Below are 57,671 nucleotides of genomic sequence, written 5' to 3' on the forward strand. Positions count from 1 at the left end.
CGTGGCAGATCGGTTTTATCCGTCAAGCAAAAAGTGCAGCCGTTGCGGTCATGTGAAAGACCACCTTTCTTTATCGGAACGGACGTACCGTTGTGGGGCGTGTGGGATAGAAATCGATCGTGATTTGAATGCAAGCATCAACTTGAAACAATATGCCGAATCCATGATGTGACATAACGATGTACCCATACGTTAGTGGGGAAGTGAAGCCTTCGGAGCGCCAAGAAAACGAGAGTAGCTTTTTTGCGAAATCGGGCGCGATGAACAAGGAAGGAAACACTTTATAAAGTCTTGTAAGTTTTCTGTAACGGATGTTTATGAGTCAATTTCATGCGACGACGATATTTGCCATTCGCCATCAAGGAAAAGGAGCGATGGCGGGCGATGGTCAAGTGACATTCGGCAATGCCGTAGTGATGAAACATACAGCCCGAAAAATTCGTAAACTTTTTCATGGTAAAGTGTTAGCAGGTTTTGCTGGAGCCGTAGCAGATGCATTTACACTGTTTGAAATGTTCGAAGGAAAGTTAGAAGAATACAACGGAAACTTACAACGGGCAGCGGTGGAGTTAGCGAAAGAGTGGCGGAGCGATAAAGTGTTGCGGCGATTAGAAGCGATGCTAATCGTCATGGATGCCACGCATTTACTGCTCATTTCTGGAACAGGTGAAGTCATTGAACCAGATGATGATATTTTGGCGATCGGTTCCGGTGGCAACTATGCGTTAGCGGCTGGTAGAGCGTTAAAAGCGTATGCAGGCGAACATTTAACAGCAAAGCAAATTGCACAAGCTGCATTAAAAGTAGCGAGCGATATTTGCGTGTACACAAACGATTGCATTATTGTCGAAGAGCTGTAGAGGGGGGAGCGGCATGTTAACGCCAAAACAAATTGTTGAAAAGCTTGATCAATTTATCGTCGGTCAGCATGAAGCGAAAAAAGCGGTCGCGATTGCGTTAAGAAATCGTTATCGTCGCAGTTTATTAGATGAAAAGTTGCGCGATGAAGTCGTGCCGAAAAATATTTTAATGATTGGACCAACAGGTGTTGGAAAAACAGAAATTGCTCGGCGATTAGCGAAACTTGTCGGTGCTCCATTCGTAAAAGTAGAGGCAACAAAATTTACGGAAGTCGGTTATGTCGGTCGCGATGTTGAGTCGATGGTACGCGATCTCGTTGAAACATCTGTACGCATCGTAAAAGAGAAAAAAATGAACGAAGTAAAAGAACAAGCGGAGCAATTAGCGAACAAACGACTTGTTGAACTGCTTGTACCTGGGAAAACAAAACAACCGATGAAAAATCCGTTCGAACTTTTGTTTGGCGGTGCATCTGAACAACAAACGACGAACGTGAGCGATGATCAACAACTTGCTGAAAGACGAAGACAAGTTGCTTGGCAATTGGCAAATGGGCAATTAGAAAACGAAATAGTGACGGTTGAAATAGAAGAACAACAATCGGTCATGTTTGATTTATTTCAAGGCGCTGGTATGGAGCAAATGGGCGTGAATATGCAAGATATGCTCAGCAGCTTTATGCCGAAAAAGCGGAAAAAACGAAAATTAAAAGTAAAAGAAGCCCGTCATGTACTTGCAAATGAAGAAGCACAAAAACTCATTGATATGGATGAAGTGACACAAGAAGCGATTCGTCTAGCAGAACAATCTGGCATCATTTTTATTGATGAAATTGATAAAATTGCTCGAAAAGGACAGGTTGGTTCATCAGCTGACGTTTCTCGTGAAGGTGTGCAACGCGACATTTTACCGATTGTTGAAGGCTCGACCGTTATGACGAAATACGGACCAGTCAAAACGGACTATATTTTATTTATTGCTGCTGGGGCGTTCCATATGGCAAAACCGTCCGATTTAATTCCAGAATTACAAGGTCGTTTTCCGATTCGCGTGGAATTGACGAAACTCACCGTCGATGATTTCGTCAAAATATTAGTTGAACCGAACAACGCGCTTTTAAAGCAGTATGTTGCTTTACTTGCGACAGAAGGTATACAACTTGAATTTTCTGACGATGCTATTCGTAAAATTGCGGAAGTCGCCTTTGAAGTAAATCAACAAACAGATAACATTGGCGCGCGCCGCCTTCATACGATTATGGAAAAATTGTTAGAAGACTTATTGTATGAAGCACCGGATGTTCATTTAGAAAAGGTTGTTATTACTCCACAATACGTTGAAAAGAAATTAGGAAACATTGTACGAAATAAAGATTTAAGCGAATTTATTTTATAAGGAGGATGCGATATGAATTTACTTGAAAAAACGAGAAAAATTAATGCGATGCTACAAAATGCGGCTGGAAAGCCTGTAAACTTTAAAGAGATGGCGGAAACACTTTGCGAAGTGATCGAGGCGAACGTCTTCGTCGTCAGCCGTCGCGGAAAGTTGCTTGGCTTTGCGATTAAACAAACGATTGAAAACGAACGAATGAAAAAAATGTTAGCGGATCGTCAATTCCCAGAAGAGTATACGAAAAATTTATTTAACATTACAGAAACATCGCCAAACCTTGATATTAATAGTGAGTATACGGCATTTCCGATCGAAAATAAAGACTTATTTAAAAATGGTTTAACGACGATTGTACCGATTATCGGCGGCGGTGAGCGTCTAGGAACGCTTATTTTATCCCGCTTAGATAAAGAGTTTCATGATGACGATTTAATTTTAGCTGAATATGGCGCGACGGTTGTCGGAATGGAAATTTTACGAGAAAAAGCGGAAGAAATCGAAGAAGAAGCACGTAGCAAAGCTGTCGTTCAAATGGCGATTAGCTCGCTTTCATATAGTGAATTAGAAGCCATTGAACATATTTTTGAAGAGTTAGATGGGACAGAAGGCTTGCTTGTGGCAAGTAAAATTGCTGACCGCGTCGGCATCACACGCTCAGTCATTGTCAATGCGCTTCGCAAACTAGAAAGTGCGGGAGTCATTGAATCTCGTTCCCTCGGCATGAAAGGAACGTACATTAAAGTATTAAACGATAAGTTTTTAACAGAGCTCGAGAAATTAAAACATCATTAAAAACAAACAGGGCATCTTTCTCGTAAAGATGCCTCTTTTGTTAAAGTATGTGAAAAATAGTCCAATGTTCCCTATATACATTATGTAAATAATTTTTTACAATAAAGGTGTCGAACGGTGTCTCTATGGGGAGGAATATGTCGTGAAATTGTTTTCAAATACATTCCAAATATTAGAACAAGGATTGAATTACTCATCATTGAAACAAAAAGTAATCGCAAACAACATTGCGAATGTCGATACACCAAATTTCCAAGCAAAAGATGTTCAGTTTCGTACCGAATTTCAGCAAGCGTTACAAGCGTATCGTACAGATCCACGCCATTTTGAGTTTAAAGGAAGTACGAACAAATTTTTCGTGACAACTAAAAACGATCTCGTTTACAATCATAATAACAACAATGTCGATTTAGATAAAGAAATGTCGGATTTAGCGCAAAACCAAATTTATTATAACGCTTTAGTTGAACGATTAAACGGAAAGTTTAACTCTTTGAAAACGGTCATTAAGGGAGGAAAATAATACATGTTTCAAAGTTTCAATGTATCCGCCTCTGCGTTAACTGCCCAGCGGTTGCGTATGGATGTCATTTCAGCAAACATGGCCAACGTCGATACGACACGAGCGAAAATGGTCGATGGGAAGTGGCAGCCATATCGTCGCAAAATGGTTGTGATGCAACCAAACGAGTCATTTTCTTCCGTTTTAAGCCAAGCAATGAACGAGCGATCGACAGGCGGAGTGAAAGTGACGAAAATTGTTGAGGATCAAACACCATTTAAACTTGTATATGACCCATCTCATCCCGATGCAGATGAAAACGGATATGTACAATTACCGAACGTCGATCCGTTAAAAGAAATGGTCGATTTAATGAGCGCCACGCGCTCGTACGAAGCAAATGTGACGGTGTTAAATGCAACGAAAGGGATGTTAATGAAGGCGTTAGAAATCGGAAAATAGGGGGATAAACGATGATTGATCGCATTCAACGTACAGCTTTATCACCAGCTGTACAGCAGCAACCGATAAAGCCTGCGGAAGCACAACGGGCGTTCTCACAGTTTTTAAAAGACGCGATTCATGAAGTCAATAAACAACAAATTGAGTCAGACCAGCTGACAACGAAGCTAGCAAAAGGAGAAAACGTTGATTTGCACAATGTGATGATCGCTTCACAAAAAGCGAGCATATCGCTTCAATTAGCGATTGAAGTGCGCAATAAAGTGATTGAAGCATACCAAGAAGTGATGAGAATGCAAGTATAATGGACCTCAAGAGATAGCGGAGGAAGCATATGAACGAGCGATTAAAACAAGCGATAGAACGATTGAAATTGTTTTGGAGCGAGAGAACAAAACAGCAAAAAGTGATGGCTTTAGGGCTTGTTGGGCTGTTGATCGTTGCCGTTGCGCTTACCGCTTTTTTTGCGACGCGAACGAATTTTGTTCCTCTCTACAGCAATTTATCGCCGCAAGAAGCGGGACAAATTAAAGCCACGCTTGACCAGCGGGGCATTAAGTCGCAAATTATCGATAACGGCACGACGATTTTAGTGCCTGAACAGCTTGTTAACACGTTAAAAGTGGAATTAGCTGCAGAAGGTATTCCAGATAGCGGGAGTATTGATTATTCATTTTTCGGAAAAAACTCTGGCTTCGGTATGACGGATAATGAATTTAACGTGTTGAAAATTGAGGCAATGCAAACAGAGCTCGCCAATTTAATAAAAAGTATCGACGGGGTAGAAGATGCGAAAGTGATGATTAATCTACCCCAGCCGACCATATTTGTTGGTGACCAACAGGAAGAGGCATCTGCATCCATCGTTTTGAAAACAAAGGCGGGATATAAATTTAACGAACAGCAAATTAAATCGCTATATCACCTTGTTTCCAAAAGCGTGCCGAACCTTCCTACTGAAAATATCGTCATTATGAATCAATATTTTGAGTACTTTGACTTAAAAAATGAAGAAAATTTTTCGTCTGGCAAAACATTTGCTGAACAGTATGAAATAAAGCAACAAATTGAACGCGACATTCAACGCCGCGTCCAACAAATGTTAGGAACGATGATCGGACAAGATAAAGTCGTCGTTTCTGTGACAGCAGACGTTGATTTTACTCAAGAAAATCGCCAAGAAGAGCTTGTTGAGCCAGTCGATAAAGAAAATATGGAAGGCATCGCCGTAAGCGTACAGCGCATTACAGAGACGTTTTCGGGCAAGGGAGCTCAACCAGGTGGCACGACAGGAACAGGTGAAAACGCTGTACCGGGTTATCAAGGAGCCAATGGCGAGACAAACGGGGATTATGAGCGAATTGAGGAAACAATTAATAACGAGGTTAATAGAATAAAAAAAGAAATTGTTGCAAGTCCTTATAAAGTAAAAGATTTAGGTATTCAAGTGATGGTTGAACCACCAAAACCGAACGATCCAAACTCACTTCCTGCTCAAACGGTTGATGATATTACAAAAATTTTAGGAACGATTGTGCGAACATCGGTCGATAAAGATGTTGCTGGGCAGTGGACGGATGCCGATTTACAAAATCGCGTCGTTGTTTCTGTGCAACCGTTTAACGGAAAAGTGCAGTTTAATGAACAAACATCGACTATTCCGACATGGGCATACGTTGCTGGTGGCAGTGTATTCATCTTGATTATTGGAGTACTCGTCTTTTTATGGTTACGTAAACGGAAAAAAGAAGAAATGGACGAACTGTCGTTACAAGAAGAACAAGTGGCAGTACAAATTCCAGATGTAAACGAGGAAGTCGAAACAGAAGCAACATTGCGCCGCAAGCAACTTGAAAAACTTGCAAAAGAAAAACCAGAAGAATTTGCGAAATTATTACGAACATGGCTTGCTGAGGAATAAGGGGGGGATTATATGGCAAAACGCGATCAAAAAGGCGAATTAACAGGAAAACAAAAAGCAGCCATTCTCCTCATTTCATTAGGACCAGATGTTTCAGCATCCGTATATAAACATTTATCTGAAGAAGAAATTGAAAAATTGACGCTTGAAATTTCTAACGTTCGTCAAGTGGATGCCGAGAAAAAAGAAACGATTTTAGAAGAGTTCCACCAAATCGCCTTAGCGCAAGATTACATTTCACAAGGCGGCATTGCCTACGCAAAACAAGTGCTCGAAAAAGCACTTGGGCCAGAGCAGGCGATGAACATTATTAATCGCTTAACATCTGCTTTGCAAGTGCGTCCGTTTGATTTCGCGCGCAAGGCGGATCCAGCGCAAATTTTAAACTTTTTACAAAATGAGCATCCACAAACGATTGCCCTTGTATTGTCTTATTTGGAGCCAACGCAAGCGGGTCAAATTTTATCGGCGTTGCCACAAGAAATGCAAGCGGATGTTGCTCGTCGTATCGCGTTGATGGATCGCACATCACCGGAAATGATTAATGAAGTCGAACAAGTACTTGAACGAAAATTATCAACGACAGTTGTACAAGATTACACACAAACAGGTGGTATTGAGGCTGTTGTTGAAGTGTTAAATGGTGTGGATCGGGCAACCGAACGAACGATTTTAGATGCGCTTGAAATTCAAGACCCAGAATTAGCAGAAGAAATTAAAAAGCGCATGTTTGTATTTGAAGATATCGTTACGCTTGATAACCGTGCGATTCAACGCGTCATTCGCGAAGTGGACAATGCCGACCTGTTGCTTGCATTGAAAGTATCTAGCGACGAAGTAAAAGAAGTTGTATTTCGTAACATGTCTTCACGCATGGCGGAAACGTTTAAAGAAGAGATGGAGTTTATGGGGCCTGTTCGCCTTCGTGACGTAGAAGAAGCGCAATCGCGTATTGTCGCAGTGATTCGTCGTCTCGAAGAAGCGGGTGAAATCGTTGTTGCTCGTGGCGGAGGAGATGATATTATTGTCTAAAGTCATTAAAGCCCCGTTTGCTCGAACATGTTCGGAGCAACGAGCGGTTATTCAAGTGAAAAAAGTGCTGCCCGACATGCAACAAGAAGAACATGAGCAACATGACGAAATGACGATACAACATGTGCAAATGTTAATTGAGCAAGCGGAACAGCAAGCAGCGCATATTCGTCAAGAAGCCGACATGTATTACGCCTCTGTTCAACAACAAATAGCAGAAGAACAAAAACAATGGGAAGAAGAACGAAAAGAATGGATTGAACAGGCGCGTCAAGAAGGATACGCGATCGGTTTCGAACAAGGACGACAAGACGGATTTCAGCAATATATGGAGGCGATTCGCGAGGCGAAGAAGATCGTACAATCAGCTAATGAACAGTTTTATCATATGCTTGAATCAGCTGATGAAACGATTTTGCTTGTCGCATGCAAAGTAGCGGAGCGGATCATGGGAGAACGTCTTGCTGAAAATAAAGAACATTTTCTTGGGCTTGTGAAACAAGTGATAAAAGAAGTAAGAGAACATGAAGAAGTGAAAATGTATGTGCATCCGACGTACTATGATGTCGTCATTCGGCAAAAAGATGAGCTAAAAGCGTTATTTAGTCACGATGTTCACTTGTTTATTTATCCCGATGAGACGCTAGATGAAACAAGTTGTATTGTTGAAACGCCGTTTGGTCGTATTGATGCAAGCGTTGATACGCAGCTTGAACAGCTGAAATTACAATTGCTCGAGCGGATCGAGGGGGCGAGCGAATGAACTGGCAAGCACTCATCAATGAAATCGAGTTGCTCGATCCATATAAACGATTTGGCAAAGTCACACGCGTCATCGGCTTAATGATCGAAGCGAAAGGACCAGAAAGTTCGATTGGCGATGTGTGCTACATTCATATCGGCCATAAAAAAAAGAAAAAAATTCAAGCGGAAGTTGTCGGGTTTCGTGATGAATACGTACTTTTAATGCCTTATGCCACCGTTCAAGATATTGCTCCGGGTTGCATTGTGGAGGCAACGGGAGCTCCGCTTGAAATGAAAGTCGGTTCAGCGCTTGTTGGACGTGTCATTGATGCATTAGGCGTCCCACTTGATGATCAACCGCTTCCGAAAGGATTGACGGCTGTTCCAATTGATCGCCAACCGCCAAACCCGATGACGCGTCCCCCGATTTCAGACCCGATTGAAGTCGGCGTAAAAATGATTGATAGCTTGTTGACGGTTGGAAAAGGACAACGTGTCGGTATTTTTGCTGGCTCGGGCGTCGGAAAAAGTACGCTAATGGGGATGATTGCCCGTAACACAAATGCAGATTTAAACGTTATTGCGCTCATCGGTGAACGCGGACGTGAAGTACGAGAGTTTATTGAGCGCGATCTCGGTCCAGAGGGGTTAAAACGCTCCATTGTCGTTGTAGCGACATCCGACCAACCTGCTCTCATGCGCATTAAAGGGGCATATACAGCGACTGCTATAGCGGAATATTTTCGCGATCAAGGACTAAATGTCATGTTTATGATGGACTCTGTTACGCGCGTGGCGATGGCGCAACGTGAAGTCGGATTAGCTGTCGGTGAGCCGCCGACGACGAAAGGATATACACCGTCTGTTTTCGCGATTTTACCGAAGTTGCTTGAGCGGACTGGGACGAATGAGCACGGAACAATTACCGCTTTTTATACGGTACTCGTTGACGGCGATGATATGAATGAACCGATTGCTGATACAGTTCGTGGCATTTTAGATGGGCATTTCGTATTAGAACGTCAACTAGCTAATAAAGGTCAGTATCCAGCGATTAACGTATTGAAAAGTGTCAGTCGCGTTATGAACTACATCGTGACGCCAGAACATCGAAAAGTAGCGGAAAAATTGCGGGAGTTATTAGCGACATACGTTCAATCTGAAGATTTAATTCAAATTGGTGCGTATAAGCGTGGCTCATCGCGAGAAATCGATGAAGCCATTCGTTATTATCCGAAAATTATTTCGTTTTTAAAACAAGATGTTCATGAATCGTACACAATAAATGAAAGTGTTCAACAGTTGTTTCAACTTATTGAACAAGGGTGAATAAACGATGACACCATTTAAATTAACAAAAATTTTAAACTTAAAAGAACATGAAAAACAAAAAGCGTTACATGAATATGAAGAAGCGCGCACCCGGTTTGAAGAAGTGGCAGAAAAGCTATACCATTTTTTAAAACAAAAAGAAGATTACGAAGAACAACATAAACAACAATTACAATCGGGGCTAGCGATTCAACATATTCGCTCGTTTCAACATTTTATGAGCAACTTGCAGCGGGTCATCGACCATTATCAGCATCTTGTTATGCAAGCACGTCAGCATATGGAGTTGAAACAACTGAAATTAGTTGAATTGAATGTCGAAGTGAAAAAATACGAAAAAATAAAAGAAAAACATGATGAAATGATCGCACAACAAATGCGAATAGCTGAACAAAAACAAATGGACGATATTTCTATACAACAATATTGTTATCGAGAAACAAGGTGAGCATCGATGGAACAGTTTGAAAAAGAAGAAGAGACGAAAAAAACAAGCAAGTTTCAATGGTTTCTTTTTGTCGTTTTTATTCCGCTTTTATTTACGATTTCTGTCGTTTTGTTAATTTTAACGTTCTCTGGCATTAACGTATTTGAACAAGGAAAAAAATATGCAAGTCAATTGCCGTTTGTTTCCCAATGGATTGAAGGAACAGAAGCGAACGAAAAAAAGAAACTACAAGAACAAATTGTCGAATTAAAAGCAACGATTGTTGAAAAAGAAAAGAAACTTGCAAAAACGAAAGACGTCATAAAAGAAAAAGATGCCGAAATTGACACGCTCAAACAAGAAATTGCCCGCTTGCAAGCAGAAAAGGAACAAGCACAGCAGCCGACAACACCGTCAACAGAGCAAACAAATGCTCCGCGTGTAGACGTAGTGAAAATGTACGAAACGATGTCACCAAAAAAAGCTGCAGAAATTATTCCACAAATGTCCGATCAAGAAGCGGTTAATTTATTGTCCAAACTTAAAACAGACAAAGTGGCAGCCATTTTAGAAAAAATGGATGCAGCAAACGCAGCAAAGTATACGAGCCTTCTTGCGAAAAAAGCGAACAACTGAAAGGAGGTGAAGAAATGAATATCGCCGGGGTTTCTTTTATGGCTCCATTTAGCGGATCAAATCAGCAAACGACTGTTGAAACGGGCGATGGACATGCATTTGCTCAGGTGCTTTCGTCGTTGCGTCAAACGTCACCATCGTTACAGTCACTATCGGAACAGCCGGAAACGATGCAACGAATGGATTGGGAGCAGTTGCAGCAATGGTTTGCCCAACTTCCGATTCATGATGGATATGCCGAGAAACAAACGTTATCAAACGAAATGATACAATCGTTTCTTTCTCTTTTACCAGAGGAAACGAAAGAGCAAATGATTCAACAATTTTCAGCTGGGCAGCCGTTTGAAACGATGTTTTCACCACAAGATGATCTTGATGAAGAAGATGAACTAATGCTCGTCATCGCTTTGTTTCAACTTGAACAAAAACAATGGACGATTCCAGAGCCGATCATTGAACATGCACGTGCAACGCTTCGCAACGTGTTCGGAACAAACGATGAACAAAGCGACACGATGAAAGACATGTTGCAAGCAGTGGTGGACAGTCAAACACGTTTAAACGATGTGCATCGTGCGAACGAAGTGGAAAGTAAAGCAGTACAATCGATGGCACAAACGATTGTAGACCATCAAGCGCGATGGCATAGTAAAGAAAAAGTAAAACAAGGTAGATTGTTGAACACAGCTCCGTTAGCTCGTGATTTGTTAGCTACAGATTGGGAAAAAGTATTGAAAAATGGAAACATAAACAGTGATTTAAACAAAAAATATCAAATCACTTCTCAAGCTCAATTAGTAAGTACAAATTTACAAGAACAACAATTATCGGGGACGACGCAAAAGGAAGTGACCCCATTGCCACAAGAGCACAAGCAATGGATAACAAGTACTCGTGTTTTTGATTTGTCTCATACTGCCCAACAATCAAACGATAAACATGTACCGTTTGAACTACGAGCAATTGATACGACAAGTGAAACACCGTTTGTTGCACAGTTTGAGCGAATCATTCGTTCGAGCCAGTTGACAAGGTGGAAAAATGGCAATACGCAACTGCTTATTCGTTTACATCCTGAACATTTAGGACATATAACGATTAAACTCATTGAGCAAAAAGGGAAGCTAACTGCAAAGATGATTACATCAACTGAAGCTGCGAAGCAGTTAGTGGAACAACATATTCATCAGCTTGCGCACATTGCCGATCGTATTACGGTAGAGCAATTCAATGTATTTGATCAAGCGAAATTTCGCGACCATTCTTTCCATCAACAAAAACAGCAGCAACAGCAGCAAGAACAGCAAAAAGGAGAAAAAAAGCAACCTGATCAATCTTTTGATGAGTGGCTAAACGAGTGGTTTGATTTTGATATGTAGAGGTGATGTACGTGGCAACGATCGATCCGAGTTTGCTTTTATCGCAGCGAAAAGTCGCACAACGTGAGACGGGGAAAAGCTCATTAGGGAAAGATGACTTTTTAAAAATTTTAATTGCTCAATTGCAACACCAAGATCCGTTAAACCCAATGGAAGACCGTGAATTTATTTCACAAATGGCGAATTTCTCATCGCTTGAACAAATGGTCAATATGTCGAATATGATGAGCAAATTTATTGAGACACAAACGGGCACATCTGAAAAACTTGCAGGCACGTTAGATGCGTTACAAAAGCTTATTCAACAACAATCTACACCGTCGCTTGCTCAATACAGTGAATGGATTGGTAAAACCGTCACATGGGATGAACAAAGCGGTGTGGTGAAAGCTGTCGTTCAAAAAGGAACGGACGTATGGTTAGAGCTTGATCAAGGGGAGATGGTGTTGGCCTCTCGCGTCACAAAAGTGTCGCAATAAAGGAGGTGAAAAAATGAATCGCATTCAGTTTTTTCCGCACACCCCATTGATTCCGTCACAAAAACAGACGACCATTTCAACGGAGCGACAATCGTTTCGCGATGCGCTTGCTGAAGCAGGAAAAGCATTAAAAATAAGCAAACATGCCCAGCAGCGGTTACAAGAACGAAATATTCACATTAACGAGGAACAATGGGCGATGATCGGACAAAAAATTGTCGAGGCAAAACAAAAAGGGGTGCGCGACTCGCTCGTCATTACAGATGAAGCGGCCTTAATCGTGAGCGCTGTGAATCAAACGGTCATTACAGCGATGCATCGTGAAGAGGCACAGAGCCAATTGTTCACAAATATTAATGGAGCCATTATTATATAAGGCCGGACCTTTACAGGAAGCCTTCGAGCGTGCGGAATGACAGAAGCCGCTCAAACAACGAAAAGGAGAGGATTATTATGTTACGTTCCATGTTCACTGGAATTGGTGGTATTCGCAACTTTCAATATAAATTAGACGTGATTGGTAACAATATTTCTAACGTCAATACGTATGGCTACAAAAAAGCGCGCGTCACATTTAAAGATCTCGTTTCCCAACAAATTTCAGCTGCGACATCATCAACAGGGACACGCGGGGGAATAAACGGCAAACAAATCGGTTTAGGAAGCGGGCTCGGCTCGATCGAAACAATTCATACACAAGGTTCGACACAAACGACCTCACGTCCACTTGACTTGGCGCTTGGTGGCGACGGCTTTTTCGTCGTTGGATCGATTAATGATGTAACGTTAATTAGTATGGATGGACCAGCTGGAAAATTAGGGACAAATAAAGTGAATACAGGAGTTCCGATTGATCGTGTTTTTAACTTAAGCTTTACACGTGCTGGTAACTTTTATTTAGATGAATACGGTTATATCGTTAATTCGGACGGACAATATTTAATTGGGGAAGCAGCGATTAAAGATGTAGATACGGTGATTACAAATGCTCCTCATGTGGCTCAAGCAAGACGTGATTTGGATGCATTTCTGAATAGCACGAATGGTCTTGTAAACTTTATAAAAAAATGGAAAGATGAATTTACTAAAGATTCTGATAACAACCCAACTACACAAACAGATTTTATTAATTTTATCAAAAATTTTAATAATGAACTAAAAAATCTAAATGAAAAAATAACAGGGAAGACAGATCCGAACGATACAACGCTTGCTGCGGCCGGAAGTTATTTTAATGACCGCGTATCTCCTAAAGCAAGTATCAATCCTGTTCCGCTCCTTCCAGAAAACGAGGCCGATTGGCCGGATACGTTAGCGGAAGCTGAAAAAATGATGGGTCCTTACTTAGAAGGAATTAGCGGGTTCGTCGAAAGCGTCCAACAAGTGCTACAAGACTACAGCGAGCCGAAATACGGAAATGTGACAAGCTTTGAACCGGGATTGATTCAAATTCCGAAAACGGCGAAAAGTTTCGGGATTACGGCGGACGGAAAAGTGACATTTATTGATAGTTCTGGACAATTAAAAATTGCAGGACAAATTTTATTAGCACAATTTCCGAACCCGAGCGGCTTAGAGAAAATGGGAGGAAATACGTTTAAAGAAACAAACAACTCTGGTAAGCTCGACCGAAATGCCAATGGATTGACGATTAATGAGTTATCACGACCTGGTTTAAACGGCGCAGGTGAAATTATTTCCGGGGCATTAGAAATGTCGAACGTCGATCTATCTGAAGAGTTTACAGAAATGATCGTTGCCCAACGCGGATTCCAAGCGAATACGCGCATTATTACAACGTCGGATGAAATTTTACAAGAGCTTGTCAACTTGAAGAAATAATAAATAAAGGGGGGACGGGGGCGTTTGCCCCCGATACATAATGATTCGATTAACGCGGTTAAACGGTAAACCTTTTACGTTAAACGCCATTTACATAGAGCAAGTTGAAGCGTTCCCAGACACGACCATTACATTAACGAATGGCAAAAAGTTTGTCGTGCGGGAGTCTGTGGAAGATGTTATGTTATTAGTAGAAACGTTTTATCGTAACATTTCTGTTCTCGGATTAAGGAGAGAGGCGGAGGGATCCGACGTTGAAGGACAATAAAATGTTAAAGATCATGTTAATTGTTATGGGAGTGATTACGCTTGTTAGCGTCGTCGCCCTTGTTGTCGTTATGAAATTTATGGGGAATGATGAACCGAAAGAGCCGTCGGTCGATGAAATTGTTGCAAGCTCGTTTGATGTGCCCGAGATCATGACCAATTTAATGGACGGAAGCTTTATTAAAATTGCGTTTAAAATTCAAACAGATAGCGAAAAAGCAAAAGAAGAAGCAGAAAAACGCGATTTTCAAATTAAAAATATCATTATTGAAGAATTATCAGAAATGACAGCGGAGCAGTTTAAAGGAAAACAAGGAAAGCTTCTTTTAGAGAAAAAACTGCGCGAACGCATAAATGAACTTATGCAAGAAGGAAAAGTTGAGAAAATTTATATAACCTCCTTTATTCTCCAGTAAATAAAATGAATAGGAGTAGGAGGTGAGAACGGTGTCAGGAGAAGTTTTATCACAAAGTGAAATAGATGCTTTGCTTGCGGCGCTATCTGCTGGAGAGATGAGCGCGGATGAGCTGAAAAAGGAAGAAGCAGAGAAAAAAGTAAAAGTGTATGACTTTAAACGAGCATTGCGGTTTTCAAAAGACCAAATTCGCAGTTTAACGCGCATACATGAAAACTTTGCTCGATTGTTAACGACATTTTTTTCAGCGCAGTTGCGAACATACGTGCAAATTTCAGTCGCATCGGCTGACCAATTGCCGTACGAGGAATTTATTCGCTCCATTCCGAAAATGACAATTTTAACGGTATTCGAAGTCCCTCCTCTTGATGGACGCGTGCTGTTAGAAGTCAACCCAAATATCGCTTATGCGATGCTTGATCGCGTATTAGGCGGTAGAGGAGTAAGTTTAAATAAAATCGAAAATTTAACTGAAATTGAAACAAAAATTATGTCCAGTTTGTTTGAAAAAGCGTTTAGCAACTTGCGTGAAGCGTGGGAGTCCGTGGCAGATATCGATCCGATGCTCACAGATTTTGAAGTCAATCCACAATTTTTACAAATGGTGTCACCGAATGAAACGGTTGTTGTTATTTCGTTAAATACACAAATTGGTGATACGAGTGGAATGATTAACATTTGTATCCCACACGTTGTATTAGAGCCGATTATCCCGAAATTATCTGTTCATTATTGGATGCAAACGCAAAAAAAAGAGCGTGAACCAGAGGAAGTTGCGACGCTACAAAAACGATTAAAGCAAACGAAAGTGCCGATGATCGCAGAACTTGGTACATCGAGCATCTCCGTACAAGAGTTTTTGCAACTTTCCGTTGGTGATGTCATTCAACTTGATCAAACGGTGCGAGATCCGCTCATCATTAAGGTGGGGGATGTGCCGAAATTTATCGGGCAGCCGGGAAAAATGAATAAACGATTAGCAGTACAAATTTTAGATGTAATAAAGGGGGAAGACGGCGATGATGAGTGACGATATGTTATCTCAAGATGAGATTGATGCGTTGTTGCGAGGAATTGACGAAGACCCGATGCCGTCTAGTACAATGTCGATCGATGAAGTATTGACACCAATTGAACAAGATGCGCTTGGTGAAATTGGAAATATTTCATTTGGTAGTTCAGCGACAGCGTTATCGATGTTATTAAATCAAAAGGTTGAAATTACGACGCCGAACGTTTCACTCATTGAACGTGCGCGCGTGGCAGAAGAGTTTCCGCATCCGTACGTTGCGATTCAAGTTAGCTATACGGAAGGATTTCTAGGAACGAATTTACTTGTCATTAAACAATCTGATGCCGCGATTATCGCAGATTTAATGATGGGGGGAGATGGTACAAACCCGCCTGCCTTTATGGACGAAATTCAACTAAGTGCTGTACAAGAAGCGATGAACCAAATGATGGGTTCGGCTGCGACATCGATGTCCACAATTTTTAGTAAAAAAGTTGATATTTCACCACCAAGCTTACACTTGCTTGATTTATCGGAAGGCGAAGGATTTGAATATTTACCGCCGGACGACGTGCTTGTAAAAGTATCGTTCCGTTTAAAAGTAGGGAACTTAATTGATTCTAACATTATGCAATTGTTGCCGACTCATTTTGCGAAAGAATTAGTCGAAAATTTATTAAATCCGTCTAGTACAAAGACACAAACATCAGCTACAATAAATACGAACGAGCCACGTCAAACCGCGCCGTCCGCACAAGCGCAACCAGCGCCTTCACCGGCTCAACAAACGCAAAAAGAAGCTCCTCAACATGTTGGAACGGGAGCAGTACAGCAGCCTGTCAACGTCCAGCCTGTTGCTTTTGCAAGTTTTGAACCAGCGCCATTGCCAGAAGCGGAATCGCGCAATCTCGACATGTTGCTTGATATCCCGCTGCAAGTGACGGTGGAGCTCGGACGAACGAAGCGCTCTGTACAAGACATTTTAAGTTTATCGTCAGGTTCCATCATTGAACTCGATAAGCTGGCTGGTGAACCGGTTGACATTTTAGTGAACAATAAATTGATCGCGAAAGGTGAAGTCGTTGTCATTGATGAAAATTTCGGGGTGCGTGTGACAAGTATTATTAGCCAAAGCGATCGGTTAAACAAATTACGATAACTTGGGAGGTTTTTGGAGAATGGCGAGAATTTTAATTGTTGATGATGCAGCATTTATGCGAATGATGATTAAAGATATTTTAACGAAAAATGGGCACGAAGTTGTCGCAGAAGCAGCAGATGGAGCGCAAGCGGTCGAAAAATATAAAGAGTTTCGCCCAGACTTAGTCACAATGGACATTACGATGCCAGAAATGGATGGCATTACGGCGCTGAAAGAAATTAAAAAAATTGACAGCAACGCCAAAGTCATTATGTGTTCAGCAATGGGGCAACAAGCGATGGTTATTGATGCCATTCAAGCAGGAGCAAAAGATTTTATTGTCAAGCCGTTCCAAGCAGATCGCGTCATTGAAGCGATTAACAAAACGCTCGGTTAGAGGTGGAATTCATTGCGCTATATTCGCATCATCATGTTGTGCGCGTTCGTTGTTCTGCAAGCAGTCTCGCCTGCTTTTGCAGAACAAACGAATAGCGTAAAAGAATGTGTAGAGCATCCAGAAAAGTGTAAAGAACAACAAACAGACAAGGCAACGGAATCGGAAATCGTTGCCCAACCGTCTCCCATTACAGTTTGGGACTTTGTCAAACTCATTTTTGCGACGGCTTTTGTTGTATTTTTGTTATATGCGCTTTTAAAATGGTTAAATAAACAAAACCGATTTTATGAGCGAAAAGGGCTTATCCAACATTTAGGTGGGACAAGTTTAGGGACGAATCGAACGATTCAAATCGTGAAAGTCGGTCGCCGCGTATTTGTTGTCGGTGTAGGTGAATCGATTCACTTATTAAAAGAAATTACAGATGAACAAGAAATTGAGGAGTTGCTTAAGCAACATGAAGCGCGTCTTGATTCATTGCTTGATACGAACGTATGGAAATCGCTCCAATCGCTTTTGCAACGAAAAACAAACGAACCTCGCTTTCGCCAATTGTTTGATCGAGAATTACAACAGTTGGCTGAAAAGCGACAACAGGCAATGAGAGCGCTCGAAAAAGAAAGGGATTCACATGAATGAAGTCATGCAGTTTTTTAATAATAGTGCTCCTGAAAACGTAGCCACATCCGTCAAACTGTTATTGCTCTTGACGGTCTTGTCCATTGCGCCAGGCATTTTAATTATGGTGACATCGTTTACGCGCATCGTCATTGTTTTATCGTTTGTTAGAACAGCGCTCGGCACGCAACAAATGCCGCCAAACCAAGTCATTATCGGACTGTCGCTATTTTTAACATTTTTTATTATGGCGCCGACGTTTCAACAAATAAATCGTGACGCCTTGCAGCCATTGTTTGATGAAAAAATTAATTTAGAGCAAGCTTATGAACGAGCCGAAGCACCGCTAAAAGAATTTATGAGCAAACATACGCGTCAAAAAGACTTAGCTTTATTTTTAAGCTACGCAGGGGCTGAACAACCGAAAACGGTACAAGACATTCCGATGTCAGCGCTCGTTCCCGCTTTTGCGATTAGCGAATTAAAAACAGCGTTTCAAATCGGCTTTATGTTATTCATCCCGTTTTTAGTCATTGATATGATTGTCGCCAGTGTATTAATGTCGATGGGAATGATGATGTTACCGCCGGTCATGATTTCGTTGCCGTTTAAAATTTTATTGTTTGTCTTGGTGGACGGTTGGTATTTAGTCGTGAAATCATTATTAGAAAGCTTTTAAAAGTAGGTGGGAAAAATGAGTCCCGATTTTGTCATTCAAGTAGCGGAACGCGGTGTATATATGGTGCTTGTCATATGCGGTCCGCTTATGTTGCTTGCTCTTGCAATCGGATTGTTTGTTAGTATTTTGCAAGCGACGACGCAAATTCAAGAACAAACGTTAGCATTTGTACCGAAAATTGTTGCGGTGTTACTCGGTCTCGTCTTCTTCGGACCGTGGATGCTTTCGCGCATGATTTCATATGCATACAACATTTTTAATAACTTAAGTAAATTTGTAGGATGAAGCGTATGGAGCTATACACGTATGTACCGACATTTTTGCTCATTTTTGCGCGCGTCGCTTCGTTCTTTGTGACGATGCCGCTTTTCTCGTATCGAAACATACCAAGCGTTCATAAAATCGGTTTTGCTTTTTTTATCAGTTGGCTCATGTTTTTTTCACTCGATCCAAAGCCATTAAATATTGACGGAACGTATATGATGCTGCTAATGAAAGAAGTGCTCGTCGGGCTACTTATTGGGCTTGTGGCTTTTATGATTATGTCAGCGATTCAAATTGCAGGCGGATTCATTGATTTCCAAATGGGATTTGCGATTGCAAACGTTATCGATCCGCAAACAGGCGCCCAAAGCCCATTAATGGGACAATATTTATACACGCTTGCTTTGTTTTTTTTGCTTGCCGTCAATGGACATCATTTGTTGTTAGACGGTATTTTTTATAGCTATCAGTTCATTCCGGTCGAACATCTCATTTCTTTCGGAAATGGACAAATTGCAGAACAAGTCGTTCGTTTATTTCAAGCGATGTTTGTTATTGCATTGCAAATGGCCATTCCGATTGTCGGTTGTTTATTTTTAGTTGATGTAGCGCTTGGCATTGTAGCGCGCACCGTTCCACAAATGAACATTTTTGTTATTGGGCTACCTGTAAAAATTATCGTTAGCTTTGTTTTGTTTGTCATTGTATTTTCAAGCATGTTTGTCGTCACCAAACAACTGTTTGAACTCACTTTTATGTCGATGCGCAACATGATGAAACTATTAGGAGGCGCGTAACGTGAGTTGGCTGTCCGTTGATTTGCAGTTTTTCGCCGGAGAAAAAACAGAAAAAGCAACGCCGAGAAAACGGCAAGAAGTGCGCAAAAAAGGACAAGTAGCAAAAAGTGCGGATGCGACCGCTGCCTTTTTAATGCTCGTTGTTTTCCTCGTTCTCTCGTTTTCTTCGGGCGTATGGGGAGATGCGGTTGTGCGGCTATTTCGCCAGTCGTTTCAACATTACTTTTTTATGGACGTCACGGTCGATTCTGTGCAGCTTATTTTCATTGATCTTTTGCGACAACTTGCTATGCTCGTTGGACCAATTTTTTTAGCCGCCATCGCTGCGGCGCTATTTGCTAATTTTGTGCAAGTTGGTTTTTTATTCACGACCGAACCGCTGCAAATGAAATTAAGTAAACTCGATCCAATCCAAGGGTTTAAGCGCATATTTTCACTTCGTGCGCTTGTGGAATTGTTAAAGTCCATTTTAAAGGTATTGTTTGTTGGTGTTGTAACTTTTTCTGTTTTATGGCTACACATCGACGATATTTTATTGCTATCCCATAAATCAATTGGAGCGATTGCGGCCACGCTTGGACGTTTAACGATTCAAATGGGGATTGCTGCTTCTGTCGCTTTACTGTTTCTTTCAATGTTCGATTATTTGTATCAACGGTACGATTTTGAAAAAAATATTCGTATGTCAAAGCAAGACATTAAAGATGAATACAAAAAGACAGAAGGTGACCCGTTAATTAAATCGCGCATTAAGCAAAAGCAACGGGAAATGGCAATGCGCCGCATGATGCAAGAAGTACCGAAAGCAGATGTCGTCATTACAAACCCGACACATTTTGCAGTTGCATTAAAGTATGACGAACAACAAGCAGATGCCCCAATCGTTGTCGCTAAAGGGGCAGACTACATGGCACAAAAAATAAAAGATATTGCTAAAAAAAACGATGTCATGATCGTTGAAAATCGTCCGCTCGCTCGCGCATTATACGATCAAACAGATGTCGGGATGGTCATTCCAGAAGCGTTTTTTAAAGCGGTGGCGGAAATTTTAGCGTACGTCTATAAAACGAAAAATAAACTTTAATTTCATGTATGTAGACAGGAGAGAACGTTTATGTCGGCAAGGGACTTATCTGTATTACTTATGGTTGTATTAATTGTAGCGATGCTCATCATTCCTCTACCATCATGGTTGCTTAGCGTCCTCATCATTATGAATATTTCTCTTGCGTTGCTCGTTCTCTTAACATCAATGAATATGCGCGAACCGCTCCAATTTTCGATCTTCCCTTCGCTTCTCCTTTTGCTTACATTATTTCGCCTCGGTTTAAACGTTTCAACGACTCGTTCGATTTTAAGTAAAGGAGAAGCAGGAGGAGTTGTTGAAACGTTTGGAACGTTCGTTATTGGTGGAAATGTTGTTGTTGGTTTCGTTGTGTTTTTAATTTTAATTATTATTCAATTCGTTGTCATCACAAAAGGGGCAGAGCGCGTATCTGAAGTTGCGGCGCGCTTTACGCTCGATGCGATGCCCGGAAAACAAATGAGTATTGATGCAGATTTAAATGCGGGCATCATCTCTGAACAACAAGCGAGAGAACGACGCGAAAAAGTTGCGCAAGAAGCTGATTTTTATGGTGCGATGGACGGAGCAAGCAAATTCGTTAAAGGTGATGCCATCGCAGGAATTATTATTGTTCTAATTAATATGCTATTCGGAATTGTCATCGGGATGGTACAGCAAGGCATGGATATTGGGGAAGCGGCAAGAAGATACACATTATTAACTGTTGGAGATGGAATCGTTAGCCAAATTCCAGCGCTATTAATTTCAACTGCGACAGGGATTGTCGTCACGCGTGCCGCTTCCGATGATAACTTAGGTGCCGACATTATGCGGCAGCTGTTTGCTTATCCGAAAATGCTATATGTCACAGCAGGAACGATTTTTTTACTCGGATTGTTGACGCCCATTTATGATTTGTTAACGATGCCGATCGCGGCTTTGCTTGCTTTTGGAGCGTATCAATTAACAAAACAAGCGCATGTGTCTGAAACAACACCGGAAGAAACAGAAGAAGAAATAGAAATGGATCAAATGAAAAGCCCAGAAAGTGTTGTTAGTTTATTAAGCGTTGATCCGATTGAGTTCGAGTTTGGATACGGCTTAATTCCGCTCGCTGATGCTAATCAAGGTGGGGATTTGCTAGATCGTATCGTGATGATCCGCCGTCAGCTCGCTTTAGAGCTTGGTATCGTGATTCCCGTTGTTCGTATTCGCGATAACATTCAACTGCAACCGAATGAATATCGACTAAAAATTAAAGGAAATGAAGTGGCACGAGGGGAATTGTTGCTTGATCATTATTTGGCGATGAGCCCAGGCATTGAAGATGATTCGATTGAAGGAATCGATACAGTTGAGCCAGCGTTCGGCTTACCGGCAAAATGGATCTCTGAAGAAATGAAAGAACGAGCTGAAATGTTTGGATATACAGTTGTTGATCCTCCGTCTGTCGTATCAACACATATAACCGAGCTGTTAAAAGCGCATGCGCATGAGTTGCTCGGCCGTCAAGAAACGAAGCAGCTCATTGATCATGTGAAAGAATCGTATCCTATTTTAGTTGAAGAAGTGACACCAAATCCGTTATCGGTAGGCGACATTCAAAAAGTGCTGGCGAATTTATTACGTGAAAAAGTATCGATTCGCAATTTGCCGGTCATTTTTGAGACGCTTGCGGATTTTGCTCGGATGACGACAGATCCAGATCTTTTAACAGAATACGTTCGTCAAGCACTCGCCCGTCAAATTACAAGTCAATATGTGGTTGAAGGTCAACCGTTACGTGTCATTACGTTATCAGGGAAAGTCGAAAAAATGATTGCAGAAGGTGTGCAACAAACGGAGCACGGTAATTATTTAGCGCTCGATCCCGTTGTTTCACAAGCAATTATTGAAGCGATTGCGATGCAAATTGAGCAATTTCCTTTTCAAGATCAATCGCCTATTTTGCTTTGCTCACCGGCTGTGCGCATGTATGTGAGACAATTAACGGAGCGATATTTCCGTCACGTTCCGGTATTGTCGTATAATGAACTTGAAGCCAATGTGGAAGTTCAAAGTGTTGGGGTGGTGAATGTGGAATGAAGGTGAAAAAGTTTGTAGCTTCATCAATGCCAGAAGCGATGAAAATGATTCGAGCTGAACTCGGCAATGATGCCGTCATTTTAAACTCGAAAGTTGTACACAAAAAAGGTTTTCTTGGGTTGTTTGCCCGGAAAAATATCGAAGTGATTGCTGCTGTTGATCCGAAACCAGCCACTCCGCCTGTTCAAAAAATAAAAGAAAAACGAAAAGAGCGCACAGAACCGATGCGTGATGAACAGCTATTAAAAGAAATTCATGAATTAAAGGCAACGATTCATCAGTTGTCACATGGAGGAGAACTTTATCCGACCCCGTTAAAGATGATCGATGGGCATTTAATCGATCAAGAAATAAGCGATGATGTGCGAGCTATGTTTATGTCTACCTTGTTGCAACGTTGGTACACGTCTGGAGCAAATGCGTCGTATGAAGAAGTGAAGCAATGGCTTCATGAAGAAATCGTTCACGCATTATCTTCTCTTTCGTTTGGCGGCATGTCGTTTCAAAAAAAATTCGTGAACGTTGTCGGACCGACGGGTGTTGGTAAAACGACAACACTTGCGAAAATGGCTGCCGATTGCGTCATTAAACATCGAAAAAAAGCAGCGTTTATTACGACAGATACGTATCGTATTGCGGCAATTGATCAGTTAAAAACATATGCTAAAATTTTGAATGTTCCACTTGAAGTATGTTACAATCTCGACGATTTTCGTCAAGCGAAAGAAAAGCTCGCGTCATACGATATTATATTTATTGATACAGCTGGACGAAATTTTCGCAATGCCCAATATGTGAACGATTTAAAAGAAATGATTGATTTTAATGAAGAAATGGAAACGTTTCTTGTATTGTCGCTTACAGCAAAATGGCGAGATATGAAAGACATTTACACACAGTTTTCCATTATTCCGATTCATAAATTTATTTTTACGAAAGTCGATGAAACGAGTCGACACGGAGCGATGTTAAATATGATGATCCAGTGCGGCATCGGTGCAGCGTATATGACGCACGGGCAAAACGTACCTGATGATATTGTTGAAGCTACTCCACAGCTTGTGGCAAATATGGTTACTGGGGTCGAGCAACGATGATGAGAGATCAAGCGGAAAGCTTACGTTTACGTGTGAAAAAAATGCAACATGAAGCAGAAACGAAAGCGATTGCTGTATTGAGTGGCAAAGGTGGCGTTGGAAAATCGAACGTTTCGTTAAACTTTTCCTTAGCATTGCGCCAACGAGGGAAACATGTATTGTTGTTTGATATGGATATTGGTATGGGGAATATTGATATTTTGCTTGGACATACATCTTCTCGTACGATCATCGATATTTTTCGTCCAGACGTCACCATTCATGATATTATAAAAACAGGACCAGAGCAGTTGTCGTTTATTGCGGGGGGAACGGGATTAACAGAAATTTTTCATATGGATGAGCAAAAAGTCGAATATTTTATTGAACAATTGCAACTTGTTTCCGAGCAATACGACTATCTCATTTTCGATATGGGAGCTGGTATGTCTGAAGACCGTCTTCAGCTGCTCAAGGCTGTGGATGATATTTTCATCGTAACGACACCTGAACCGACAGCTTTAACAGATGCATATGCAACAATGAAGTACATTCATTTAGCAGATCCGCAACTTCCGATTTATGTGTTAGTCAATCGCGCACGTTCGGATAAAGAAGGAACAGAAACGTTGCAACGTTTAAAACAAGTGGCGAAGCGGTTTTTAGGAAAACAATTACATGCATTAGGATATATACCCGAAGACCGAACAGTAAGCACCGCAGTTATTCGGCAAACGCCTTTTCTTTTATTTGACCCTAGTGCAAAGGCGAGTAAGGCGCTTATGCAAATGACGGATCGCTACTTAGTAAAAGAAGAACACGAGGAGCAAACGAAACGTCCGTTTCACTTTTTTGCTAAGCTACGTCAATACTTTTTGGAAAGGTAGGTTATCATCGCTGTGAAGAAAGCAAAAGTGCTCGTCGTTGATGACTCTGCTTTTATGCGAAAATTAATTAGTGATTTTTTGTCCGAACATCCGCGGTTGCACGTTGTCGGTACAGCACGTGACGGACAAGAAGCGTTACAAAAAATTGAGCAATTCAATCCGGATGTCGTGACGCTAGATGTTGAGATGCCTGTCATGAACGGGCTTGAAACGTTAAAGCATATAATGCAAAAACGACCTCTTCCTGTCGTTATGATCTCAAGCACGACGACAGAAGGGGCGGAAAATACGATTTTAGCGTTGCAATACGGGGCGGTTGACTTTATTGCGAAGCCTTCCGGAGCGATCTCGCTAGATTTATATAAAATTAAAGATAAAATGATCGAAAAAGTGCTTTTGGCAAGCGAAGCGAATTTACGAACGGTGAAAACAAAACAAAAAATGTCTATGTTGCCACAAAAGCAATATAGTAAAATAGAGGTAAGTGAACGACAAAATGTAAGTGGAAAGAAAAAAATCATCGCGATCGGTACATCAACAGGTGGACCGCGTGCGCTTCAACACGTATTAACAAAATTTCCAGCAACGATTGACGCACCGATTTTAGTTGTTCAACATATGCCAAAAGGGTTTACAAAGTCGTTAGCGACCCGACTTGATTCATTATGTCACATTCGCGTCAAAGAGGCAGAGGATGGTGAAATTATTCAAAAAGGGACAGCGTATATCGCACCAGGAGGAAAACACTTACATGTGAAACGTGTAGGGATGTCGCTAGCCATCCACTTGGATGAAGCAGCACCGCGCAATGGTCATCGACCTTCTGTTGACGTGATGTTTGAATCGCTAAGCGCCTTAACAGATTACGAGAAAATCGCTGTTATTATGACAGGCATGGGTTCAGACGGTACAGCAGGATTAAAACAATTAAAGTCTTCGGGTAAGACGTTTGTCATTGCAGAATCTGCCGAATCTTCCGTTGTATTCGGCATGCCTAAGTCAGCCATTGCTGCAAACGTTGTTGATGAGATCGTTCACGTGGACGATATTGCTGAAGCGGTAATGAAACACGTACAAGTTTGAGGGGGATAGGAACAATGGACATGAGTCAATACCTCGAAGTGTTTATTGATGAAAGTAAAGAGCATTTACAAACAATTAACGAGCAACTGCTAGAACTTGAAAAAAATCCAGACGATGTGTCGATCGTTAATGAAATTTTTCGCTCCGCCCATACGTTAAAAGGAATGTCAGCAACGATGGGATTTGAGGACTTAGCCAATTTAACACATCAAATGGAAAATGTACTTGATGCGATTCGTAATGGGAAAATAGCGGTTACGCCTGAACTGCTTGACGTCATTTTTCGTGCTGTTGACGATTTAGAAGCGATGGTCGTTTCCATTGCAGAAGGTGGAGATGGAAAACGTGACGTTACAGACGTTGTTGCGCAGTTAAAGCAAATTGAAAAAGGAGAAGTCGTTGTAGCACAAAAAAGCACTCCGACATATGAACAAACATACGATGAGTTTGAATACACGATTTTAAAACAGTCGGCTGAACAAGGGTTCCACAGTTATGAAGTTGCGATTAAACTGCGCTCTGACTGTTTATTAAAAGCTGCCCGCGTATTTATGATTTTTGAAGTGATTGAACAAATCGGTGAAGTGATCAAGTCTGTTCCGACCGTTGAAATGCTTGAGGCCGAACAGTTTGACGATCAATTTGTTGTGACGGTAGTGACAAAAGTATCACAAGATGAGTTACAAAAGCGCATTATGAAAGTATCTGAAGTAGAAGAAGTAAACGTCCAACCGGTTGATTTTGCGCAGGAAAAGGCGCACGAAAAACCGGTGGAACAAAAAGAAGAGCCGAAAACAGTGGAACAAGTCGCGGAGAAAAAACAAGAAGGACAAGAAGAAAAAGCGACTGGAAAGCAAGTAAGCAACAAAACGATTCGCGTCAATATTGAGCGCCTTGATGTATTAATGAACTTATTTGAAGAACTTGTCATTGATCGCGGCCGACTAGAACAAATTTCGCGTGAGTTAAACAACCCTGAATTACACGAAACAGTTGAACGGATGTCGCGCATTTCAGGAGACTTGCAAAACATTATTTTAAATATGCGCATGGTACCTGTTGAAACGGTATTTAACCGCTTTCCGCGAATGGTTCGTCAATTAGCTCGCGATTTAGGGAAGAAAATTAATCTTGAAATTATCGGAGCAGAAACGGAGCTCGATCGCACAGTGATTGATGAAATTGGTGATCCGCTCGTTCACTTGTTGCGCAACGCTATCGATCATGGCATTGAAACACCAGATGTGCGTCGGGCGAAAGGAAAACCGGAAGAAGGAACAGTCAAGCTTAAAGCATATCATAGCGGCAATCATGTATTCATTGAAATCGAAGACGACGGTGCGGGCATTAGCCGTGAAAAAGTGCTGAAAAAAGCCATTAGTAAAGGCATTATCTCGGAACAAAACGCAGCCAATTTAACAGACAAACAAGTATATGAACTTATTTTTGCTTCAGGTTTTTCAACAGCGGATAAAGTATCTGACATTTCAGGACGCGGTGTCGGATTAGATGTTGTAAAAAGTACGATTGAGTCGCTTGGTGGATCAGTATCCATTGACTCGGAAGAAGGGGTTGGTTCGGTCTTCTCGATTCAGCTACCGCTTACACTATCCATTATCTCAGTTATGTTAGTTGAAATTCAAAATGAAAAATATGCGATTCCGTTGTCATCGATTATCGAGACAGCCATTGTGAAAAAAGAAGATATTTTACATGCCCATAATCAAAAAGTTATTGATTTTCGTGGGAAAGTTGTGCCGCTTTTATTCTTAAGAGATATTTTTGAAGTGCCGGTCATCAAGGAAGAAGACGATTTCTTATCGGTCGTCATTGTGCGTAAAGGTGAGAAAATGGCTGGACTTGTCGTCGATTCATTTATCGGTCAACAAGAAGTGGTGTTAAAATCGCTTGGCAACTACTTAACGTCCGTATTTGCTATTTCTGGGGCAACCATTTTAGGCGACGGACAAGTTGCACTCATTATTGATTGCAATGCGTTAATTAAGTAGGAGCAAGCGAGAGGGGGAATTTAATGTGGCTGAACTGAAAGTGATTATTTTTCAACTAAAAGACGAAGAATACGCAATTCCAGTCCAACAAGTGCGCTCGATTGAAAAAATTCAACATATTACACGCGTTCCTCGCGTTCCGAAATATGTTAAGGGCGTCATTAATTTGCGTGGAGTCGTTACACCGATTATTGATTTACGCATGCGGTTTGGGTTAGAAGAAGCGACATTTTCCGACCATACGCGCGTCATTATCGTTGCGCTTGATGATATGGAAGTTGGTTTAATTGTTGATGCGGCAAACGATGTCGTTGATATTTCAACGGACGCCATTGAACCGCCGCCAGAAGTAGTTGATGCAACAACAGCGGATTATATTAATGGTGTCGTAAAAATTGGAAAGCGTCTATTTATTTTATTAAACTTAGAAAAAGTATTAAAAACAGAGAAAGGATAAATCGTCCATGTCATATTTTGAACGGATGGATGCCGTCCATATGGACATACTAAAAGAGATTGGTAATATCGGTGCGGGCCATGCAGCAACGGCGTTATCAAAACTGTTAAATAAAAGAATTGAAATGACGATTCCTGATGTGCGCATCATTTCTTTTGACGAAATGATGGACATTGTCGGAGGAGCTGACAATGTCGTTGCTGCTGTTTTTTTGCGTATTGAAGGAGATGCACCTGGCAATATGTTTTTTGTACTATCGATTGAGCAGGCGGAACGATTTATTCAACAAATGACTGGCGACGAACAGTTTAAATTAGAACAAGATTGTTCAGAGCTACCGTTATCTGCATTGCAAGAGCTTGGCAACATTTTAGCCGGTTCGTATTTATCATCTTTATCGGATTTTACCAATTTAAATTTACATCCATCTGTTCCGGCGCTCAGCATTGATATGATCGGTGCAATTTTAAGCTATGGATTAATTGAAATGTCGCGCGTCGGTGATCATGTCATCGTCGTTGATACAGCAATTCACGAGGAACATCAGCCGGATGATCGCGTCAATGGCCACTTTTTCTTACTTCCTGACCCTGAATCATTTCATATCATCTTTCGAGCTTTAGGTGTGGAACATGATGAGTGAAATTGTTCAAGTGGTGAAAGTCGGGATTGCTGACATGAATATTGTCAAGGCACCGCATGTCATTCGCACATGTGGGCTTGGCTCGTGCGTTGGTGTGGTCGTATATGATTTAACAAAAGAAGTGGCCGGGATGGCGCACGTGATGTTACCTGATTCATCGTTAGCAAAATCCGAAAACATGAATGTGGCGAAGTATGCCGACACCGCGATTGAAGAGCTGATCCGGCGCGTCATTGAGGCAGGAGGACGAAACGGTCATTTGAAAGCAAAAATGGCTGGTGGTGCACAAATGTTTCAGTTTCGCACAGGGACGACGGATATGATGCGTATCGGACCGCGCAATGTTGAGGCTGTTCGCCAGCAGCTTCAACGCTTTCGCATTCCGATTGTTGCTGAAGATGTCGGAGGAAGTAGCGGACGGACGATTGAATTTCATCCGAAAACAGGTATATTGCTCATTCGAACAGTAAATCAAGGGGTACGGGAAATGTAATGGCTGGTACATGGAAATTTAACATTGGCTTTGCTTTATTCGGCTGTATGATCGCCTTTTTTTCTTCACTATTGCAAAATAGCATATGGACATCTACAATACGGGCTTTCATTGCATTTGTTGTTTTCTTTGTTTTCGCATTTATTGTTCGCTGGATGATCGGATTTATCCAAAGAGATGAATCAACATCGAACGTTTCGTTTGCACAACGGAATGACACCGAAGTTGAGCAGATGATTGAAGACTTAAGTGAAGAAGAACAACAAAAAGTAGCTGAGTATATTCGTCAATTATTGAGTCACGAAGAGAAATAAATGCCAAAACGTAGCTTAGGGGGGATGATATATTGTGCTGGCAAAAGTGGATTGATGCTCGTGATCGTGAGGCGGGCAATCAACTGATTGAAAAGTATATGCCACTTGTCGATTATCACGTACAACGTATAGCTTCATCCCTTCCGAAGAGCGTAAAAAAAGAAGATTTAAAAAGTTTAGCGTTACTCGGTTTATACGATGCGCTAGAAAAATTCGATCCTTCGCGTGATTTAAAGTTTGACACGTATGCTTCATTTCGTATTCGTGGCGCTATTTTAGATGGTTTGCGCAAAGAAGATTGGCTTCCCCGAAGCGTACGAGAAAAAGCGAAGAAAATTGAAGCGACAATTGAGCAGTTGCAACAACTGCATATGCGTGACGTTAGTGCCAAAGAAGTAGCTCACGCGTTAAATATATCAGAAGATGAAGTATACGCAGTCATGAATGAGCAGTTTTTCGCGAATGTTTTATCGCTTGATGAGCGACCATTTGACGATGACGATGATCAATCATCGTTTACGATACGTGATGACCGATCGCCATCGCCTGAGGAGCACATATTGCGAGAAGAACAAATTGCTCAACTAGCAAACGTCGTACAACAATTGAATGAAAAAGAACAGTTAGTCATTAGTTTGTTTTACAAAGAAGAACTGACGTTTACAGAAATCGGGCATATTATGGGACTGTCGACGTCACGGATTTCTCAAATTCACGCCAAAGCTTTATTTAAAATGCGCAAACTGATTGAGCAAGCGATATGACAGTCCTTCATCAAACAACTTTTATGAAGGAAGTGAAACGATGAGCTTAAAGTTAGTCGAGTTACAAGTAGCGTTGCCGAAAACGCATGAGCTCGGGAAGTGGCAAGAACATATGCAACAGTACGGACAGCTTGCTCAACAACAGCTTGCAACAGAAATGAAAAAACAAGACGAGCGTATTCGGCAGCAAGTGACGAAAGCCGAACAAAGCGAACGTTCCAAATGGAAAAAGCAATCTGAGAAGAAAGAAAAAAACAAACACCCTTACAAAGGAACGCATATTGATTTTACCGGATAAGAGGGATGATATGACAACGTTTTTATGGTTTGTTAGCTTCGTGTTGCATGGTATTTCTCTCTTTCTTATCATCCTTTTATCTTTAAAATGGATGAAAATTAAAGAGACGGAAAGAGAGCAAGCGGAGCTTATTCGCGAAATGGAAACGATGATGACAACATATTTAATGCAGTTCAAAGAAGAAAACGAACGATTTGTTAAACAAATTACATCATCGACTATTCGCCAACATTCTCGTTCATTGCGAAAAGAACAAATGTCTCCTCCAGTTGAGCATGTTGTTGACCGCATCGAGTTATCGTCAACTGCGCCAAAGGAAGAGCAATCGCTCGAGTCGCTTGTCTCAGAAGCATTAAAACTTCAACAACAAGGAAAAACAATTGATGAGATTGCGAAGACGCTCAAACGTGGCAAAACAGAAATGGAGCTTTTGCTTAAATTTCACCAAAAGTAGTTGAATGTGCTTTTTAATTATGATATAGTTCTATTTGGTGTGAATACACACGCTCATCGATTTAAGCAACGGTGCTGCCTTGCAGTCTTGCTTAAAAATGACGTGAGCGGAGGAAAAAAACCGTATAGGAGGATGAAAGATGTCTGTCATTTCAATGAAACAATTGCTTGAAGCAGGGGTTCACTTCGGGCATCAAACACGTCGCTGGAACCCGAAAATGAAAAAGTACATTTTCACTGAACGCAATGGTATTTATATCATTGACTTACAAAAAACAGTGAAAAAAGTAGAAGAAGCGTATAACTTCGTCAAAGAACTTGCGGAAAACGGTGGTAAAATTTTATTCGTTGGTACGAAAAAACAAGCGCAAGATTCTGTGAAAGAAGAAGCAGAACGCTCTGGCATGTTCTACGTGAACCAACGTTGGTTAGGTGGAACGCTAACAAACTTTGCAACTATTCAAAAACGCATTAAACGCTTAAAAGAAATCGAAAGAATGGCTGAAGATGGCACATTTGATGTATTGCCTAAAAAAGAAGTGGTAAAACTAAAGAAAGAGTTAGAGCGTCTTGAAAAGTTTTTAGGCGGTATTAAAGAAATGAAAGAATTGCCAGATGCATTATTTGTCATCGACCCACGCAAAGAGCGCATTGCCGTTGCAGAAGCTCGTAAATTAAACATTCCGATCATCGGAATTGTGGATACAAACTGTGATCCAGACGAAATCGACTACGTCATTCCTGCGAACGACGATGCGATTCGCGCTGTGAAACTTCTTACATCTAAAATTGCTGATGCGATTTTAGAAGCAAAACAAGGCGAAGAAGCCGTTGTCACAGCTGAGTAAGCATGTGAAAGGTGATAAGAGGGGGGAGCCTTTTATCACCTTTTTTTAAGAAAATCGGGCATAATAAGCATACGAACCGTTTCGGTTTGTGTACATACGATTTGGCACATAAAAAAGGAGGATGTTTCATATGGCAATTACTGCTCAAATGGTAAAAGAATTGCGCGAAAAAACTGGCGCAGGAATGATGGACTGCAAAAAAGCGTTAACAGAAACAAACGGTGATATGGAAAAAGCGATCGACTGGCTTCGTGAAAAAGGAATGGCGAAGGCAGCGAAAAAAGCAGATCGCATTGCAGCTGAGGGAACAACATTAATTGAAGTTGATGGAAATGTAGCTGTCATTTTAGAAGTAAACTCTGAAACAGACTTCGTTGCGAAAAACGAAGGATTTAAAACATTAGTAAAAGAATTAGCAGATCATTTATTAAAACATAAGCCTGCAACAGTAGAAGAAGCGCTGCAACAAAAAATGGATAACGGTGCGACAGTAGAGGAACATATCAACGCAGCGATCGCTAAAATTGGTGAAAAAATTACGTTACGTCGCTTTGCAGTTGTAGAAAAAGATGACAATGCAGCGTTCGGTGCATATTTACACATGGGTGGTCGCATTGCTGTATTAACGGTGTTAGAAGGTACAACAAATAGCGACATTGCAAAAGATGTAGCGATGCACATTGCTGCGATTAATCCAAAATACGTCTCTCGCGATGAAGTATCCGCGGAAGAAATCGCTCGTGAGCGCGAAGTGTTAAAACAACAAGCATTGAATGAAGGAAAACCAGAAAATATCGTTGAAAAAATGGTTGAAGGCCGCTTAGGCAAATTCTTTGAAGACATTTGCTTACTTGAGCAAAGCTTTGTAAAAAATCCAGACGTCAAAGTACGCCAATTTGTAGAATCTAATGGTGCAACTGTAAAAAGCTTCATCCGTTACGAAGTAGGCGAAGGTATTGAAAAGCGTCAAGATAACTTCGCTGAAGAAGTTATGAGCCAAGTTCGTAAGTAATGAATACAAATAGGGAACACATATGTGTTCCCTATTTTTAGAGAACGGTATGGAGGTTTACAATGAAAAGCCCAAAATATAAACGTGTCGTTTTAAAATTAAGCGGTGAAGCGTTAGCTGGTGATCAAGGATTTGGCATTAATCCGTCTGTCATTAAATCCATTGCGCAACAAGTAAAAGAGGTAGCAGAACTTGGAGTTGAAGTGGCGGTCGTTGTTGGCGGTGGGAATATTTGGCGCGGTAAAATCGGCAGTGAAATGGGAATGGATCGTGCCACAGCCGATTATATGGGCATGCTAGCAACAGTAATGAACTCGCTTGCTTTGCAAGACAGCCTAGAGCAACTTGGTGTGCAAACGCGCGTGCAAACGTCTATTGAAATGCGCCAAGTGGCAGAGCCTTACATTCGTCGAAGAGCGATTCGTCACTTAGAGAAAAAACGTGTCGTCATTTTTGCAGCAGGAACAGGGAATCCGTACTTCTCGACAGATACGACAGCCGCGCTTCGTGCTGCAGAAATTGAAGCGGACGTCATTTTAATGGCAAAAAACAACGTAGATGGTGTATACAGCGCCGATCCAAAAGTGGACAAAAATGCGGTGAAGTACGATGAACTATCCTACTTAGATGTGATCAAACAAGGATTAGGCGTCATGGATTCAACCGCTTCATCGTTATGTATGGATAACGATATTCCACTTATTGTTTTCTCGATTATGGAAGAAGGAAATATTAAACGTGCCGTATTAGGCGAAAATATTGGAACAATTGTAAGGGGGAAATAAGATGCAAGTATTAACGAACGCGAACGAAAAAATGGATAAAGCAGTTCAAGCTTTTTCGCGTGAACTCGCAACGATTCGCGCAGGTCGTGCAAATCCAGCGTTACTAGAAAAAATTACAGTAGATTACTACGGCATGCCGACACCAATTATTCAGTTAGCAGGCATTCAAGTGCCAGAAGCTCGCCTTCTTGTTATTCAGCCGTATGACAAATCCGTATTGAAGGAAATTGAAAAAGCTATTTTAGCATCTGACTTAGGGTTAACGCCTTCAAACGACGGTTCAGTCATTCGTATTTCCATTCCGCCGCTAACAGAAGAGCGCCGTCGTGAGCTTGTGAAGTTAGTAAAAAAATATGCTGAAGAAGCGAAAGTCGCTGTGCGCAACATTCGCCGTGATGCAAACGATGAGTTGAAAAAGCTAGAGAAAAATGGCGAAATTACAGAAGACGAGTTGCGAGGTTATACAGAAGACATTCAAAAATTAACAGACGATCATATCGCAAAAATTGATGTGATTACGAAAGAAAAAGAGAGAGAAGTCATGGAAGTATAAGTCCCTCTATGTTTATAGAGGGTTTTTTGTTATAATTACTAAATAGGGCGCACAGCCTAATCATGTTGGATCAAAGCTGGAGGACACGCGCTTATGTTTGAAAAGATGAAAAGATGGAAAAACAAAGAAGAAGGATATGAGAAAGAAACAATTTTACAAGGACCGATTCCTGCGCATGTGGCGATCATCATGGACGGGAACGGACGATGGGCGAAAAAACGCGCGTTGCCACGTATGGCTGGACATTATGAGGGCATGCAAACGGTACGGAAAATTACGCGTTTTGCGAACGAACTCGGTGTAAAAGTGTTAACGTTATACGCATTTTCAACAGAAAATTGGAAACGACCAAAAACGGAAGTCGATTATTTAATGCAGTTGCCTGAACAATTTTTGAACACATTTTTGCCAGAGTTAATCGCAGAAAACGTACAAGTACGCATTATGGGACATAAAGATCAACTACCTTTACATACGTTACATGCAGTCGATAAAGCAATCGAAGAGACAAAACAAAATACGGGCTTAATTTTAAACTTTGCGTTAAACTACGGAAGTCGTGCGGAAATTGTGCATGCCGTTCAAAAGCTTGTTGACGATGTGCAAAATGGAACGATTCAAGCAAGTGATGTGAATGAACAGGTGTTCCATTCATATTTAATGACAAACGATTTACCAGATCCCGATTTACTCATTCGCACAAGCGGAGAGATTCGTTTAAGTAATTTCATGCTTTGGCAATTGGCTTATACAGAATTTTGGTTTACAGACGTATTATGGCCAGACTTCACAGAACAACATTTTTTACAGGCGGTACATGAATTTCAACAACGAAGCCGCCGATTTGGAGGCGTATAATTTCGTATGAAACAAAGAATTGTAACAGCAGTGATTGCAGCTTCAGTCTTTTTACCGATCGTCATATATGGCAGATGGCCATTTTTAGTGTTAACGTATATACTAGCTACGGTTGGCTTATTTGAGCTTATTCGCATGAAACGCATATCGCTTTTTTCGTTCCCGAGCATTGTTAGTTTTCTTGCATTATGGCTCTTTTTATATCCATATGAACATATGATAAATATATGGATCCTCGTCGTTGGGCTCTTTTTGTTGCTCATTTATACGGTCATATCAAAAAATGCATTTACATTTGATGATGTAGCATTTATGATTGTCGCTGTCTTATATGTAGGGGTTGGTTTTTATTCTTTTGTTCAAGTGCGTGAAGCCGGTTTGTCGTACATTTTTTATGCGCTTTTTTTAATTTGGGCAACGGATAGCGGAGCGTACTTTGTTGGTCGTGCGTTCGGAAAACGAAAGCTATGGGAGCATATTAGCCCAAACAAAACAGTGGAAGGTGCTATTGGTGGGGTTTTGTGTGCCCTTGTTGTCGTGAGCGTGTATGAGTGGCTATCGCCATTTGCGCCGTCTTTCCTCATGTTACTCATTGCGACGGTCATTTTATCCGTTTTCGGACAGCTTGGTGATTTAGTGGAATCGGCATTTAAACGTCACTATGGAGTAAAGGATTCAGGAGCTATTTTGCCAGGACATGGTGGCATTTTAGATCGCTTCGATAGTTTGTTATTTGTTTTGCCAATTTTGCATTTGTTTTACCTTATTGCGTAAAAAGGAGTGGGGCTTTTGCGAGCAATTAGTTTATTAGGAGCGACGGGCTCAATCGGCATGCAAACGTTAGATGTGATTCGCGCCCATCCCGATGCGTTTCGTCTCGTCGCTTTTTCCGCTGGGCGAAATATAGAGCGAGCTCGACATATTATTGAGCAATTTTCACCGAAAGTCGTATGTGTTGCTCAAAAAGAAGATGCACATATGCTACAAAGCGAATATATAGGGCGAGTGCGCATCGTTTCTGGTGAAGATGGTCTCGTTGAAGTAGCGACCGTTCAAGAAGCAGACATTGTCGTCAATGCGGTTGTCGGAAGCGTTGGATTAGTACCTACGTTACAAGCGATTGAGGCGAAAAAAACGATTGCGTTAGCGAATAAAGAAACGTTAGTTACCGCAGGTCATCTTGTCATGAAACACGCTGCTGATTACGGCGTAGCCATTTTGCCTGTCGATAGTGAGCATTCTGCTATCTTTCAATGTTTGCAAGGGGAACAACAAAAAAATATCGAATGCATCATTTTAACGGCATCTGGTGGTAGTTTTCGTGATCGGACTCGCGAACAACTACAATACGTCACAGTGGAAGAAGCGTTAAAACATCCGAATTGGTCGATGGGAGCAAAAATTACAATTGATTCTGCAACGATGATGAACAAAGGACTCGAAGTGATCGAAGCACACTGGTTATTCCAATTACCGTATGAACAAATTGACGTCCTTTTGCATAAAGAAAGTATTATTCATTCGATGGTACAATTTCATGATGGAAGTGTCATTGCTCAACTCGGAACGCCAGATATGCGAGTACCGATTCAATATGCATTAACATATCCTGACCGTTTTCCGCTACATATTGAACGACTGAACTTAGCACAAGTAGCCACGTTGCATTTTCAAAAAGTGGACATGAACCGGTTTCGTTGTTTACAATTTGCTTATGAAGCTGGAAAGATAGGGGGAACGATGCCAACGGTATTAAACGCCGCCAATGAAGAAGCGGTGTCAGCCTTTTTAGCTGGACAAATATCGTTCCTAGCGATCGAACAATGCATTGAAAAAGCGATGGAGCGGCATGTACCGATTGCTCATCCGGATCTTGAGACGATTCGTGCAGTTGATTTTGAAACGAGACAATATGTAAAATCACTACACATGTAAAAGGTGGTTGAAACTTTGGAGACGGTTATTGCTTTTCTTATCATTTTTGGCGCGCTTGTGTTTTTTCATGAATTAGGTCACTTCATTTTCGCGAAGCGAGCAGGTATTTTATGCCGCGAGTTTGCGATTGGATTTGGTCCAAAAGTGTTTTCAATGAAAAAAGGGGAAACGACGTACACCATTCGTTTGCTCCCACTTGGTGGTTTTGTGCGCATGGCTGGCGAAGATCCTGAGATGATTGACGTCAAGCGCGGGCAAGTTGTCGGCTTACTGTTTCATTCAGATGGTAAAGTGAAGAAAATCATCGTCAATCATAAAGATGAATATGAAGATGCGAAAATCATTGAGGTGGAGCGCGCAGACTTTGAACATGAGCTATATATTGAAGGTTACGAGAATGAAGATGATCGCTTACAACGTTTTGAGTTAAGCGATCCTGCCTACATCGTTATTGATCGCGAAGAAGTACAAATTGCACCGTACAATCGTCAATTCGGCTCAAAAACGCTCGGACAGCGGGCGATGGCTATTTTCGCTGGTCCGCTTATGAATTTCATCTTAGCACTTGTCATCTTTATTGTTATTGGACTGCTACAAGGGTACCCTGTTGATAAACCGATTGTTGGTGAATTGACAGAAGACGGTGCCGCGCGTCAAGCAGGATTGAAACAAGGTGATATTGTCATTTCGATTGACGGACAGCCGATGTCTTCATGGACGGATGTTGTTACAATTATTCGAAAAAGCCCAGAAAAACCGCTCCAATTTCAAGTGAAGCGCAACGACCAAATGATCGATCTCACCGTCACACCAGAAAAGAAAACGATCGAAGGCGAGACGATCGGATTGATCGGTGTATATGGACCGATGGAAAAATCGGTTGTTGGGGCGATCAAACAGGGAGCGTTAGAAACGTACTATTGGACAAAAGAAATTATCGTTGGTCTAGGTCATTTATTGACGGGGAAATTTTCATTTGATATGCTATCTGGACCTGTTGGCATTGCCGTTTCCACACATAAAGTCGCCCAATCTGGCGTGTATTATTTAATGAAATGGGGAGCGATTTTAAGCATTAACTTAGGGATTATCAACTTACTTCCGCTTCCAGCGCTTGATGGAGGACGCTTAACGTTTTTTGCGATTGAGGCGTTGCGTGGAAAGCCAATTGATCGCCAAAAAGAAGGAATTGTGCATTTTATCGGTTTTGCCCTTCTCATGTTGCTCATGCTTGTTGTTACGTGGAATGATATTCAAAAATTTTTCTTATAAATCAATGAAGTAAGAGGTGCTAAAAAAAGATGAAACAAAGTATGTCGTTTATTCCTACATTGCGTGAAGTGCCAGCAGACGCGGAAATTAAAAGCCATCAACTGCTGCTTCGCGCCGGTTTCATTCGCCAAAACGCGAGTGGAGTATATAGCTTTTTACCACTTGGTAAACGTGTATTACAAAAAATTGAAGCGATCATTCGTGAAGAAATGGAGCGTGCAGGTGCTATAGAACTGTTAATGCCAGCGTTGCAACAAGCAGAACTATGGCAAGAGTCAGGCCGCTGGTATTCATATGGACCGGAATTAATGCGTTTAAAAGATCGCCACGATCGCGACTTTGCGCTCGGTGCAACACATGAAGAAGTCATTACGGCACTTGTTCGCGATGAAGTGAAATCGTACAAACGTTTGCCGCTTACGCTTTATCAAATTCAAACGAAGTTTCGTGACGAAAAACGCCCACGTTTCGGTTTGCTTCGTGGTCGTGAGTTTATTATGAAAGATGCATATTCGTTTCATGCTTCACAAGAAAGTTTAGATGAAGTATACAATAAAATGTACGAAGCTTATGCGAATGTGTTCCGTCGTTGCGGGTTGAATTTCCGCGCTGTCATTGCCGATTCTGGCGCCATGGGCGGAAAAGATACGCATGAGTTTATGGTTTTATCTGATGTTGGAGAAGATACGATTGCATATTCTGATTCGTCTGATTATGCGGCGAATATTGAAATGGCACCAGTCATTACGACGTATGAGCGAAGCGATGAACCGCATGCCCCGCTTGAAAAAGTGCATACACCGGAACAACGTTCGATTGAAGAAGTAAGTCAATTTCTGCAAGTACCAAAAGAAAAATGTATCAAGTCGTTATTATTTAAAGTAGACGATCGCTATGTACTTGTTCTTGTACGTGGCGACCATGAAGTGAATGATGTGAAAGTAAAAAATATATTAGAAGCAACGGTTGTGGAATTAGCAACGCCAGAAGAAACAAAACAAGTGATGAACTGTGAAGTTGGTTCGCTTGGTCCAATTGGTGTGAGCGACGATGTACTCGTTTTAGCGGATCATGCAGTAAAAGCGATTGTCAACGGTGTATGCGGAGCCAATGAAGCACACTATCATTATAAAGGGGTTAACCCAGATCGTGATTTTGTTGCGCAATATGCGGACGTTCGTTTCATTCAAGAAGGGGATCCGTCGCCAGATGGAAAAGGAACGATTCGTTTTGCGCGCGGCATTGAAGTTGGTCACGTATTTAAACTCGGTACACGTTATAGCGAAGCGATGAATGCAACGTATTTAGATGAAAATGGACGCATGCAACCGATGATTATGGGATGTTACGGCATCGGTGTATCTCGTACGCTTGCAGCCATCGCTGAACAATATAACGATGAGCATGGGCTCATTTGGCCAACAGCTGTTGCCCCGTTCCATGTGCATCTTATTTCTGTCAATCCAAAAGTGGACGAGCAACGAAAACTCGCAGACGAATGGTACGTACGTTTGCAACAAGAAGGATTTGAAGTGTTGTATGACGATCGTGCTGAGCGCCCAGGTGTGAAATTCGCTGACAGCGATTTAATCGGTTTACCTGTACGCGTAACGATTGGAAAACGGGCAAGCGAAGGAATAGTTGAAGTAAAAGTTCGCAAAACAGGCGAAACAGAGGAAGTACATGTGTCGCAATTAGTGGAGACTTTGCACCGATATTTGTAAAAGGCAGAGAGGGGGATCCCCCTCTTTCTGTCGTCTATCACCCCCAAACGATGGAGAAATAAAGAAAGGGAGGTGCACCGTTACATCTTTTTGTAACGAACAACGATGAGAGAAGAACAAAAAGAAAGGTTTTCTATTTTGTTGCAACAACTACAACTCGCTTCTTCGCATATAGCGAACGACTTAGCAAATGGACAGATTAACAAAGTAGTTATCGACAAACGAACAAAATGTTGGCATTTTTATTTTCAATTTCCAGCGATTTTACGAGCGAATGTATATGTCGAATTTCGTAAACGACTAATCGAACAGTTTCGTCACATCGCTCATGTGCAATGCACGATTGAAGCGGAAGATCAAACGTTTACCGCTGAAGACGTCATATCGTATTGGTCGATGTTTGTGGAAACGATTCAACAAAGCTCGCCTCTTCTTTCACTAATGACACAGCAGCAACCGCACGTCAAAGGAACGAAAGTGATTGTCCAAGCACGCAATGAAGCAGAAGCGATTGCTTTAAAAAAGCGATTTGCGGAAATATTTGCTGAGACGTACGCTTCGTTTGGCTTCCCACATTTACAATTGGAAGCGGACGTGAAACACGATGAACAACAGTTTGAACAATTTTTAGCACAAAAACAAAAAGAGGATGAGGAGCGAGCGCTAGCTGCGTTTATCGAAGCGATGCCGAAACAAGAACCATCTAACGTAAGCGAAGAAAGCGGTCCGCTTGTCATCGGCTATCAAATTAAAGATGAGGAACATATTCGCTCGCTCGATCAAATTGTAGAAGAAGAGCGTCGTGTCGTTGTGCAAGGATACGTCTTTGATGCTGAAGCAAAAGAGCTAAAAAGCGGACGAACGTTATTGACGTTAAAAATGACAGATTATACAAACTCTATTCTTGTAAAAATGTTTTCACGCGATAAAGAAGATGCGGAATTAATGCAACGTGTAAAAAAAGGTATGTGGGTGAAAGTGCGCGGCAGCGTACAAAACGACACATTCGTTCGCGATCTTGTGCTTATTGCGAATGACCTAAACGAAGTGAAACCAAACGAGCGTCAAGATACAGCCGAAGAAAAGCGTGTGGAATTGCACGTTCATACACAAATGAGTCAAATGGATGCGGTCGCTTCAATTACAGCGCTCGTTGAACAAGCAAAAAAATGGGGACATGAAGCGATTGCCGTTACGGATCATGCCGTCGTTCAGTCGTTTCCGGAAGCGTATAGTGCAGGAAAAAAATACGGTGTGAAAATTTTATATGGACTAGAAGCAAATATTGTCGATGATGGGGTACCGATTGCTTATAATGAAGCGCATCGCCGTCTCATGGACGATACGTTTGTCGTATTTGACGTGGAGACGACAGGGCTTTCCGCTGTATATGACACCATTATTGAGTTAGCAGCAGTAAAAGTGAAGAACGGGGAAATTATCGACCGTTTTGAATCGTTTGCTAACCCGCATCATCCGCTTTCAGCGACGACAATTGAACTAACGAAGATTACAGATGATATGTTAAAAGACGCACCAGACGTCGAAGAGGTGTTAGAAAAGTTTTACCATTGGATTGACGATTGTGTGCTCGTTGCTCATAATGCGACGTTTGACATTGGTTTTTTAAATGCAGGATTCAAAAAAATCAATCGCGGCAAAGTAACAAATCCGGTGATCGATACACTAGAGCTTGCCCGCTATTTATATCCTGAGCTAAAAAACCATCGCTTAAATACGCTTTGTAAAAAATTTAATATTGAATTAACTCAACACCATCGTGCTATTTATGATGCAGAAGCGACAGGGTATTTGCTTATTCATTTGTTAAAAGAACTTGATGAAAAAGGAATACGATATCTTGATCAGTTAAACGAAGCATCGAAAGAACAAGGAGCGTTCCAACGATCCCGACCGTTCCATGCGACGTTGCTTGTACAAAATGAAGTAGGGTTAAAAAATTTATTTAAACTCGTATCGTTTTCACATGTGAACTATTTTTATCGCGTTCCACGCATTCCACGTTCTGTGTTACAACAACATCGCGAAGGTATTTTAGTCGGATCAGGGTGCGATAAAGGTGAACTATTTGAAGCGATGATGCAAAAAGGAATCGAAGAAGCAGAGGCAATTGCCCCGTTTTATGATTTCCTGGAAGTGCATCCGCCAGAAGTATACGCTCCGCTTATTGAAATGGAATATGTACGCGACGAAGAGGCACTAAAAGAAATTATTACAAACATTGTGCAGCTTGGTGAACGGCTTGGTATTCCGGTTGTCGCAACAGGAAATGTGCATTACATGAACCAAGAGGATAAAATTTATCGCAAAATTTTAATTCACTCACAATCTGGTGGCAATCCGTTAAATCGTCATGAACTCCCAAATGTTCATTTTCGTACAACAAACGAAATGTTAGAAGCATTTTCGTTTCTTGGTGAACAAAAAGCAAAAGAAATTGTTGTCACAAATACGAGAAAAATTGCCGATCTCATTGGAGACGTCAAACCGATTAAAGATGAGTTGTACACACCGAGAATTGAAGGAGCGGACGAAGAAATTCGTCGGATGAGTTACGAACGAGCGAAGAGCATTTATGGTGACCCACTTCCAGACATCGTTGAAAAACGGCTAGAAAAAGAATTGAAAAGCATTATTGGCCATGGCTTTGCGGTCATTTATTTAATCTCTCATAAACTCGTAAAAAAATCGCTTGATGATGGTTACCTTGTTGGTTCGCGTGGTTCAGTTGGCTCATCCTTTGTTGCGACGATGACCGAGATTACAGAGGTGAATCCGCTCCCACCGCATTACGTTTGTCCGAACTGTAAACATTCTGAGTTTTTCGATGATGGTTCGGTCGGCTCGGGATTTGATTTACCAGATAAAGACTGTCCAAAATGTGGCACGCGGTATAATAAAGATGGTCACGATATTCCGTTTGAGACGTTTCTAGGGTTTAAAGGTGATAAAGTTCCAGATATTGACTTAAACTTTTCGGGCGAGTATCAACCGCGAGCCCACAACTATACGAAAGTGCTATTCGGTGAAGATAACGTATATCGTGCTGGAACGATTGGTACCGTTGCTGACAAAACAGCGTACGGATTTGTCAAAGGGTATATAAGTGATAAAAATCTTCATGTACGCGCAGCAGAAATAGATCGTTTAGCAGCTGGATGTACGGGAGTGAAACGAACGACAGGGCAACATCCAGGAGGTATTATCGTCGTTCCAGATTACATGGACATTTATGACTTTACACCGATTCAATATCCTGCCGACGATACAGAAGCAGAATGGCGGACGACGCACTTTGACTTCCATTCCATTCACGATAATTTATTGAAGTTAGACATTCTTGGACACGATGATCCGACAGTCATTCGAATGTTACAAGATTTAAGTGGAATTGATCCGAAGACGATTCCAACAGATGATCCGGAAGTGATGAAAATTTTTAGTAGTACAGAATCGCTCGGGGTGACGCCTGAACAAATTATGTGTAACACAGGAACGCTCGGTATCCCAGAGTTCGGCACGCGCTTTGTTCGTCAAATGTTGGAAGAAACAAAACCAAAAACGTTTTCAGAGCTTGTGCAAATTTCGGGCTTATCGCACGGGACAGACGTTTGGCTTGGTAACGCGCAAGAGCTTATTCAAAGCGGTACATGTACGCTATCAGAAGTAATTGGATGTCGCGATGACATTATGGTGTATTTAATTTACCGCGGCTTAGAACCGTCATTAGCATTTAAAATTATGGAATCCGTTCGTAAAGGAAAAGGATTAACGCCAGAATTTGAAGAAGAAATGCGTAAACACAATGTACCAGAATGGTATATCGAATCATGTAAAAAAATTAAGTACATGTTCCCGAAAGCGCATGCGGCGGCATACGTTCTCATGGCGGTACGCATTGCGTACTTTAAAGTACATCATCCGCTTCTTTATTACGCATCGTATTTTACCGTACGTGCAGAAGACTTTGATTTAGACGCCATGATTCAAGGATCTGCGGCGATTCGTCGACGTATTGAGGAAATTCAAGCAAAAGGGCTTGATGCGTCTGCGAAAGAGAAAAACTTGTTAACCGTACTTGAAATCGCGCTAGAAATGTGCGAACGGGGCTTTTCGTTTAAAAATATCGATTTGTACCGTTCACAAGCAACGGAGTTCATTATTGACGGCAATTCCCTTATTCCACCGTTTAATGCGATTCCGGGACTTGGGACAAACGTTGCCCTCAGCATTGTGCGTGCTCGTGAGGAAGGCGAGTTTTTATCGAAAGAAGATTTACAACAACGTGGCAAAGTATCGAAAACGATTTTAGAATATCTTGAAAGTCGGGGTTGTTTACAGTCGCTCCCCGATCACAATCAATTGTCGCTATTTTGAATGAGTTGCAATTTTTTTGCCAATATGTTATAGTTCTAGTGGAAATGGTAAAGATAATGCACACAAAGAGTGGGGAGACCCACTCTTTCGTATTGATTTGAGATTCCTTGCCGTTGCAAGGGATTTTCTTGCAGTTAGGAGGACCAATATGAAAAAAGTCACACACATCGTCGAGGAGCTCGTCACCCCGATTGTCACACATATGGGATTAGAACTTGTCGATATTGAATACGTGAAAGAGGGTAAAAATTGGTTTTTGCGTATTTTTATTGATTCACCGACAGGTGTTGATATCGATCAATGCGGTGTCGTAAGTGAACAGTTAAGTGAAAAACTCGATGAAATTGATCCTATACCGCACAATTACTTTTTAGAAGTATCATCACCAGGGGCAGAGCGTCCACTTAAAAAGGCGAAAGACTTCGAACGCGCCGTCGGAAAAAACGTTTACGTCAAAACGTATGAGCCAGTCGACGGTCAAAAAGAGTTTGAAGGATTGTTAACTGCATTTGATGGGCAAACCGTGACGGTAGAAGTGAAAGTGAAAACAAAGAAAAAAACAATCACGATTCCATATGAAAAAATAGCTAGTGCACGGCTAGCTGTCATTTTTTCTTAATTCACATTAAAGGGGGACGACCGGTTCATGAATACAGAGTTGTTAGATGCTTTAACGGCGCTTGAGCGCGATAAAGGCATTAGTAAAGAAGTGTTAATTGAAGCGATAGAGGCAGCGATTGTGTCCGCTTATAAGCGCAATTTTAATCAAGCGCAAAACGTTCGTGTTGACTTTAATCAAGAAACGGGAACCATTCGCGTATTTGCTCGTAAAGAAGTCGTAGATGAAGTGTATGATTCACGTTTAGAAATTTCGCTTGACGAAGCGAAGCGAATCAATCCGAACTATCAAGTAGGAGATGTTGTTGAAATTGAAGTGACACCGAAAAATTTCGGACGCATCGCTGCCCAAACAGCGAAGCAAGTCGTCACGCAGCGCGTCCGCGAAGCAGAACGAGGTGTCATTTATGCTGAATTTGTTGATCGTGAAGAAGATATTATGACAGGTATTGTTCAGCGAACGGATTCGAAATTTATTTACGTCAGTCTCGGTAAAATTGAGGCGTTGCTTCCGGTGAGCGAACAAATGCCGAATGAGACATATAAACCACATGATCGCATCAAAGTGTACATTACAAAAGTAGAAAAAACGACAAAAGGTCCACAAATTTACGTATCGCGCACGCATCCAGGACTATTAAAGCGATTGTTTGAATTAGAAGTACCAGAAATTTATGACGGTACGGTAGAAATTAAATCGGTTGCACGCGAAGCAGGAGATCGCTCAAAAATTTCTGTTCATTCGGATAACCCAGAAGTTGATCCGGTTGGTGCATGTGTTGGACCAAAAGGACAACGAGTACAAGCGATTGTAAATGAGTTAAAAGGCGAAAAAATCGATATTGTACGTTGGTCTGCAGACCCGGTTGAATTTGTAGCCAATGCGCTAAGTCCATCTAAAGTGCTTGACGTCATCGTTAACGAAGAAGAAAAAGCGACGACGGTCATTGTACCGGATTATCAACTATCGCTTGCTATTGGAAAACGTGGTCAAAATGCTCGGTTAGCGGCGAAGTTAACGAATTGGAAAATTGATATTAAAAGTCAATCAGAAGCGGAGCAACTAGGTATTTACCCTCGTTCTTCATCATCGTTCCAAGTTGACGAAGAGGAGATTAGTGAGGTGGAATAATATGCCGAAAAAAATCCCGATGCGCAAATGTGTTGTTACAGGGGAAATGAAACCAAAGAAAGAACTTATTCGCATCGTTCGTTCGAAAGAAGGAGATGTGTCAATTGATCCGACGGGAAAAAAAGCGGGACGTGGTGCGTACATCACGCTAAGTAAAGAATGTATTTTACTTGCCAAAAAGAAAAATACGCTTGCGCATCATTTAAAAGCAACCATTGACGATTCCATTTACGAACAGTTATTGCAGCTCGCTGAGAAGGAGAACGGAGAAACAAATGAATCATAAACCATGGGTTTCTTTTCTCGGACTAGCGAATCGGGCGCGTAAAGTCATTTCGGGAGAAGAGCTTGTTGTAAAAGAAATTCAGCGTAAACGCGCGAAGCTTGTCATTTTATCGGAAGATGCGTCAGAAAACACGAGAAAAAAAATTTCCGATAAATGCTCGTTTTATCGCGTTCCGCTTTGTTACGTGGACAGTCGTCACGAATTAGGTGGGGCGATTGGAAAAGGAGCACGTGTTGTTGTAGCGATTACGGATGAAGGATTCGCACAAAAGCTGAAAACGATGCTCTAACATTTTGGGGGTGAATGTATGTCAAAAATGCGTGTATATGAGTATGCCAAAAAACATAATGTGTCAAGTAAAGACGTAATCCATAAACTAAAAGAAATGAACATCGATGTGTCAAACCATATGACGATGATTGAAGCAGATGTTGTTGAGCAATTAGATCGTTCATTTAAAAACGAGCAAAACCAAGAACAAAAACAAGAACCAAAACAAGAAGCGAAAAAAGAAGAAAAGAAGACACCAGTGAAAAAGCCTGTTTTAGAACAGTTTGAAGAAGATGAAGATGAAGTCATTCAAACGAAAGTGCCAATTAAAAAAGCAGTAGTAAAAAATCGCGAAGGGAAAAAACACGACTTGCAAATTCAACAAAAAGAAAAGAAAATTTTCAATAACAAAAAAAATAAGAAACAAAAACCTCAGCAAGCTCCACAACAACAAGAAGTGCAAAAGAAAAAGGAGAAAGAGCTTCCGAAAAAAATTACATTTGAAGGATCATTAACGGTTGCCGAACTAGCGAAAAAACTAGGTAAAGAACCTTCTGAAATTATTAAAAAGCTATTTATGCTCGGCATTATTGCAACGATTAACAAAGATTTAGACAAAGATGCGATCGAGCTCATTTGCTCAGATTACGGTGTAGAAGTCGAAGAAAAAGTAACCGTTGACGAAACAGAATTTGAGACGATTGAAATTGTTGATAACCCAGAAGATTTAGTTGAGCGTCCACCTGTCGTCACGATCATGGGTCACGTTGACCACGGAAAAACAACGTTGCTTGACTCAATTCGTCATACGAAAGTAACGGAACAAGAGGCGGGGGGCATTACGCAACATATCGGTGCGTATCAAGTCGTTGTTAACGGCAAAAAAATTACGTTTTTAGATACACCGGGTCACGAAGCGTTCACAACGATGCGTGCACGCGGTGCACAAGTGACAGACATCGTCATTCTTGTTGTTGCGGCGGATGATGGTGTTATGCCACAAACAGTTGAAGCGATTAACCATGCGAAAGCGGCAAAAGTTCCAATTATCGTCGCAGTCAATAAAATCGACAAGCCGACAGCAAACCCGGATCGCGTTATGCAAGAGTTGATGGAATATGAGCTCGTTCCGGAAGAATGGGGCGGAGATACAATTTATTGTAAATTATCAGCGTTAACAGGAGAAGGAATTGATAACTTACTTGAAATGATTTTGCTTGTTAGCGAAATGGAAGAATTAAAAGCAAATCCAAACCGCCGTGCGACAGGAACGGTCATTGAAGCAAAATTAGATAAAGGCCGTGGACCAGTTGCCACCCTTCTCGTTCAATCCGGGACGTTGCGTGTCGGTGACCCGATTGTTGTCGGCTATACGTATGGCCGTGTGCGGGCGATGACAAACGATCTCGGTCGTCGCGTGAAAGAAGCAGGTCCATCGACGCCTGTCGAAATTACAGGATTAAACGAAGTACCGCAAGCAGGCGATCGTTTTATGGTGTTTGAAGATGAGAAAAAAGCGCGTCAAATTGGCGAAGCACGTGCTCAAAAACAAATTGTGCAACAACGAAGCGTTAAAGCGCGCGTGAGCCTAGATGACTTGTTTGAAAAAATTAAACAAGGCGAAATGAAAGAATTAAACATTATCGTCAAAGCTGATGTTCAAGGTTCTGTTGAGGCGCTTGTTGCGGCATTGCAAAAAATTGAAGTAGAAGGTGTACGCGTTAAAATCATTCACTCTGGTGTGGGCGCTGTAACAGAGTACGACATTATGCTTGCATCTGCATCGAATGCGATTGTCATCGGCTTTAACGTTCGTCCGGATGCGAATGCTAAACGCGTAGCAGAAACAGAAAAAGTAGACATTCGTCTCCATCGTATCATTTACAAAGTTATCGAAGAAATTGAAGCAGCGATGAAAGGTATGCTTGATCCAGAGTACGAAGAAAAAGTGATCGGTCAAGCAGAAGTTCGTCAAACGTTTAAAGTATCGAAAGTCGGCACGATTGCAGGATGCTATGTAACAGATGGAAAAATTACGCGCGATAGTAGCGTTCGCCTCATTCGTCAAGGCATCGTTGTTTATGAAGGACAAATCGATACGTTAAAACGTTACAAAGACGATGTAAAAGAGGTAGCACAAGGATACGAGTGCGGTATAACGATTAAAAACTTTAATGATATTAAAGAAGGCGACGTTATTGAAGCATATGTCATGCAAGAAGTGGCACGAAAATGATCGGGTACGTCGAATGTGAATGTATCATTTACGACGTCCAATCATTGAAACAAAAGCGAGCCGTGTTGCAACGCATTGTCACACGGCTCAAACAAAAATATAATATATCCGTAGCCGAAGTAGATTATCAAAACGTATGGCAACGAACGAAGCTTGGAATTGTAGCTATTACAGCCGAGCGAACAGCAACGGAACAAGAACTTCAACGTGCGTTGCAATTGATCGATTCGTTTCCAGAAATCGAGCGAACGGTTACAACATTTGAGTGGTTTTAATCGAGGTGATGATGATGAGTTTGCGAGCCACACGTGTAGGCGAACAAATGAAAAAAGAATTAAGTGACATTATCGGACGCAAACTGAAGGACCCACGTATCGGTTTCGTTACTGTAACGGATGTTCGAGTAACGGGCGATTTGCAACAAGCAAAAGTGTATATTTCTGTTCTTGGAGATGAAGAACAAAAGAAAAATACGCTCAAAGGATTAGCAAAAGCGACCGGATTCATCCGTTCAGAAATTGGTCAGCGTATTCGTTTACGCAAGACGCCGGAAATTTACTTTGAAATTGATGAAACAATCGATTACGGACAACGAATTGAAAGTTTAATTAAACAAATTTCCGAAGAAAAAGAACATAAAGAAGAATAATGGATAGACATGGGTCTATCCATTTCCGCTATTTTAGAGGTGAAGTGATGGACGGAGTGTTATTGTTACATAAACCTGCTGGCATGACGTCACACGATTGTGTCATGCGTATTCGTAAGCTATTTCAAACGAAAAAAGTTGGTCATACAGGAACGCTCGATCCCGATGTATGTGGTGTATTGCCGATTTGCATTGGCAAAGCGACGAAAATTGTTGAACTGTTAACGGCAGAAAAAAAAACGTATGAAGGGGAAGTGACGCTGGGGATAGCAACAACAACAGAAGATGCATCGGGTGATGTTGTTTCAATAAAATCGGTGGAGCGGCCAATCGCCCGTCATGAAATTGAACGTGTATTGGATAAACTGACGGGAGAAATCGAGCAAATCCCACCGATGTATTCTGCAGTAAAAGTAAATGGGAAAAAATTATATGAGTACGCACGGGCAGGGATTGACGTCGAACGGCCGAAAAGAAACGTCTATATTTACGAGTTACAACTTCTCGATAACAGACAAGTATTTGTAGGTGAACGTATATCGTTTCGTTTTCGAGTGACGTGTAGTAAAGGGACATATGTGCGTACGCTTGCCGTTCAAATAGGCGAACAACTTGGATATCCAGCACACATGTCCCATCTCGTTCGCACAGCGTCAGGATCGTTTACGCTCGATCAATGTGTGACGTTTGCTGACATTGAACAACATATAGAAAATGGTACAGCGCATACGTTGCTTTTGCCGATTGAACGAGCGTTAGCCCATTTGCCGACATACGTACTGAGCGATGAGGAAGAGAAAAAAGTAAAAAACGGGTCGGTTTTACCTGCTCTCCCCTCTATGCCTGCACGTCTATTGATGATAAACAGACAAGGTGAAGCGTTAGCGATTTACATGCCTCATCCAACAAAGCAAAGTTATATGAAACCTTTAAAAATATTGTAGGTGAAAACGATGAAAACGATTTGGCTGTCCCATCCGTTAAATCAAAAAAACGATGATCCGCTCGTCATGGCACTCGGGTATTTTGACGGTGTTCATCTTGGACATCAAAAAGTTATTCAGACGGCGAAGCGAATTGCCGATGATCATCAATACAAAAGCGCGGTCATGACGTTTCATCCGCATCCGTCTGTCGTGCTTGGACGCTCACAACAACATGTCCGTTTTATTACACCTTTAAAAGAAAAAGAAAAACAAATTGCAAAACTTGGGGTAGATTATTTATACATCGTTCAATTTACGCCTGAATTTGCCCATTTATTACCGCAACAATTTGTTGACGAATATATTATTGGGCTTGGTGTCAAACATGTGGTAGCTGGCTTTGACTTTACGTACGGTCGTTTGGGGAAAGGAACGATGGAAACATTGCCGTTTCATTCCCGTGAACAATTTACGCAAACGGTCATTCCAAAACAAATGTTTGGTGAAGAGAAAATTAGTTCGACATATATTCGTCAATGTTTAGCTAAAGGGGATGTGGAGCAACTGCCACATTTGCTTGGGCGATTATATGAAGTGACAGGCACAGTAGTTCATGGGGATAAACGTGGGAGAACGATCGGATTTCCAACGGCAAATGTTGCGCTTGATGATGATTACATCATTCCGCGTATCGGGGTGTATGCGGTAACGGTCACGATCGACGATCAAATGTGGACGGGAGTATGTAATGTTGGATATAAGCCGACATTTCATACGGAACAGCCGAAAGAGCCAACGATTGAAGTGCATTTATTCGATTTTTCAGCAGATATTTACGGTGTGAGCGTATCAATCCAATGGCATAAACGATTGCGTGACGAACGGGCGTTTTCTTCTGTACACGAACTGATCGAACAAATTCATCGCGATGTTGAAGCGGCACGCGAATATTTTCAAAATCCCCTTGCATTTTATCGGAAAAACATGTATTCTATTTAGTGTATGTTAACCATTGCTGGGCAATACGAGTCACCGCCGTTTGCTCGGTAATTGGGGCTGAAAAAAGAGGAGGTGAACAAGGATGGCATTAACACAAGAGCGTAAAAACGAGATCATCAACCAGTTCAAAATTCACGAAACTGACACAGGTTCTCCTGAAGTACAAGTTGCTATCCTTACAGAGCAAATTAACAACTTGAACGATCATTTACGCGTTCATCGTAAAGACCATCATTCTCGTCGTGGTCTTTTGAAAATGGTTGGTCGTCGTCGTAACTTACTTACGTACTTACGAAACAAAGACATCAACCGTTATCGTGAATTGATTAACAAACTCGGATTACGCCGATAAGTAAAAAGCGGGAGCATTCCCGCTTTTTATTAGTATTTGCACCGATATTTGATTATACTAAAACAAATACGATTTTTCATTTGTACATAGAGAGGGGTACTCGGTTTATATGGAACAAGAAAAACATGTGTTTTCGATCGACTGGGCGGGTCGGCCGTTAACCGTTGAAATTGGCGAATTAGCCAAACAAGCAAACGGCGCTGTATTAGTTCGCTACGGTGATACGGTCGTATTGAGCACAGCGACAGCATCAAAAGAACCAAAAAACGTGGATTTTTTTCCGTTAACGGTTAACTATGAAGAACGTTTATACGCTGTCGGTAAAATTCCGGGGGGATTTATTAAACGAGAAGGGCGTCCGAGCGAAAAAGCCATCTTAGCGAGCCGTCTCATCGACCGCCCGATTCGCCCGCTATTTGCAGAAGGATTTCGTAACGAAGTGCAAGTTGTCAGCATGGTGATGAGCGTTGATCAAGACTGCTCACCAGAAATGGCAGCCATGTTTGGTTCTTCGTTAGCGTTGACGATTTCTGATATTCCTTTTGAAGGACCGATTGCAGGAGTGACAGTTGGTCGCGTCAACGGGGAGTTTGTCATTAACCCATCTGTTGCACAAATGGAACAGAGCGATATGCATCTTGTTGTTGCAGGGACAAAAGATGCGATCAACATGGTTGAAGCCGGAGCAAACGAAGTACCAGAGGAAGTCATGCTTGAAGCAATCATGTTTGGACATGAAGAGATTAAGCGTCTCATCGCCTTCCAAGAAGACATCGCGGCAAAAGTGGGCAAAGAAAAAATGGAAGTGATCCTTTATGAACTCGACCCTCAGCTCGAAGCACATATTCGCGCTCGTGTTGAAGGCGAAGTGAAACGTGCAGTTCAAGTGCCTGAAAAATTGGCCCGTGAAGCAGCGATTGAACAATTAAAAGCGGAAGTTGTCGCTTCATATGAAGAGCAAGAAGCAGACGAAGAAACGATCAAGCAAGTAAAAGAAATTTTATATAAACTTGTGAAAGAAGAAGTGCGTCGCTTAATTACAGAAGAAAAAGTACGCCCAGACGGACGAAAAGTCGATGAAATTCGCCCGCTTTCGTCAGCTGTTGGACTTTTACCACGCACGCATGGATCCGGCTTATTTACACGCGGCCAAACGCAAGCGCTTAGCGTATGTACGCTCGGAGCACTTGGCGATGTACAAATTTTAGATGGGCTCGGCATTGAAGAAACGAAAAGGTTTATGCATCATTACAACTTCCCGCCATTTTCCGTTGGAGAAACGGGAGCAATGCGTGGACCAGGTCGTCGGGAAATTGGGCATGGAGCGCTTGGTGAGCGCGCGCTTGAACCGGTCATTCCGTCTGAAAAAGAGTTTCCATATACAATTCGCCTTGTATCTGAAGTGTTAGAGTCAAACGGTTCAACGTCTCAAGCGAGCATTTGTGCGAGCACGCTTGCGATGATGGATGCGGGAGTGCCAATTAAAGCACCGGTTGCTGGTATTGCGATGGGACTTGTGAAAAGTGGCGAACATTATACGATTTTAACGGACATTCAAGGCATGGAAGACCACCTTGGTGACATGGACTTTAAAGTGGCTGGTACAGAAAAAGGAGTTACCGCCTTGCAAATGGATATTAAAATTAAAGGATTGTCGCGTGAAATTTTAGAAGAAGCGTTGCAACAAGCGCGTAAAGGTCGCCTCGAAATTTTAAAACATATGATGCAAACGATTAGCGAACCACGTAAAGAGTTGTCACCATATGCACCAAAAATTTTAACGATGCAAATTAATCCGGATAAAATCCGTGACGTTATCGGTCCAAGCGGAAAACAAATTAACAAAATTATTGAAGAAACTGGCGTGAAAATTGATATTGAACAAGATGGAACTATTTTCATCTCATCAGTAAATGAAGACATGAACAAAAAAGCGAAAAAGATCATAGAAGATATCGTTCGTGAAGTGGAAGTTGGACAAGTATATTTAGGAAAAGTCAAGCGGATTGAAAAATTCGGAGCGTTTGTCGAATTGTTTAGCGGAAAAGACGGTCTCGTGCACATTTCAGAATTAGCGGAGGAACGCGTCGGAAAAGTAGAAGATGTCGTTTCCATCGGTGATGAAATTTTAGTAAAGGTAACAGAAATTGATAAACAAGGTCGTGTAAACTTATCACGCAAGGCCGTGTTACGCGATCAAAAAGAAGCCGAGCAATAAAACCGGAGCCTTGGGTTCGCATCCCCTTGGCTTCTTTGCTGTGTGTAAAATTTTTGTGCGCTCGTTCTACCTTGTCCCTCTTACTCATACCCTCTTTATTAGAAAAGGAGGGGACGAAGCGTGCGGCGAGCGTTTTTTTTAACGATCATCATATGTGTGTCGGCCATAATTGTACAAAATCCGTGGACGACAACGTACATCCATGATTTACGGCATATGACGGTGGCAAAACAAGGTGATCCGTTATATATTCAAGTTATCGAACGGGCAAAACAATATAACATTCCTGCGCAAAATGCGAAAGTCGATCGTGTATGGAAAGCAATCCCTGGCTACAACGGATTAGAAGTGGATATTGAGGCATCATATAAGCAGATGAAACAAAATGGAACATTTTCTGAACAACAGCTCGTATATAAACAAGTATCGCCGTCTATTCATTTGTCTGATTTACCCCCATCACCTATTTATCGGGGGCATCCAGATAAACCGATGGTCTCTTTTCTAATTAACGTCGCTTGGGGAAGCGAACATATCCCAAGCATGTTACATATTTTTGAAAAATACAACGTACGTGCAACGTTTTTTTTAGAAGGACGTTGGGTAAAAGAAAATCCGCAACTGGCAAAAATGATTGCTGATGCCGGTCATGAAATTGGCAATCATTCGTACAACCATCCAGATATGAAAATGATGAGTAAACGAGCGATTCGGGAACAAATCGTCAAAACGAACGATGCGATTGAAGCAGTAACAGGTATTAAACCTCGGCTATTCGCTCCACCAAGCGGTAGCTATCGAGATGATGTCGTATATATCGCTCATGAGCTTGGGATGTACACGATTTTATGGACGGTCGATACAATTGATTGGCAAAAACCATCGCCTTCTGTTATAGTGGAACGAGTAACATCAAAAGTGCATAACGGGGCGATGATTTTGATGCATCCGACTGTATCAACGGCAAAGGCGTTAGAGCCGTTAATTCAATCATTACAAAAACAAGAATACGCAATTGACAATGTGTCCACATTATTAAGTGAGGAAAGAATTGTAAAAAATAGGAGGAAGGGAATTGATTAAAACATATACGTGTCAAAATGGGGTAAGAGTTGTACTCGAGCATATCCCAACAGTTCGGTCTGTGGCGATCGGGATTTGGATCGGTACAGGATCACGCAATGAAAACGAACAAAACAATGGCATTTCGCATTTTCTTGAACATATGTTTTTCAAAGGAACGAAAACGCGTTCAGCACGTGATATCGCGGAATCGTTTGATCGCATCGGCGGTCAAGTAAATGCGTTTACGTCAAAAGAATATACGTGCTACTATGCTAAAGTATTAGATACACATGCGTCATTTGCTTTAGATATACTAGCCGATATGTTTTTCCACTCTACGTTTGTAGATGAAGAGTTACAAAAAGAAAAAAATGTCGTATTCGAAGAAATTAAAATGTATGAAGATACACCAGATGATCTCGTCCATGACCTATTAAGCAAGGCAAGTTATGGAAATCATCCGCTCGGTTATCCGATTTTAGGAACGGAGCAAACGTTAGCGACGTTTACAGGGGATACGTTACGGCAATATATGCATGAATCGTATACGCCCGATCGCGTTGTGATCTCCATTGCAGGGAATGTCGATGAGTCGTTTATTCAACAAGTCGAAGCTTATTTCGGCTCGTTTACGAGACAAAAAGGTAACGATGCGCATATCGCACCAACGTTTTATCCGCATAAAATCGCGCGCAAAAAAGAGACGGAGCAAGCGCACGTATGTATTGGATTTAATGGGTTGCCAATTGGGCATGAAGATATTTATAGTTTAATTATTTTAAACAACATTTTAGGTGGAAGTATGAGTAGTCGTCTTTTCCAAGAAGTGCGTGAGCAACGTGGATTAGCTTATTCTGTTTTCTCTTACCATTCCGCCTATCGCGACGGAGGAATGATCACGATTTATGGAGGGACAGGAAGCCACCAGCTTGATCTTTTATTCGATACGATTCAACAAACGATTGAACAACTAAAACAAGATGGCATTACCGAAAAAGAGCTAGAAAATAGCAAAGAGCAAATGAAAGGGAACTTAATGTTAAGTTTAGAAAGTACAAATAGTCGTATGAGCCGAAATGGAAAAAATGAGCTGTTGCTCGGTCGTCATCGCTCGCTTGATGAAATCATTGAAAGCATTGATCGCGTGACAAAAGAAAGCGTTGATCGCATGGCGCAAACGATTTTTACAGACGACTTTTCCGTTGCCCTCATCAGTCCGGAAGGAACATTACCAAAGAGCCTGCAACAATAAACTTGCAGGCATTTTTTTATGCTCTTTTTTCTACAATGATAAAGAAAGGGGGACGTCGTATGCGATTAAGTGAATTAAGCGGGAAAGAAATTGTCGATATGAAGCGAGCAGAGCGCCTCGGTATTCTAGGACAAACAGATTTAGAAATCAATGAGCGAACGGGGCAAATTCAAGCGCTTTTAATTCCGACAACAAAATGGTTCGGTTTTCGGAAAGATGGGACAGATATACGCGTGCCGTGGAGTCGTGTAAAAAAGATCGGCTCTGATATGATTTTAATTGATGTCGATGACTAGACACCTGAAGGGGTGTCTTTTTTCATTTTCCGCTCACCGTTTTATGACCGATATCATAAGATGTGAAAGTAACGATGGGCAAAAAACTAGATGTATAAGAGGGTGAATGAACTCATGCTGACAGGAATGCACGTTGCGATCATCGGTGGGGACGCTCGGCAGCTTGAAGTCATTCGGAAATTGATGGAACTTGACGCGAGATTGTCACTTGTTGGCTTCGATCAATTAGACCATGGCTTTGCTGGGGTAACGAAAATGAAAATTCACGAAGTCGATTTCCACGAAGTGGATGCTATCATTTTACCTGTTCACGGAACGAGTATGGATGGTGAAATTCAAACGGTATTTTCAAACGAAAAAATGACGTTTACAGAAGAATTACTCCGCCAGACCCCGATGCATTGTACCGTTTACTCAGGGATTACCAACGACTATTTAGATCGTGTCGTTAAGTCGGTCGGACGAAAACATGTTCAACTATTCGAACGGGATGATGTCGCTATTTATAACTCGATTCCTACGGCAGAAGGAACGATCATGATGGTCATTCAACATACAGATGTGACAATTCATGGATCACGCGTTGCTGTTTTAGGGTTAGGGCGTGTAGGTATGACCGTTGCCCGAACGTTTGCGGCTTTAGGAGCGAAAGTAAAAGTGGGAGCCCGTCGCTCCGAACATTTAGCGCGCATTGCAGAGATGGCGCTCGAACCGTTTCATTTAAACGATTTAGAACAACACGTGAAAGATATTGACGTTTGTATTAATACGATCCCACATCCCGTTGTAACCGCAAGCGTCATTGCGAAAATGCCTGCTCATACGCTCATCATCGATTTAGCGTCAAAACCGGGCGGAACGGATTTTCGATATGCGGAAAAACGCGGCATTCAAGCATTATTAGCTCCAGGGCTTCCTGGTATTGTCGCTCCGAAAACAGCGGGGCAAATTGTCGCGAACGTAT

The 57,671-nt window shown here is 41.6% G+C and carries 64 protein-coding genes (1 of these 64 running past the window's edge); all 64 read left to right on the forward strand.

Annotation, left to right across the window (positions count from 1 at the left end):
- Positions 1-172: zinc ribbon domain-containing protein (locus HNQ84_RS09430; protein WP_435622014.1), on the forward strand; the 172-nt coding region annotated here is incomplete at its 5' end.
- A 145-nt stretch (positions 173-317) separates the two neighbouring features.
- Positions 318-860: an ATP-dependent protease subunit HslV gene (gene hslV, locus HNQ84_RS09435; RefSeq protein ID WP_435621952.1), complete on the forward strand. Its 543-nt coding sequence runs from the start codon at positions 318-320 to the stop codon at positions 858-860.
- 13 nt (positions 861-873) lie between these two features.
- Positions 874-2,256 carry an ATP-dependent protease ATPase subunit HslU gene (gene hslU / locus HNQ84_RS09440; RefSeq protein ID WP_183241573.1) on the forward strand — a complete coding sequence of 461 codons (1,383 nt, stop codon included), beginning with the start codon at positions 874-876 and terminating at the stop codon, positions 2,254-2,256.
- A gap of 12 nt (positions 2,257-2,268) precedes the next feature.
- The gene (gene codY / locus HNQ84_RS09445; protein ID WP_035047072.1) at positions 2,269-3,048 is read left to right on the forward strand and encodes a GTP-sensing pleiotropic transcriptional regulator CodY; all 780 of its coding nucleotides are present in this window, start codon (positions 2,269-2,271) and stop codon (positions 3,046-3,048) included.
- Between the two features lie 142 nt (positions 3,049-3,190).
- Entirely contained in the window at positions 3,191-3,571 is a 381-nt protein-coding gene (flgB, locus tag HNQ84_RS09450) for a flagellar basal body rod protein FlgB (RefSeq protein WP_032099727.1), read from the forward strand.
- A gap of 3 nt (positions 3,572-3,574) precedes the next feature.
- A complete protein-coding gene (flgC, locus tag HNQ84_RS09455) occupies positions 3,575-4,012 on the forward strand; it encodes a flagellar basal body rod protein FlgC (protein ID WP_183241571.1) in 438 nt (145 codons plus the stop codon).
- A gap of 11 nt (positions 4,013-4,023) precedes the next feature.
- Positions 4,024-4,317, forward strand: a complete 294-nt coding sequence (fliE, locus tag HNQ84_RS09460; protein WP_435621953.1) for a flagellar hook-basal body complex protein FliE — start codon at positions 4,024-4,026, stop codon at positions 4,315-4,317.
- A 29-nt stretch (positions 4,318-4,346) separates the two neighbouring features.
- Positions 4,347-5,933 (forward strand): flagellar basal-body MS-ring/collar protein FliF, encoded by a 1,587-nt coding sequence (gene fliF, locus HNQ84_RS09465; RefSeq protein WP_435621954.1) that lies wholly within the window; start codon positions 4,347-4,349, stop codon positions 5,931-5,933.
- A 12-nt stretch (positions 5,934-5,945) separates the two neighbouring features.
- Entirely contained in the window at positions 5,946-6,965 is a 1,020-nt protein-coding gene (gene fliG / locus HNQ84_RS09470) for a flagellar motor switch protein FliG (RefSeq protein ID WP_032099723.1), read from the forward strand.
- On the forward strand, positions 6,949-7,728 hold the full coding sequence (gene fliH, locus HNQ84_RS09475) for a flagellar assembly protein FliH (RefSeq protein WP_183241565.1): 780 nt from the start codon (positions 6,949-6,951) through the stop codon (positions 7,726-7,728). The genes fliG and fliH overlap by 17 nt, the downstream gene beginning before the upstream one ends.
- A complete protein-coding gene (gene fliI, locus HNQ84_RS09480) occupies positions 7,725-9,038 on the forward strand; it encodes a flagellar protein export ATPase FliI (protein WP_435621955.1) in 1,314 nt (437 codons plus the stop codon). Before fliH ends, fliI begins: the two co-directional genes overlap by 4 nt.
- Positions 9,039-9,045: 7 nt before the next feature.
- Positions 9,046-9,489, forward strand: a complete 444-nt coding sequence (fliJ, locus tag HNQ84_RS09485) for a flagellar export protein FliJ (protein ID WP_183241561.1) — start codon at positions 9,046-9,048, stop codon at positions 9,487-9,489.
- A gap of 6 nt (positions 9,490-9,495) precedes the next feature.
- A complete protein-coding gene (locus HNQ84_RS09490) occupies positions 9,496-10,104 on the forward strand; it encodes a MotE family protein (protein ID WP_435621956.1) in 609 nt (202 codons plus the stop codon).
- A gap of 14 nt (positions 10,105-10,118) precedes the next feature.
- Positions 10,119-11,483 (forward strand): flagellar hook-length control protein FliK, encoded by a 1,365-nt coding sequence (locus HNQ84_RS09495; protein WP_435621957.1) that lies wholly within the window; start codon positions 10,119-10,121, stop codon positions 11,481-11,483.
- Between the two features lie 11 nt (positions 11,484-11,494).
- Positions 11,495-11,962, forward strand: a complete 468-nt coding sequence (locus HNQ84_RS09500) for a FlgD family protein (protein WP_435621958.1) — start codon at positions 11,495-11,497, stop codon at positions 11,960-11,962.
- Between the two features lie 13 nt (positions 11,963-11,975).
- Positions 11,976-12,338: a TIGR02530 family flagellar biosynthesis protein gene (locus HNQ84_RS09505; protein ID WP_435621959.1), complete on the forward strand. Its 363-nt coding sequence runs from the start codon at positions 11,976-11,978 to the stop codon at positions 12,336-12,338.
- Between the two features lie 77 nt (positions 12,339-12,415).
- The gene (locus HNQ84_RS09510) at positions 12,416-13,804 is read left to right on the forward strand and encodes a flagellar hook-basal body complex protein (RefSeq protein WP_435621960.1); all 1,389 of its coding nucleotides are present in this window, start codon (positions 12,416-12,418) and stop codon (positions 13,802-13,804) included.
- A gap of 40 nt (positions 13,805-13,844) precedes the next feature.
- Positions 13,845-14,072 carry a flagellar FlbD family protein gene (locus HNQ84_RS09515; protein WP_183241549.1) on the forward strand — a complete coding sequence of 76 codons (228 nt, stop codon included), beginning with the start codon at positions 13,845-13,847 and terminating at the stop codon, positions 14,070-14,072.
- Position 14,073: 1 nt separating this feature from the next.
- The gene (gene fliL / locus HNQ84_RS09520) at positions 14,074-14,487 is read left to right on the forward strand and encodes a flagellar basal body-associated protein FliL (protein WP_183247031.1); all 414 of its coding nucleotides are present in this window, start codon (positions 14,074-14,076) and stop codon (positions 14,485-14,487) included.
- A gap of 31 nt (positions 14,488-14,518) precedes the next feature.
- Positions 14,519-15,517, forward strand: a complete 999-nt coding sequence (gene fliM, locus HNQ84_RS09525; RefSeq protein ID WP_035047045.1) for a flagellar motor switch protein FliM — start codon at positions 14,519-14,521, stop codon at positions 15,515-15,517.
- Positions 15,507-16,658: a flagellar motor switch phosphatase FliY gene (gene fliY, locus HNQ84_RS09530; protein WP_435621961.1), complete on the forward strand. Its 1,152-nt coding sequence runs from the start codon at positions 15,507-15,509 to the stop codon at positions 16,656-16,658. Before fliM ends, fliY begins: the two co-directional genes overlap by 11 nt.
- Positions 16,659-16,677: 19 nt before the next feature.
- Entirely contained in the window at positions 16,678-17,037 is a 360-nt protein-coding gene (cheY, locus tag HNQ84_RS09535; protein WP_003394872.1) for a chemotaxis protein CheY, read from the forward strand.
- A 12-nt stretch (positions 17,038-17,049) separates the two neighbouring features.
- Positions 17,050-17,676: a flagella biosynthesis regulatory protein FliZ gene (gene fliZ, locus HNQ84_RS09540; protein WP_435621962.1), complete on the forward strand. Its 627-nt coding sequence runs from the start codon at positions 17,050-17,052 to the stop codon at positions 17,674-17,676.
- Positions 17,669-18,334, forward strand: a complete 666-nt coding sequence (gene fliP, locus HNQ84_RS09545; RefSeq protein WP_006323082.1) for a flagellar type III secretion system pore protein FliP — start codon at positions 17,669-17,671, stop codon at positions 18,332-18,334. The genes fliZ and fliP overlap by 8 nt, the downstream gene beginning before the upstream one ends.
- 15 nt (positions 18,335-18,349) lie before the next feature.
- Positions 18,350-18,619 carry a flagellar biosynthesis protein FliQ gene (gene fliQ / locus HNQ84_RS09550; protein WP_183247027.1) on the forward strand — a complete coding sequence of 90 codons (270 nt, stop codon included), beginning with the start codon at positions 18,350-18,352 and terminating at the stop codon, positions 18,617-18,619.
- Positions 18,616-19,395 (forward strand): flagellar biosynthetic protein FliR, encoded by a 780-nt coding sequence (fliR, locus tag HNQ84_RS09555; RefSeq protein WP_183247025.1) that lies wholly within the window; start codon positions 18,616-18,618, stop codon positions 19,393-19,395. The genes fliQ and fliR overlap by 4 nt, the downstream gene beginning before the upstream one ends.
- 1 nt (position 19,396) lies before the next feature.
- Positions 19,397-20,479: a flagellar biosynthesis protein FlhB gene (gene flhB, locus HNQ84_RS09560; protein WP_183247023.1), complete on the forward strand. Its 1,083-nt coding sequence runs from the start codon at positions 19,397-19,399 to the stop codon at positions 20,477-20,479.
- Positions 20,480-20,509: 30 nt separating this feature from the next.
- A complete protein-coding gene (gene flhA / locus HNQ84_RS09565; protein WP_032099706.1) occupies positions 20,510-22,546 on the forward strand; it encodes a flagellar biosynthesis protein FlhA in 2,037 nt (678 codons plus the stop codon).
- A complete protein-coding gene (gene flhF / locus HNQ84_RS09570) occupies positions 22,543-23,643 on the forward strand; it encodes a flagellar biosynthesis GTPase FlhF (protein WP_183247021.1) in 1,101 nt (366 codons plus the stop codon). Before flhA ends, flhF begins: the two co-directional genes overlap by 4 nt.
- Entirely contained in the window at positions 23,640-24,509 is an 870-nt protein-coding gene (locus tag HNQ84_RS09575) for a MinD/ParA family protein (RefSeq protein WP_183247020.1), read from the forward strand. Before flhF ends, HNQ84_RS09575 begins: the two co-directional genes overlap by 4 nt.
- Positions 24,510-24,521: 12 nt before the next feature.
- Complete coding sequence (locus HNQ84_RS09580; protein ID WP_055441128.1) at positions 24,522-25,592, forward strand: protein-glutamate methylesterase/protein-glutamine glutaminase; 1,071 nt, start codon at positions 24,522-24,524, stop codon at positions 25,590-25,592.
- Between the two features lie 14 nt (positions 25,593-25,606).
- A complete protein-coding gene (locus HNQ84_RS09585; RefSeq protein ID WP_183247018.1) occupies positions 25,607-27,601 on the forward strand; it encodes a chemotaxis protein CheA in 1,995 nt (664 codons plus the stop codon).
- A 25-nt stretch (positions 27,602-27,626) separates the two neighbouring features.
- The gene (locus HNQ84_RS09590; RefSeq protein ID WP_055441126.1) at positions 27,627-28,058 is read left to right on the forward strand and encodes a chemotaxis protein CheW; all 432 of its coding nucleotides are present in this window, start codon (positions 27,627-27,629) and stop codon (positions 28,056-28,058) included.
- Positions 28,059-28,065: 7 nt separating this feature from the next.
- Positions 28,066-28,701: a chemotaxis protein CheC gene (locus tag HNQ84_RS09595; RefSeq protein ID WP_183247016.1), complete on the forward strand. Its 636-nt coding sequence runs from the start codon at positions 28,066-28,068 to the stop codon at positions 28,699-28,701.
- Positions 28,694-29,194 (forward strand): chemotaxis protein CheD, encoded by a 501-nt coding sequence (locus tag HNQ84_RS09600; protein WP_055441195.1) that lies wholly within the window; start codon positions 28,694-28,696, stop codon positions 29,192-29,194. The genes HNQ84_RS09595 and HNQ84_RS09600 overlap by 8 nt, the downstream gene beginning before the upstream one ends.
- Positions 29,194-29,508 (forward strand): hypothetical protein, encoded by a 315-nt coding sequence (locus tag HNQ84_RS09605; protein ID WP_435621963.1) that lies wholly within the window; start codon positions 29,194-29,196, stop codon positions 29,506-29,508. Before HNQ84_RS09600 ends, HNQ84_RS09605 begins: the two co-directional genes overlap by 1 nt.
- Before the next feature lie 32 nt (positions 29,509-29,540).
- On the forward strand, positions 29,541-30,272 hold the full coding sequence (locus HNQ84_RS09610) for a FliA/WhiG family RNA polymerase sigma factor (RefSeq protein ID WP_435621964.1): 732 nt from the start codon (positions 29,541-29,543) through the stop codon (positions 30,270-30,272).
- Positions 30,273-30,312: 40 nt separating this feature from the next.
- A complete protein-coding gene (locus tag HNQ84_RS09615) occupies positions 30,313-30,570 on the forward strand; it encodes a hypothetical protein (RefSeq protein WP_183247011.1) in 258 nt (85 codons plus the stop codon).
- A gap of 10 nt (positions 30,571-30,580) precedes the next feature.
- Positions 30,581-31,024, forward strand: a complete 444-nt coding sequence (locus HNQ84_RS09620; protein WP_183247009.1) for a DUF6115 domain-containing protein — start codon at positions 30,581-30,583, stop codon at positions 31,022-31,024.
- A 139-nt stretch (positions 31,025-31,163) separates the two neighbouring features.
- A complete protein-coding gene (rpsB, locus tag HNQ84_RS09625) occupies positions 31,164-31,871 on the forward strand; it encodes a 30S ribosomal protein S2 (RefSeq protein WP_032099697.1) in 708 nt (235 codons plus the stop codon).
- A 130-nt stretch (positions 31,872-32,001) separates the two neighbouring features.
- Positions 32,002-32,883: a translation elongation factor Ts gene (gene tsf, locus HNQ84_RS09630; RefSeq protein ID WP_183241511.1), complete on the forward strand. Its 882-nt coding sequence runs from the start codon at positions 32,002-32,004 to the stop codon at positions 32,881-32,883.
- A 62-nt stretch (positions 32,884-32,945) separates the two neighbouring features.
- Positions 32,946-33,668, forward strand: coding sequence for a UMP kinase (gene pyrH / locus HNQ84_RS09635; RefSeq protein ID WP_004891026.1), 723 nt, complete (start codon positions 32,946-32,948; stop codon positions 33,666-33,668).
- 1 nt (position 33,669) lies between these two features.
- Positions 33,670-34,221 carry a ribosome recycling factor gene (gene frr / locus HNQ84_RS09640; protein ID WP_435621965.1) on the forward strand — a complete coding sequence of 184 codons (552 nt, stop codon included), beginning with the start codon at positions 33,670-33,672 and terminating at the stop codon, positions 34,219-34,221.
- Positions 34,222-34,314: 93 nt separating this feature from the next.
- Entirely contained in the window at positions 34,315-35,079 is a 765-nt protein-coding gene (gene uppS, locus HNQ84_RS09645) for an undecaprenyl pyrophosphate synthase (RefSeq protein ID WP_435621966.1), read from the forward strand.
- Between the two features lie 6 nt (positions 35,080-35,085).
- Positions 35,086-35,853 (forward strand): phosphatidate cytidylyltransferase, encoded by a 768-nt coding sequence (locus HNQ84_RS09650; RefSeq protein WP_183247003.1) that lies wholly within the window; start codon positions 35,086-35,088, stop codon positions 35,851-35,853.
- Positions 35,854-35,868: 15 nt separating this feature from the next.
- Entirely contained in the window at positions 35,869-37,014 is a 1,146-nt protein-coding gene (gene dxr / locus HNQ84_RS09655; protein WP_435621967.1) for a 1-deoxy-D-xylulose-5-phosphate reductoisomerase, read from the forward strand.
- A gap of 15 nt (positions 37,015-37,029) precedes the next feature.
- The gene (gene rseP, locus HNQ84_RS09660; protein ID WP_435621968.1) at positions 37,030-38,286 is read left to right on the forward strand and encodes an RIP metalloprotease RseP; all 1,257 of its coding nucleotides are present in this window, start codon (positions 37,030-37,032) and stop codon (positions 38,284-38,286) included.
- A 29-nt stretch (positions 38,287-38,315) separates the two neighbouring features.
- On the forward strand, positions 38,316-40,010 hold the full coding sequence (locus HNQ84_RS09665) for a proline--tRNA ligase (protein WP_435621969.1): 1,695 nt from the start codon (positions 38,316-38,318) through the stop codon (positions 40,008-40,010).
- Between the two features lie 105 nt (positions 40,011-40,115).
- Entirely contained in the window at positions 40,116-44,408 is a 4,293-nt protein-coding gene (locus HNQ84_RS09670; RefSeq protein ID WP_435621970.1) for a PolC-type DNA polymerase III, read from the forward strand.
- Positions 44,409-44,556: 148 nt separating this feature from the next.
- A complete protein-coding gene (gene rimP, locus HNQ84_RS09675) occupies positions 44,557-45,027 on the forward strand; it encodes a ribosome maturation factor RimP (RefSeq protein WP_032099687.1) in 471 nt (156 codons plus the stop codon).
- Positions 45,028-45,054: 27 nt separating this feature from the next.
- Positions 45,055-46,158 carry a transcription termination factor NusA gene (gene nusA, locus HNQ84_RS09680; protein ID WP_006322329.1) on the forward strand — a complete coding sequence of 368 codons (1,104 nt, stop codon included), beginning with the start codon at positions 45,055-45,057 and terminating at the stop codon, positions 46,156-46,158.
- Position 46,159: 1 nt separating this feature from the next.
- Positions 46,160-46,444, forward strand: coding sequence for an RNase P modulator RnpM (gene rnpM / locus HNQ84_RS09685; protein WP_009732926.1), 285 nt, complete (start codon positions 46,160-46,162; stop codon positions 46,442-46,444).
- Entirely contained in the window at positions 46,434-46,733 is a 300-nt protein-coding gene (locus HNQ84_RS09690) for a YlxQ family RNA-binding protein (protein ID WP_183241496.1), read from the forward strand. Before rnpM ends, HNQ84_RS09690 begins: the two co-directional genes overlap by 11 nt.
- An 18-nt stretch (positions 46,734-46,751) precedes the next feature.
- On the forward strand, positions 46,752-48,950 hold the full coding sequence (gene infB / locus HNQ84_RS09695; protein WP_435621971.1) for a translation initiation factor IF-2: 2,199 nt from the start codon (positions 46,752-46,754) through the stop codon (positions 48,948-48,950).
- Positions 48,947-49,225, forward strand: coding sequence for a DUF503 domain-containing protein (locus tag HNQ84_RS09700; protein ID WP_032099683.1), 279 nt, complete (start codon positions 48,947-48,949; stop codon positions 49,223-49,225). Before infB ends, HNQ84_RS09700 begins: the two co-directional genes overlap by 4 nt.
- 14 nt (positions 49,226-49,239) lie before the next feature.
- Positions 49,240-49,599, forward strand: coding sequence for a 30S ribosome-binding factor RbfA (gene rbfA / locus HNQ84_RS09705; RefSeq protein WP_003394813.1), 360 nt, complete (start codon positions 49,240-49,242; stop codon positions 49,597-49,599).
- Between the two features lie 47 nt (positions 49,600-49,646).
- The gene (gene truB / locus HNQ84_RS09710) at positions 49,647-50,543 is read left to right on the forward strand and encodes a tRNA pseudouridine(55) synthase TruB (RefSeq protein ID WP_435621972.1); all 897 of its coding nucleotides are present in this window, start codon (positions 49,647-49,649) and stop codon (positions 50,541-50,543) included.
- A gap of 9 nt (positions 50,544-50,552) precedes the next feature.
- Positions 50,553-51,524 carry a bifunctional riboflavin kinase/FAD synthetase gene (ribF, locus tag HNQ84_RS09715; protein WP_435621973.1) on the forward strand — a complete coding sequence of 324 codons (972 nt, stop codon included), beginning with the start codon at positions 50,553-50,555 and terminating at the stop codon, positions 51,522-51,524.
- A gap of 82 nt (positions 51,525-51,606) precedes the next feature.
- Positions 51,607-51,876 (forward strand): 30S ribosomal protein S15, encoded by a 270-nt coding sequence (rpsO, locus tag HNQ84_RS09720; protein WP_004891005.1) that lies wholly within the window; start codon positions 51,607-51,609, stop codon positions 51,874-51,876.
- Between the two features lie 109 nt (positions 51,877-51,985).
- Positions 51,986-54,094: a polyribonucleotide nucleotidyltransferase gene (pnp, locus tag HNQ84_RS09725; protein ID WP_435621974.1), complete on the forward strand. Its 2,109-nt coding sequence runs from the start codon at positions 51,986-51,988 to the stop codon at positions 54,092-54,094.
- Positions 54,095-54,214: 120 nt separating this feature from the next.
- Positions 54,215-55,177 (forward strand): polysaccharide deacetylase family protein, encoded by a 963-nt coding sequence (locus tag HNQ84_RS09730; protein WP_435621975.1) that lies wholly within the window; start codon positions 54,215-54,217, stop codon positions 55,175-55,177.
- Positions 55,170-56,411, forward strand: coding sequence for a M16 family metallopeptidase (locus HNQ84_RS09735; protein ID WP_055441109.1), 1,242 nt, complete (start codon positions 55,170-55,172; stop codon positions 56,409-56,411). Before HNQ84_RS09730 ends, HNQ84_RS09735 begins: the two co-directional genes overlap by 8 nt.
- A 59-nt stretch (positions 56,412-56,470) precedes the next feature.
- A complete protein-coding gene (locus HNQ84_RS09740; RefSeq protein WP_004891000.1) occupies positions 56,471-56,707 on the forward strand; it encodes a YlmC/YmxH family sporulation protein in 237 nt (78 codons plus the stop codon).
- Positions 56,708-56,821: 114 nt separating this feature from the next.
- Positions 56,822-57,671, forward strand: partial view of a dipicolinic acid synthetase subunit A gene (dpaA, locus tag HNQ84_RS09745; protein WP_246348845.1) — the 5' portion only. 53 nt of this gene lie beyond the right edge of the window; only the first 850 of its 903 coding nucleotides appear in the window; the start codon lies at positions 56,822-56,824; its stop codon lies beyond the right edge, outside the window.

Source organism: Anoxybacillus eryuanensis, assembly GCF_051200995.1.
In the GTDB taxonomy this organism is placed as follows: Bacteria; Bacillota; Bacilli; order Bacillales; family Anoxybacillaceae; genus Anoxybacillus; species Anoxybacillus tengchongensis.

Excerpts from the sequence above, each read along its gene's own strand:
- rimP (WP_032099687.1), top strand. The coding sequence starts at position 44,557 with ATGAAAAAAGTCACACACATCGTCGAGGAGCTCGTCACCCCGATTGTC.
- infB (WP_435621971.1), top strand. The coding sequence starts at position 46,752 with ATGTCAAAAATGCGTGTATATGAGTATGCCAAAAAACATAATGTGTCA.
- fliJ (WP_183241561.1), top strand. The coding sequence starts at position 9,046 with ATGACACCATTTAAATTAACAAAAATTTTAAACTTAAAAGAACATGAA.
- HNQ84_RS09615 (WP_183247011.1), top strand. The coding sequence starts at position 30,313 with ATGAGCTTAAAGTTAGTCGAGTTACAAGTAGCGTTGCCGAAAACGCAT.
- HNQ84_RS09505 (WP_435621959.1), top strand. The coding sequence starts at position 11,976 with ATGAATCGCATTCAGTTTTTTCCGCACACCCCATTGATTCCGTCACAA.
- rnpM (WP_009732926.1), top strand. The coding sequence starts at position 46,160 with ATGCCGAAAAAAATCCCGATGCGCAAATGTGTTGTTACAGGGGAAATG.
- HNQ84_RS09575 (WP_183247020.1), top strand. The coding sequence starts at position 23,640 with ATGATGAGAGATCAAGCGGAAAGCTTACGTTTACGTGTGAAAAAAATG.
- nusA (WP_006322329.1), top strand. The coding sequence starts at position 45,055 with ATGAATACAGAGTTGTTAGATGCTTTAACGGCGCTTGAGCGCGATAAA.
- frr (WP_435621965.1), top strand. The coding sequence starts at position 33,670 with ATGCAAGTATTAACGAACGCGAACGAAAAAATGGATAAAGCAGTTCAA.
- hslV (WP_435621952.1), top strand. The coding sequence starts at position 318 with ATGAGTCAATTTCATGCGACGACGATATTTGCCATTCGCCATCAAGGA.
- HNQ84_RS09490 (WP_435621956.1), top strand. The coding sequence starts at position 9,496 with ATGGAACAGTTTGAAAAAGAAGAAGAGACGAAAAAAACAAGCAAGTTT.
- fliH (WP_183241565.1), top strand. The coding sequence starts at position 6,949 with ATGATATTATTGTCTAAAGTCATTAAAGCCCCGTTTGCTCGAACATGT.
- fliY (WP_435621961.1), top strand. The coding sequence starts at position 15,507 with ATGATGAGTGACGATATGTTATCTCAAGATGAGATTGATGCGTTGTTG.
- truB (WP_435621972.1), top strand. The coding sequence starts at position 49,647 with ATGGACGGAGTGTTATTGTTACATAAACCTGCTGGCATGACGTCACAC.
- HNQ84_RS09690 (WP_183241496.1), top strand. The coding sequence starts at position 46,434 with ATGAATCATAAACCATGGGTTTCTTTTCTCGGACTAGCGAATCGGGCG.
- hslU (WP_183241573.1), top strand. The coding sequence starts at position 874 with ATGTTAACGCCAAAACAAATTGTTGAAAAGCTTGATCAATTTATCGTC.
- HNQ84_RS09495 (WP_435621957.1), top strand. The coding sequence starts at position 10,119 with ATGAATATCGCCGGGGTTTCTTTTATGGCTCCATTTAGCGGATCAAAT.
- pyrH (WP_004891026.1), top strand. The coding sequence starts at position 32,946 with ATGAAAAGCCCAAAATATAAACGTGTCGTTTTAAAATTAAGCGGTGAA.
- HNQ84_RS09515 (WP_183241549.1), top strand. The coding sequence starts at position 13,845 with ATGATTCGATTAACGCGGTTAAACGGTAAACCTTTTACGTTAAACGCC.
- HNQ84_RS09620 (WP_183247009.1), top strand. The coding sequence starts at position 30,581 with ATGACAACGTTTTTATGGTTTGTTAGCTTCGTGTTGCATGGTATTTCT.
- HNQ84_RS09600 (WP_055441195.1), top strand. The coding sequence starts at position 28,694 with ATGAGTGAAATTGTTCAAGTGGTGAAAGTCGGGATTGCTGACATGAAT.
- fliF (WP_435621954.1), top strand. The coding sequence starts at position 4,347 with ATGAACGAGCGATTAAAACAAGCGATAGAACGATTGAAATTGTTTTGG.
- fliQ (WP_183247027.1), top strand. The coding sequence starts at position 18,350 with ATGAGTCCCGATTTTGTCATTCAAGTAGCGGAACGCGGTGTATATATG.
- fliI (WP_435621955.1), top strand. The coding sequence starts at position 7,725 with ATGAACTGGCAAGCACTCATCAATGAAATCGAGTTGCTCGATCCATAT.
- rpsO (WP_004891005.1), top strand. The coding sequence starts at position 51,607 with ATGGCATTAACACAAGAGCGTAAAAACGAGATCATCAACCAGTTCAAA.
- rpsB (WP_032099697.1), top strand. The coding sequence starts at position 31,164 with ATGTCTGTCATTTCAATGAAACAATTGCTTGAAGCAGGGGTTCACTTC.
- rbfA (WP_003394813.1), top strand. The coding sequence starts at position 49,240 with ATGAGTTTGCGAGCCACACGTGTAGGCGAACAAATGAAAAAAGAATTA.
- fliE (WP_435621953.1), top strand. The coding sequence starts at position 4,024 with ATGATTGATCGCATTCAACGTACAGCTTTATCACCAGCTGTACAGCAG.
- cheY (WP_003394872.1), top strand. The coding sequence starts at position 16,678 with ATGGCGAGAATTTTAATTGTTGATGATGCAGCATTTATGCGAATGATG.
- flgC (WP_183241571.1), top strand. The coding sequence starts at position 3,575 with ATGTTTCAAAGTTTCAATGTATCCGCCTCTGCGTTAACTGCCCAGCGG.
- tsf (WP_183241511.1), top strand. The coding sequence starts at position 32,002 with ATGGCAATTACTGCTCAAATGGTAAAAGAATTGCGCGAAAAAACTGGC.
- flhA (WP_032099706.1), top strand. The coding sequence starts at position 20,510 with ATGTCGGCAAGGGACTTATCTGTATTACTTATGGTTGTATTAATTGTA.
- fliG (WP_032099723.1), top strand. The coding sequence starts at position 5,946 with ATGGCAAAACGCGATCAAAAAGGCGAATTAACAGGAAAACAAAAAGCA.
- HNQ84_RS09585 (WP_183247018.1), top strand. The coding sequence starts at position 25,607 with ATGGACATGAGTCAATACCTCGAAGTGTTTATTGATGAAAGTAAAGAG.
- HNQ84_RS09510 (WP_435621960.1), top strand. The coding sequence starts at position 12,416 with ATGTTACGTTCCATGTTCACTGGAATTGGTGGTATTCGCAACTTTCAA.
- HNQ84_RS09595 (WP_183247016.1), top strand. The coding sequence starts at position 28,066 with ATGTCATATTTTGAACGGATGGATGCCGTCCATATGGACATACTAAAA.
- fliR (WP_183247025.1), top strand. The coding sequence starts at position 18,616 with ATGAAGCGTATGGAGCTATACACGTATGTACCGACATTTTTGCTCATT.
- HNQ84_RS09605 (WP_435621963.1), top strand. The coding sequence starts at position 29,194 with ATGGCTGGTACATGGAAATTTAACATTGGCTTTGCTTTATTCGGCTGT.
- flhF (WP_183247021.1), top strand. The coding sequence starts at position 22,543 with ATGAAGGTGAAAAAGTTTGTAGCTTCATCAATGCCAGAAGCGATGAAA.
- fliP (WP_006323082.1), top strand. The coding sequence starts at position 17,669 with ATGAATGAAGTCATGCAGTTTTTTAATAATAGTGCTCCTGAAAACGTA.
- ribF (WP_435621973.1), top strand. The coding sequence starts at position 50,553 with ATGAAAACGATTTGGCTGTCCCATCCGTTAAATCAAAAAAACGATGAT.
- HNQ84_RS09670 (WP_435621970.1), top strand. The coding sequence starts at position 40,116 with ATGAGAGAAGAACAAAAAGAAAGGTTTTCTATTTTGTTGCAACAACTA.
- HNQ84_RS09740 (WP_004891000.1), top strand. The coding sequence starts at position 56,471 with ATGCGATTAAGTGAATTAAGCGGGAAAGAAATTGTCGATATGAAGCGA.
- codY (WP_035047072.1), top strand. The coding sequence starts at position 2,269 with ATGAATTTACTTGAAAAAACGAGAAAAATTAATGCGATGCTACAAAAT.
- HNQ84_RS09650 (WP_183247003.1), top strand. The coding sequence starts at position 35,086 with ATGAAACAAAGAATTGTAACAGCAGTGATTGCAGCTTCAGTCTTTTTA.
- fliL (WP_183247031.1), top strand. The coding sequence starts at position 14,074 with ATGTTAAAGATCATGTTAATTGTTATGGGAGTGATTACGCTTGTTAGC.
- uppS (WP_435621966.1), top strand. The coding sequence starts at position 34,315 with ATGTTTGAAAAGATGAAAAGATGGAAAAACAAAGAAGAAGGATATGAG.
- HNQ84_RS09700 (WP_032099683.1), top strand. The coding sequence starts at position 48,947 with ATGATCGGGTACGTCGAATGTGAATGTATCATTTACGACGTCCAATCA.
- pnp (WP_435621974.1), top strand. The coding sequence starts at position 51,986 with ATGGAACAAGAAAAACATGTGTTTTCGATCGACTGGGCGGGTCGGCCG.
- HNQ84_RS09665 (WP_435621969.1), top strand. The coding sequence starts at position 38,316 with ATGAAACAAAGTATGTCGTTTATTCCTACATTGCGTGAAGTGCCAGCA.